The 57,671-nt window shown below is 73.5% G+C and carries 50 protein-coding genes (2 of these 50 only partly in view); 33 read left to right on the top strand and 17 right to left on the bottom strand.

All coding sequences use genetic code 11. From position 1 onward, the window contains the following. The 6 genes from topA to KG111_RS00975 form a co-directional block, all read right to left on the bottom strand. Nucleotides 1-2,489: the 5' portion of a type I DNA topoisomerase gene (gene topA / locus KG111_RS01000; RefSeq protein ID WP_205292477.1), read on the bottom strand. Its footprint begins 232 nt before the window's first position; only the first 2,489 of its 2,721 coding nucleotides appear in the window; its start codon is at nucleotides 2,487-2,489; its stop codon lies off the left edge, out of view. Between the two features lie 163 nt (nucleotides 2,490-2,652). Beyond that, a complete protein-coding gene (locus KG111_RS00995) occupies nucleotides 2,653-3,726 on the bottom strand; it encodes a DUF2510 domain-containing protein (RefSeq protein ID WP_249666241.1) in 1,074 nt (357 codons plus the stop codon). Between the two features lie 58 nt (nucleotides 3,727-3,784). Next, nucleotides 3,785-5,287 (bottom strand): N5-glutamine methyltransferase family protein, encoded by a 1,503-nt coding sequence (locus KG111_RS00990; RefSeq protein ID WP_205292476.1) that lies wholly within the window; start codon nucleotides 5,285-5,287, stop codon nucleotides 3,785-3,787. A 4-nt stretch (nucleotides 5,288-5,291) separates the two neighbouring features. Next, nucleotides 5,292-6,176, bottom strand: coding sequence for a M14 family zinc carboxypeptidase (locus tag KG111_RS00985; protein ID WP_205292475.1), 885 nt, complete (start codon nucleotides 6,174-6,176; stop codon nucleotides 5,292-5,294). A gap of 11 nt (nucleotides 6,177-6,187) precedes the next feature. Then, a complete protein-coding gene (locus tag KG111_RS00980) occupies nucleotides 6,188-8,551 on the bottom strand; it encodes a sodium-translocating pyrophosphatase (RefSeq protein ID WP_205292474.1) in 2,364 nt (787 codons plus the stop codon). Between the two features lie 274 nt (nucleotides 8,552-8,825). Further along, a complete protein-coding gene (locus tag KG111_RS00975; RefSeq protein ID WP_205292473.1) occupies nucleotides 8,826-9,158 on the bottom strand; it encodes an STAS domain-containing protein in 333 nt (110 codons plus the stop codon). A gap of 159 nt (nucleotides 9,159-9,317) precedes the next feature. Between KG111_RS00975 and KG111_RS00970 the strand changes: the two genes are divergently transcribed. Both KG111_RS00970 and KG111_RS00965 read left to right on the top strand, forming a co-directional pair. Then, nucleotides 9,318-11,693, top strand: a complete 2,376-nt coding sequence (locus KG111_RS00970; RefSeq protein WP_240196005.1) for a DEAD/DEAH box helicase — start codon at nucleotides 9,318-9,320, stop codon at nucleotides 11,691-11,693. A 69-nt stretch (nucleotides 11,694-11,762) separates the two neighbouring features. After that, nucleotides 11,763-12,086 carry a hypothetical protein gene (locus KG111_RS00965; protein ID WP_205292472.1) on the top strand — a complete coding sequence of 108 codons (324 nt, stop codon included), beginning with the start codon at nucleotides 11,763-11,765 and terminating at the stop codon, nucleotides 12,084-12,086. A gap of 2 nt (nucleotides 12,087-12,088) precedes the next feature. Here the strand turns inward: KG111_RS00965 and KG111_RS00960 are convergent, their stop codons facing one another. The 7 genes from KG111_RS00960 to ssd form a co-directional block, all read right to left on the bottom strand. Continuing rightward, nucleotides 12,089-12,499 carry an Rv3654c family TadE-like protein gene (locus tag KG111_RS00960; protein ID WP_205292471.1) on the bottom strand — a complete coding sequence of 137 codons (411 nt, stop codon included), beginning with the start codon at nucleotides 12,497-12,499 and terminating at the stop codon, nucleotides 12,089-12,091. Nucleotides 12,500-12,666: 167 nt separating this feature from the next. Continuing rightward, nucleotides 12,667-13,089, bottom strand: coding sequence for a TadE family type IV pilus minor pilin (locus KG111_RS00955; RefSeq protein ID WP_205292470.1), 423 nt, complete (start codon nucleotides 13,087-13,089; stop codon nucleotides 12,667-12,669). Continuing rightward, a complete protein-coding gene (locus KG111_RS00950) occupies nucleotides 13,086-13,340 on the bottom strand; it encodes a DUF4244 domain-containing protein (RefSeq protein ID WP_205292469.1) in 255 nt (84 codons plus the stop codon). The genes KG111_RS00955 and KG111_RS00950 overlap by 4 nt, the downstream gene beginning before the upstream one ends. A gap of 154 nt (nucleotides 13,341-13,494) precedes the next feature. After that, nucleotides 13,495-14,253, bottom strand: coding sequence for a type II secretion system F family protein (locus KG111_RS00945; RefSeq protein WP_205292468.1), 759 nt, complete (start codon nucleotides 14,251-14,253; stop codon nucleotides 13,495-13,497). Next, the gene (locus KG111_RS18405) at nucleotides 14,250-15,080 is read right to left on the bottom strand and encodes a type II secretion system F family protein (protein WP_205292467.1); all 831 of its coding nucleotides are present in this window, start codon (nucleotides 15,078-15,080) and stop codon (nucleotides 14,250-14,252) included. Before KG111_RS18405 ends, KG111_RS00945 begins: the two co-directional genes overlap by 4 nt. Continuing rightward, nucleotides 15,077-16,243: a TadA family conjugal transfer-associated ATPase gene (locus KG111_RS00935; RefSeq protein WP_205292466.1), complete on the bottom strand. Its 1,167-nt coding sequence runs from the start codon at nucleotides 16,241-16,243 to the stop codon at nucleotides 15,077-15,079. Before KG111_RS00935 ends, KG111_RS18405 begins: the two co-directional genes overlap by 4 nt. Then, nucleotides 16,240-17,427 (bottom strand): septum site-determining protein Ssd, encoded by a 1,188-nt coding sequence (gene ssd, locus KG111_RS00930; protein ID WP_205292465.1) that lies wholly within the window; start codon nucleotides 17,425-17,427, stop codon nucleotides 16,240-16,242. Before ssd ends, KG111_RS00935 begins: the two co-directional genes overlap by 4 nt. A 148-nt stretch (nucleotides 17,428-17,575) precedes the next feature. Between ssd and KG111_RS00925 the strand changes: the two genes are divergently transcribed. Next, on the top strand, nucleotides 17,576-18,385 hold the full coding sequence (locus tag KG111_RS00925; RefSeq protein ID WP_205292464.1) for an HAD family hydrolase: 810 nt from the start codon (nucleotides 17,576-17,578) through the stop codon (nucleotides 18,383-18,385). Between the two features lie 320 nt (nucleotides 18,386-18,705). Here the strand turns inward: KG111_RS00925 and KG111_RS00920 are convergent, their stop codons facing one another. Further along, complete coding sequence (locus KG111_RS00920) at nucleotides 18,706-19,434, bottom strand: Fic family protein (protein WP_205292463.1); 729 nt, start codon at nucleotides 19,432-19,434, stop codon at nucleotides 18,706-18,708. A gap of 86 nt (nucleotides 19,435-19,520) precedes the next feature. Between KG111_RS00920 and KG111_RS00915 the strand changes: the two genes are divergently transcribed. The 20 genes from KG111_RS00915 (at nucleotide 19,521) to KG111_RS00820 (ending at nucleotide 43,321) form a co-directional block, all read left to right on the top strand. Continuing rightward, nucleotides 19,521-20,462 carry a class I SAM-dependent methyltransferase gene (locus KG111_RS00915; RefSeq protein ID WP_205292462.1) on the top strand — a complete coding sequence of 314 codons (942 nt, stop codon included), beginning with the start codon at nucleotides 19,521-19,523 and terminating at the stop codon, nucleotides 20,460-20,462. Between the two features lie 83 nt (nucleotides 20,463-20,545). Next, complete coding sequence (locus KG111_RS00910) at nucleotides 20,546-21,667, top strand: sensor histidine kinase (protein ID WP_249666240.1); 1,122 nt, start codon at nucleotides 20,546-20,548, stop codon at nucleotides 21,665-21,667. Further along, nucleotides 21,664-22,470 (top strand): LytR/AlgR family response regulator transcription factor, encoded by an 807-nt coding sequence (locus KG111_RS00905; RefSeq protein WP_249666239.1) that lies wholly within the window; start codon nucleotides 21,664-21,666, stop codon nucleotides 22,468-22,470. The genes KG111_RS00910 and KG111_RS00905 overlap by 4 nt, the downstream gene beginning before the upstream one ends. Before the next feature lie 16 nt (nucleotides 22,471-22,486). Continuing rightward, nucleotides 22,487-22,885, top strand: a complete 399-nt coding sequence (locus tag KG111_RS00900; protein ID WP_205292461.1) for a hypothetical protein — start codon at nucleotides 22,487-22,489, stop codon at nucleotides 22,883-22,885. Between the two features lies 1 nt (nucleotide 22,886). Continuing rightward, nucleotides 22,887-24,404 (top strand): sodium/solute symporter, encoded by a 1,518-nt coding sequence (locus KG111_RS00895; protein ID WP_205292460.1) that lies wholly within the window; start codon nucleotides 22,887-22,889, stop codon nucleotides 24,402-24,404. A 200-nt stretch (nucleotides 24,405-24,604) separates the two neighbouring features. Beyond that, entirely contained in the window at nucleotides 24,605-25,393 is a 789-nt protein-coding gene (locus KG111_RS00890) for an MlaE family ABC transporter permease (RefSeq protein ID WP_249666238.1), read from the top strand. Further along, nucleotides 25,393-26,226, top strand: coding sequence for an MlaE family ABC transporter permease (locus KG111_RS00885; RefSeq protein ID WP_205292459.1), 834 nt, complete (start codon nucleotides 25,393-25,395; stop codon nucleotides 26,224-26,226). Before KG111_RS00890 ends, KG111_RS00885 begins: the two co-directional genes overlap by 1 nt. Nucleotides 26,227-26,230: 4 nt before the next feature. Next, nucleotides 26,231-27,766 carry an MCE family protein gene (locus tag KG111_RS00880; RefSeq protein WP_205292458.1) on the top strand — a complete coding sequence of 512 codons (1,536 nt, stop codon included), beginning with the start codon at nucleotides 26,231-26,233 and terminating at the stop codon, nucleotides 27,764-27,766. Continuing rightward, nucleotides 27,763-28,869 (top strand): MCE family protein, encoded by a 1,107-nt coding sequence (locus KG111_RS00875; protein WP_205292457.1) that lies wholly within the window; start codon nucleotides 27,763-27,765, stop codon nucleotides 28,867-28,869. Before KG111_RS00880 ends, KG111_RS00875 begins: the two co-directional genes overlap by 4 nt. Next, nucleotides 28,866-29,981: an MCE family protein gene (locus KG111_RS00870; RefSeq protein WP_205292456.1), complete on the top strand. Its 1,116-nt coding sequence runs from the start codon at nucleotides 28,866-28,868 to the stop codon at nucleotides 29,979-29,981. Before KG111_RS00875 ends, KG111_RS00870 begins: the two co-directional genes overlap by 4 nt. Continuing rightward, nucleotides 29,978-31,267, top strand: a complete 1,290-nt coding sequence (locus KG111_RS00865; protein ID WP_205292455.1) for an MCE family protein — start codon at nucleotides 29,978-29,980, stop codon at nucleotides 31,265-31,267. Before KG111_RS00870 ends, KG111_RS00865 begins: the two co-directional genes overlap by 4 nt. Then, complete coding sequence (locus tag KG111_RS00860; RefSeq protein WP_205292454.1) at nucleotides 31,264-32,541, top strand: MCE family protein; 1,278 nt, start codon at nucleotides 31,264-31,266, stop codon at nucleotides 32,539-32,541. The genes KG111_RS00865 and KG111_RS00860 overlap by 4 nt, the downstream gene beginning before the upstream one ends. Beyond that, the gene (locus KG111_RS00855; RefSeq protein WP_205292453.1) at nucleotides 32,538-33,995 is read left to right on the top strand and encodes an MCE family protein; all 1,458 of its coding nucleotides are present in this window, start codon (nucleotides 32,538-32,540) and stop codon (nucleotides 33,993-33,995) included. The genes KG111_RS00860 and KG111_RS00855 overlap by 4 nt, the downstream gene beginning before the upstream one ends. A 3-nt stretch (nucleotides 33,996-33,998) precedes the next feature. Then, nucleotides 33,999-34,538 carry an Rv1363c family protein gene (locus tag KG111_RS00850; protein ID WP_205292452.1) on the top strand — a complete coding sequence of 180 codons (540 nt, stop codon included), beginning with the start codon at nucleotides 33,999-34,001 and terminating at the stop codon, nucleotides 34,536-34,538. Continuing rightward, nucleotides 34,535-35,068, top strand: coding sequence for a hypothetical protein (locus KG111_RS00845; RefSeq protein WP_205292451.1), 534 nt, complete (start codon nucleotides 34,535-34,537; stop codon nucleotides 35,066-35,068). Before KG111_RS00850 ends, KG111_RS00845 begins: the two co-directional genes overlap by 4 nt. A gap of 176 nt (nucleotides 35,069-35,244) precedes the next feature. Further along, the gene (locus KG111_RS00840) at nucleotides 35,245-37,056 is read left to right on the top strand and encodes a sulfatase family protein (RefSeq protein WP_205292450.1); all 1,812 of its coding nucleotides are present in this window, start codon (nucleotides 35,245-35,247) and stop codon (nucleotides 37,054-37,056) included. Nucleotides 37,057-37,190: 134 nt separating this feature from the next. Next, on the top strand, nucleotides 37,191-38,405 hold the full coding sequence (locus KG111_RS00835; protein WP_205292449.1) for a CaiB/BaiF CoA transferase family protein: 1,215 nt from the start codon (nucleotides 37,191-37,193) through the stop codon (nucleotides 38,403-38,405). A 12-nt stretch (nucleotides 38,406-38,417) separates the two neighbouring features. Beyond that, on the top strand, nucleotides 38,418-40,520 hold the full coding sequence (locus tag KG111_RS00830; RefSeq protein WP_213450019.1) for a hydantoinase/oxoprolinase family protein: 2,103 nt from the start codon (nucleotides 38,418-38,420) through the stop codon (nucleotides 40,518-40,520). Between the two features lie 3 nt (nucleotides 40,521-40,523). Next, on the top strand, nucleotides 40,524-42,395 hold the full coding sequence (locus tag KG111_RS00825) for a hydantoinase B/oxoprolinase family protein (protein WP_205292447.1): 1,872 nt from the start codon (nucleotides 40,524-40,526) through the stop codon (nucleotides 42,393-42,395). Then, complete coding sequence (locus KG111_RS00820) at nucleotides 42,392-43,321, top strand: hydroxymethylglutaryl-CoA lyase (protein WP_205292446.1); 930 nt, start codon at nucleotides 42,392-42,394, stop codon at nucleotides 43,319-43,321. The genes KG111_RS00825 and KG111_RS00820 overlap by 4 nt, the downstream gene beginning before the upstream one ends. Here the strand turns inward: KG111_RS00820 and KG111_RS00815 are convergent. After that, nucleotides 43,311-43,952 (bottom strand): TetR/AcrR family transcriptional regulator, encoded by a 642-nt coding sequence (locus tag KG111_RS00815; RefSeq protein WP_205292445.1) that lies wholly within the window; start codon nucleotides 43,950-43,952, stop codon nucleotides 43,311-43,313. The two genes, KG111_RS00820 and KG111_RS00815, sit on opposite strands and share 11 nt — an antisense overlap. A 148-nt stretch (nucleotides 43,953-44,100) precedes the next feature. Between KG111_RS00815 and KG111_RS00810 the strand changes: the two genes are divergently transcribed. The 3 genes from KG111_RS00810 to KG111_RS00800 are packed head-to-tail and all read left to right on the top strand — an operon-like array spanning nucleotide 44,101 to nucleotide 48,440. Next, nucleotides 44,101-45,990, top strand: a complete 1,890-nt coding sequence (locus KG111_RS00810; RefSeq protein WP_205292444.1) for a multicopper oxidase family protein — start codon at nucleotides 44,101-44,103, stop codon at nucleotides 45,988-45,990. 31 nt (nucleotides 45,991-46,021) lie between these two features. After that, complete coding sequence (locus tag KG111_RS00805) at nucleotides 46,022-47,314, top strand: oxygenase MpaB family protein (protein WP_205292443.1); 1,293 nt, start codon at nucleotides 46,022-46,024, stop codon at nucleotides 47,312-47,314. A gap of 31 nt (nucleotides 47,315-47,345) precedes the next feature. Further along, a complete protein-coding gene (locus tag KG111_RS00800) occupies nucleotides 47,346-48,440 on the top strand; it encodes a lipocalin-like domain-containing protein (protein WP_205292442.1) in 1,095 nt (364 codons plus the stop codon). A gap of 84 nt (nucleotides 48,441-48,524) precedes the next feature. On the opposite strand, the gene KG111_RS00795 is transcribed toward KG111_RS00800, so the two are convergent. Next, nucleotides 48,525-49,781, bottom strand: a complete 1,257-nt coding sequence (locus tag KG111_RS00795; RefSeq protein WP_205292441.1) for an HNH endonuclease signature motif containing protein — start codon at nucleotides 49,779-49,781, stop codon at nucleotides 48,525-48,527. 323 nt (nucleotides 49,782-50,104) lie between these two features. On the opposite strand from KG111_RS00795, the gene KG111_RS00790 reads away from it, so the two are divergent. After that, nucleotides 50,105-50,842: a hypothetical protein gene (locus tag KG111_RS00790; RefSeq protein WP_205292440.1), complete on the top strand. Its 738-nt coding sequence runs from the start codon at nucleotides 50,105-50,107 to the stop codon at nucleotides 50,840-50,842. Between the two features lie 42 nt (nucleotides 50,843-50,884). Next, a complete protein-coding gene (locus KG111_RS00785) occupies nucleotides 50,885-51,634 on the top strand; it encodes a hypothetical protein (RefSeq protein ID WP_213450018.1) in 750 nt (249 codons plus the stop codon). Between the two features lie 92 nt (nucleotides 51,635-51,726). Here KG111_RS00785 and KG111_RS00780 read toward each other — a convergent pair whose 3' ends face one another. Further along, nucleotides 51,727-52,557: an aldo/keto reductase gene (locus KG111_RS00780; protein WP_205293092.1), complete on the bottom strand. Its 831-nt coding sequence runs from the start codon at nucleotides 52,555-52,557 to the stop codon at nucleotides 51,727-51,729. Between the two features lie 142 nt (nucleotides 52,558-52,699). On the opposite strand from KG111_RS00780, the gene KG111_RS00775 reads away from it, so the two are divergent. From KG111_RS00775 to KG111_RS00755, 5 genes are all read left to right on the top strand, one after another. Then, complete coding sequence (locus KG111_RS00775) at nucleotides 52,700-53,932, top strand: homogentisate 1,2-dioxygenase (protein ID WP_205293091.1); 1,233 nt, start codon at nucleotides 52,700-52,702, stop codon at nucleotides 53,930-53,932. Beyond that, nucleotides 53,929-55,143, top strand: a complete 1,215-nt coding sequence (locus tag KG111_RS00770) for an alpha/beta hydrolase family protein (protein ID WP_205293090.1) — start codon at nucleotides 53,929-53,931, stop codon at nucleotides 55,141-55,143. Before KG111_RS00775 ends, KG111_RS00770 begins: the two co-directional genes overlap by 4 nt. A gap of 28 nt (nucleotides 55,144-55,171) precedes the next feature. Further along, the gene (locus KG111_RS00765; RefSeq protein ID WP_205293089.1) at nucleotides 55,172-55,807 is read left to right on the top strand and encodes a helix-turn-helix domain-containing protein; all 636 of its coding nucleotides are present in this window, start codon (nucleotides 55,172-55,174) and stop codon (nucleotides 55,805-55,807) included. 156 nt (nucleotides 55,808-55,963) lie between these two features. Beyond that, nucleotides 55,964-57,460, top strand: coding sequence for an aldehyde dehydrogenase family protein (locus tag KG111_RS00760; RefSeq protein WP_205293088.1), 1,497 nt, complete (start codon nucleotides 55,964-55,966; stop codon nucleotides 57,458-57,460). A 133-nt stretch (nucleotides 57,461-57,593) separates the two neighbouring features. Beyond that, nucleotides 57,594-57,671: the 5' portion of a hypothetical protein gene (locus tag KG111_RS00755; RefSeq protein ID WP_205293087.1), read on the top strand. 690 nt of this gene lie beyond the right edge of the window; 78 of the gene's 768 nt are visible here — the first part of the coding sequence; its start codon is at nucleotides 57,594-57,596; its stop codon lies off the right edge, out of view.

Genomic DNA, 57,671 nt, shown 5'->3' with positions numbered 1-57,671 from the left:
ACGTACTCGCCGAACCGGCCGGCCTTGACCACCACGGGCTGCCCGGAGACCGGGTCGTTGCCGAGCTCCTTGAGCGGCGGCGCGGCGGCGGCGCGGCCGCGCTGCTTGGGCTGGGCGTAGATCTTCAGCGCCTCGTCCAGGGAGATGGTGAAGATCTGGTCCTCGCTGGTCAGCGAGCGGGAGTCGGTGCCCTTCTTCAGGTACGGGCCGTAGCGGCCGTTCTGGGCGGTGATCTCCTCGCCGTCCTCGCCCGCGCCGACGACGCGGGGCAGGGAGAGCAGCTTGACCGCCTCGTCGAGGGTGACCGTGTCCAGCGACATCGACTTGAAGAGGGAGCCGGTGCGCGGCTTCTCCTTCTTCGGCGCGTCCTCGGGCAGCACCTCGGTGACGTACGGGCCGTAGCGGCCGTTCTTGGCCACCACCCGCAGCCCGGACTCCGGGTGGGTGCCGAGCTCGATCTCCTCGCCGGCGGGGTTGGCCAGCAGCTCCTTCGCCTTCGCCAGCGTCAGCTCGTCGGGCGGCAGGTCGTCGGGCACGTTCGCGCGCACCGGCGCACCGGCACCGTCGGGGCCGTCGGGGCCGGGGCCCTCGAGGTAGGGGCCGTACTTGCCGACGCGGAGCACGATCCCGTCCTCGGGCGACCCGACCGGGAAGGTGGCCAGCTCCTTGGCGTCGATGTCGCCCAGGCCGGTGACCAGCGGCTGCAGGCCGGCGACCTTGTCGGAGCCGTAGTAGAACTCGGTCAGCTCGGTGACCCGGTCCTTCTCGCCGCGGGCGATGTCGTCGAGCACCGACTCCATCGAGGCCGTGAACTCGTAGTCGATGAGCCGCTCGAAGTGCTCGCCCAGCAGCCGGGTCACCGAGAAGGCGATCCAGGCCGGCACCAGGGCGGTGCCCTTCTTGTAGACGTAGCCGCGGTTGAGGATGGTGCCGATGATCGAGGCGTACGTCGAGGGCCGGCCGATCTGGCGGTCCTCGAGCTCCTTGATCAGGGTGGCCTCGGTGTAGCGGGCCGGCGGCTTGGTCTCGTGGCCGTTGGCCGACAGCGAGGCCGCGGAGACGGCGTCGCCCTGGGTCAGGTTCGGCAGCCGGGTCTCGGCGTCGTCCTTGGCGGTGGCGGTGTCGTCGGTGCCCTCGACGTAGGCCTTGAGGAAGCCGTGGAAGGTGATCACCCGACCGGAGGCGGAGAAGACGACGTCCTCGCCGCTCGCGGCGGCACCGCCGACGCGGATGGAGACCGACTGCCCGACCGCGTCCTTCATCTGCGAGGCCACGGTGCGCATCCAGATCAGCTCGTAGAGCCGGAACTGGTCGCCGGTCAGGCCGGTCTGCGCGGGGGTGCGGAACGACTCGCCGGCGGGCCGGATCGCCTCGTGCGCCTCCTGGGCGTTCTTCACCTTGCTGGCGTAGGTGCGCGGCGCGTCCGGCAGGTACTCCGCGCCGTACAGCTCGCTCACCTGGGCGCGGGCGGCGCCGACGGCCGAGCTCGACAGCGTGGTCGAGTCGGTTCGCATGTAGGTGATGAAGCCGTTCTCGTAGAGCCGCTGCGCCACGCTCATGGTCACGCTGGCGCTCATGCCGAGCTTGCGGCTGGCCTCCTGCTGCAGCGTGGTGGTGCGGAACGGCGGGTACGGCGAGCGGCGGTACGGCTTGGCCTCGACCGAGCGGACGTCGTACGTCGTGTCGGCGAGCCCGGCGACCAGTGCCTCGGCGCGCTGGCGGTCCAGGTGGACCACCTCGGAGCGGCCCTTGAGCTGGCCGTCGGGGCCGAAGCTGGCGCCGGTGGCCACGCGGGTGCCGTCGACGGTGTACAGCTTGGCCGGGAAGAGGCGCTGGTCGTGCTTGGCGCCGGCGTCGAAGGTGCCCTCGAGGTCCCAGTAGGAGGCGACCTTGAAGGCCATCCGCTCCTTCTCGCGGTCCACCACGAGCCGGGTGGCCACGGACTGCACGCGGCCGGCCGAGAGCCCGGACATGACCTTGCGCCACAGCACCGGGGAGACCTCGTAGCCGTAGAGCCGGTCGAGGAGGCGGCGGGTCTCCTGCGCCTCGACCAGGTCCATGTCCAGCTCGCGCGGGTTGGCCGCGGCCTCCTGGATGGCGGACTTGGTGATCTCGTGGAAGACCATCCGCTTGACCGGGATGTTCTTCGGCTTCAGCTCGTCCAGCAGGTGCCAGGCGATGGCCTCTCCCTCGCGGTCCTCATCGGTGGCGAGGTAGAGCTCGTCGGCGTCCTTGAGCAGCGACTTGAGCTTGGAGATGTGGGACTTCTTGTCCCGCGGCACGACGTAGTAGGGCTCGAAGCCGTTGTCCACGTCGATCGCCAGGCGGCCCCACGGCTTGTCCTTGATCTTGGCCGGGGTGTCGGCGGCGTTGTTCGGAAGGTCGCGGATGTGGCCGATCGAGGACTCGACGACGTAGCCGTCGCCGAGGTACCCGCCGATGGTGCGGGCCTTCGCCGGCGACTCGACGATCACCAACTTGTGTGCCACGGGGCGCCTTCTTCACTGACAGCTGAGGGGTCGGACTCCTCTGGGAGGGTACGGCCTGCCCCGCCGATCGGGGCTCACGGCTGCTCACCGTAGCGCGCCCGGCGTGAGACAGGACGCCTCGGCCCGGCGGTGGTACGACGACCCGGCTCCCGTGACGGGTGCCTCACTGCACCTTGATCTGCTTGATCATCGCCTCGGCCTGGTCGATCTTGGCGGTGTCGCCGATCGGGGCGGCGCCGATGTAGAGGCCATAGGTCTCCGGGTCACCGGTGTCCACCACGATCACGGTGGTCACGTCACCCTCGACGGGGATCCTCTGGTCGTCCACGCGGATCTCGGCGGTGATCCGGTGCGCGTCCTTGCCGTCGATCGTCATCGCCTCGTTGACCTGGTCGGTGCGCGACTCGAAGCTGCTGTAGATCCGGTCGTTGGCGGTCATGCACTGCATCACGATCTCCGCGGCCTGCGCGGGGCTGGTGAAGTCGTTGGCCTTGGCCAGCGCGCCCACGGCGAACTCCCAGATCCAGGTCTCGCTGATCTTGGCGTACTCGAGGGAGAGGGCATCGGCGAAGGAGAAGGCGTCCGAGAGCCGGTTCTCCACGGTGAACCCGGCAAGGAGCGGGATGGTCAGCCCGCCACCGCTGAGGGTCTTCGCGCCGGCCGGCGGGTCGCTCGGCGGTACGGGGTTGCCGCCGGTGCACTGGATGCCGGTGGGCGCGATCGTGCTGCTCGACGAGTCGGTGGGGTCCTCGGTGCCGTCGCTGCCCTTGCTGCTGTCGTTCGACGTCACGTTCGTCGGTTCGTCGCCCGGCTTGTCGCCGTCGTCACCGGTGATCGCGCGCACGCCGAAGAAGCCGGCGACCGCGATCAGCACGAGCGCCAGCACCGCGGCGACCGCGATGCCGATCACCTTGCCCTTGCCGCCTCCGCTACCGCCCTGGCCGGGCTGCGGCGACCACGGCTGGCCGTAGCCGGGCCCCTGGGGCGCACCGGGTCCCTGAGGGCCACCGGGGCCCTGGGGGCCACCGGGTCCCTGAGGCCCACCGGCGCCGGGGAGGCCGGACGGCGGCGGGGGGACGGCGCCGTACTGCGGGGGCGCGGCGGTCGGGGGTGACAGCGGCGCAGGCGGCCCCTGGGGCGGCTGGGTGGTGGTCATCTGGCTCCACGCCTGACCGTCCCAGTACCGGTAGGTGTCCGGGGCGCCAGCGGGATCGGGGTACCAGCCTGCGTTCGTCACGGGGACAGTGTGCCCCAGCGCACCGGCAAGCCCTCGGAGGTCGCGCCTGTCGAGACTCTCAGGCCGGCGCGGGCACCGGCTCCAGGAAGCCGCGGGCCACCAGGTCACCCAGCTGCGGCAGGTACGACGTGCGCAGCTGCGCCGCGTCGCGCTCCAGCAGCTGCGCCACCGCGTCCAGCAGCACCCCGGCGGACAGGTCGCCGTCGCAGGCGCCCACGACGGCGGCGAGCACGGTGTCGACCTGCTCGGCGCGGCGGAACCCGCGCTGCTGGCGCAGCACGATCGTCGCGGGGTCCTCCGCGCCCGCCGGCCCGGTGGTCTCCTGCACGACGTCCTCGCGCAGCCGCAGGTGGGTCTCGGCGGTGAGGTCGCGGGCGGCCAGGGCGGAGTCCGCCCAGGCGCCGATCGTGGGCGCGATGGGCTGCTCCACGTCGTAGGGCCACTCCAGCATCTCGCGGACCAGGCCCTCAGGCGCGACACCGGCGCGCCGGCGCAGGTTGATCCAGCCGAAGCCGATGCCGGCCACGCCCTCGCTCTCCAGCCAGGACAGCCAGGTGTCGTAGCGCTCGGCGTACGTCGCCGGGTCGCCGCCGGTGGCGGGGTGGTGCCCGGAGTCCTTGAGCCACAGCTCGACGTAGGAGGCGGGTTCGAGCACCTCGCGCTGCACCACGAACGCGTCGCACTCCTCGGGCAGCCAGCCGGCCAGCCGCTCGTCCCAGGGCGTGCCGGTCTCGATCACCCAGTTGGCCAGCACCTGGCACCAGCCGCCGTCGGTGAGGTGGTCCGCGGCGCCGCGGACGATGTGCTCGACGACCTGGTCGCCGGGCAGGCCGGAGTCGCGGTAGACGAGTCGCTCGCCGCTGGCCGGGGAGATCACGAACGGCGGGTTGGTGGCGATCAGGTCGAAGCGCTCGCCGGCGACCGGGCCCCAGAAGGAGCCGTCGCGGACCTCGACCTTGTCGTCGACGTCGTTGAGGGCGGCGTTGAACCGGGCGATGGCCAGGGCGCGGGCGTTGACGTCGGTGGCGACGACGCGGTCGGCGTGGGTGGCCAGGTGCAGCGCCTGCACGCCGCAGCCGGTGCCGAGGTCGAGCGCGGAGCCCACGTCGTGGCGCAGCGTGAGCTGGGCGAGGCTGGAGGAGGCGGGGCTGATCCCCAGCACGTAGTCGCCGGTGACGCGGGTGGCCACCCCGTTGAGGCCGGGGGTGAGGTCGCTGAGCACCCACAGGTCGCCCTGCTCGGAGGCGTAGGGCCGCACGTCGAGGCGGGCGGCGACCTCACCGACGCTCTGGGTCAGCACTCCGGCCGCCGCGAGCCGGTCCACCAGGCCGGGCAGCGCCCGCTCGGCGGCCTCGGTGGGCACGCTGGCCTGCAGCAGGAAGAGCCGGACCAGTGTCGCCAGCGGCTCGTCGCTGCGGGTACGGCGCAGCCCGGGGGTGGTCTCGTTGCGGCCCAGGGCCTCGTGGGCGGTGGGGCCGAGCAGCTCGCTGACGGCGTCGTAGGTGAAGTCGGCGGCGATGAGGGCTTCGCGGAGCGGGGCGGCGAGGGAGACGGGCAGCACGGGCCTACGCTACGGGCCCGCGCCGGGAGGCCTGCGGCAGGACCCGGGCGGCCCGGGCGATGCCGCGCCCGGCGACCTTGGTCCGGTAGCGGCGGGTGGTGCGGGCGCCGTACTCGATGGTGGTGGCGACGCCGAAGCGGTCCATCCGGACTCCGTACCAGCCGGTCATCGTGGGCGAGATGGTGCCGGTGGGGTTGCCGACGCCGAAGTAGCGACGCGGCAGGTTGAGGTTCTTGGCCAGCCGCCGCTCCCACTTCACGTCGCGCCCGCCGCTGCCGATGCCGCGCAGCGGCTGGTGGATGGAGGCGATGTAGTCGGGCTTGACGTTGCGCAGGAACCGGATCAGCGCCCGGGTCTCCGGCTCGCTCGCCGGACGCGGCCCGCCCCAGGTCGTGGTGCCGCGGCGCGCACCGCTCCAGCCCGACGTGGGCCAGTTGCGGTTCAGGTCCACGCCCCGGGCGTTGGTGCGGGTACGACGCGCCGCGCCGTCCGGGTTCATCGTCGGCACCACCCACATGCCGGTGCCGGCCTTCGGGCGGACGTGGTCGCGCATCCACCGGGCGGTCGCGGGGCCGGCGGTCTCGTTGCCGTGCATCTGGCCGAGCACGACGAGCACGTGGTCGGCGCCGCGGGTGCCGCGGTAGAACGCCTTGATCGGGCGGCCCTTCACGGAGCGGCCGATCACCTTCGACCGCTTCACGTACCCCGGCTTCGACGGCGCCGCTGCGGGCGCCGCAGCGGGCTGGACGGCAGCGGAGGGCGCGGCGTGCGCGGTCGGCGTCCCCGGCCCGGTCACCGCCAGCGCGAGCCCCAGCAGCAGGACCAGCGCCGCCGTCAGGGCCGACGGGGAGGTGAGCTGAGGAAGACCTCGAGGCCGTGCACCGCGCATGGGGCGCGAGCCTAGGCCCCGGACCCGTCCTCGGCGGGCACCGGCGCTTCGTCGTCGATGGCGGAGGTGCGCTGCTTGGAGACCACGACCGCGGCGACGATGCCGGTCGTGGCGGCCAGCGCGATCAGGATCCGGGCGACGTCGTTCTCGTTGCTGCCGTAGGACAGGCTGACCACCGCCCCGACGATGAGCAGCGCGACCAGGTTCATCACCTTCAGCAGCGGGTTGATCGCCGGCCCGGCGGTGTCCTTGAACGGGTCGCCGACGGTGTCGCCGATGATGGTGGCCTCGTGGGCCAACGAGCCCTTGCCGCCGTGGTGGCCGTCCTCGACGAGCTTCTTGGCGTTGTCCCAGGCGCCGCCGGCGTTGGCCAGGAAGACCGCCATCAGGGTTCCGGTCGCGATCGCACCGACCAGGAAGCCGGCCAGCGGGCCCACGCCGAGCCCGAAGCCGACCGCGATCGGGCTCAGGATGGCGAGGATGCCGGGGGTGGCCAGCTCGCGCAGCGAGTCGCGGGTGACGATGTCGACCACCCGGCCGTACTCCGGGCGTGCGGTGCCCTCCATGATCCCGGGGATGTCGCGGAACTGGCGTCGTACCTCCATCACGACCGCGCCGGCGGCCCGGGCCACGGCGTTGATCGCCAGGCCGGTGAACAGGAACACCACCGCGGCGCCGAGCAGGGTGCCGACGATCAGCTTGGCGTCGAAGACCAGGAACCCGAGGGCGAACCCGTTCGCCTGGGCGTCCGTGACGCCCTCGGCGTCGACGAGCGCCTCGACCGCGGACTGGGTGTAGGAGGCGAACAGCGCGCTGGCGGCGAGGACCGCGGTGGCGATCGCGATGCCCTTGGTGATCGCCTTGGTGGTGTTGCCGACCGCGTCGAGCTCGGTGAGGATCTGCGCCCCCTTCTCGTCGACGTCGCCGGACATCTCCGCGATGCCCTGGGCGTTGTCGGAGACCGGGCCGAAGGTGTCCATCGCGACGATCACGCCGACGGTGGTGAGCAGGCCGCAGCCGGCCAGGGCGACCGCGAACAGTGCCAGCGCCGTGGAGCCGCCGGCCAGCAGCGCTGCACCGAACACCGCGGCGCCGATGACGATCGCGGTGTAGACGGCCGACTCGAAGCCGACCGAGAGGCCGGAGAGGATCACGGTCGCGGCCCCGGTCAGCGACGTCCGGCCGACGTCCTTGACGGGGCGGAACTCGGTGCCGGTGTAGTGGCCGGTGAGCGCCAGGATGGCGGCGGCCAGCACGATGCCGATCACCACCGCACCGGCGGCGAAGAGGGCCGGGCTGACCCCGGGCAGGTCGTCGGAGGCGAGCGTCCCCAGGCCGACGCCGACGCCGTTGAGGTCGGACCACTCGCCGGGCAGGTAGGCGAAGGCCAGCGCCACACTGCCCACCGCGCCGACGGCGGCGGAGAGGTAGAAGGCGCGGTTGATCGTGCGCAGCCCGGGCTCGCCCGCCCGGGGCCGGGTGAGGTAGACGCCGACGATCGCGGACAGCGCGCCGATCGCCGGCACCAGCAGCGGGAACACCAGGCCCTTGTCGCCGAACGCCTGCGAGCCGAGGATCAGCGCCGCGACCAGGGTGACGGCGTACGACTCGAACAGGTCCGCGGCCATCCCGGCACAGTCGCCCACGTTGTCGCCCACGTTGTCGGCGATGGTGGCGGCGTTGCGCGGGTCGTCCTCGGGGATGTTCTGCTCGACCTTGCCGACGAGGTCGGCGCCGACGTCGGCGGCCTTGGTGAAGATGCCCCCGCCCACCCGCATGAACATCGCCAGCAGAGCGGCACCGAAGCCGAAGCCCTCGAGCACGTTGGGGGCCGCGGACTGGAAGAACAGCACCACCACGCTGGCGCCCAGCAGCCCGAGCCCGACGGTGGCCATGCCGACGACGGCGCCGGTACGGAAGCCGATGTTCATCGCCGGGTCGCGCCCGACCTCGTTGGCGGCCGCGGCCACGCGCAGGTTGGCGCGCACGGCCAGCGACATGCCGAGGAACCCGATGGCGGCGGAGAAGCCCGCACCGAGCAGGAAGAACACGGACCGAGAGATCCGCACCGCCCACTCCGACTGCAGGCCGTCGGCCGCCTCGGCGGTGTGCGCCGGCAGCACCAGCAGGACGACGAACGCGATCGCCGCGAAGACCGCCAGGGTGCGGAACTGCCGGGTCAGGTACGCCGTGGCGCCCTCCTGGATCGCCTGTGCGATCCGCTGCATGTTGGGGGTGCCCTCCCCCGCGCGCAGCACCTCGGCGCGGAAGACGACGGCCATGAGCAGGGCGAGGACCGCGATGGCGGCGACCACGAGCACCAGGGCGAGATCGCCTCCGGTGACTTCGACATCTGCGACGAGGGGACGGGGCATGCCATGCCTCCTGGCGGAGTGTCAGCTTCGGGTCGGGGCAACCCAGGACCGAGATCGTGAGCGGGAGTCTACGCAGAGTGTGTCGCAGAACACACTCAAAACGTGACACGTGTCACACTTGATCAGGCCAGCGACGTTCCGAGATGTGGTAATGCACCACCAAGAACGCCGCGCCGGGAGAGCGTGCCGGTGGGCGCGGGCAGGCGCGCCGGCACCACGGAGCGGCGGTGCGAGAACGGCCGGGTCGGGTCGGCCACGAGGGCCGACCGGACGCTCAGACGGAGGCGGCCTCAGGAGAGTCGTGGATGACGAAGACCTTGGCCAGGCCGGTGATCTTGAAGATCTTCAGCAGGCGGTCGGAGTTGCAGACCAGCTCGAGCGAGCCGTCGTGCGCGCGGACCTTCTTCAGGCCGCCGACCAGCACGCCGAGACCGGTGGAGTCGAGGAACTCGACGTCCTGCATGTCGATCACCAGCTGGTAGGTGCCTGCGGCGACCAGCTCGGTGATCGTGTCCCGCAGCTTGGGCGCGGTGTAGACGTCGATCTCGCCACCCACGACGACGACGGTGCGCCCACCGACCTCGCGCGTCGACAGTGTCAGATTCACGACCCTCACCCCGGGGAGTTCCTCACCTACTTATGGCAGTGGCACACACTAAACCATCCAGGTCAGGACCGCACGACGACCAGCGAACTCTCACCAAGCCGACCCTCCGGCACCCTCGCCGCTTGGGGGTGTGTCGGGCGTGGTTGCGACAATCGTGCGATGAGTGCCCAGCCCGAGATCCACGCCCGTCCCCGGGCGTGTCGCGACGACCCCATGTCGTTGCTCGACCGGCTGTGCGCCGCCCCCGGCCGGGCCGACCGGCTGACCCACTCGCGCCTGGTGCCTGCCCGGGCGGCGCAGAGTGCCGAGTGGCCGGCGTGGGCCGACGAGGCGGTGGTGACGTCGTACGCCGCCCGCGGGGTGACGCGGCCCTGGGCGCACCAGGCGGCCGCCGCCGACGCCGCGCACCGCGGCGAGCACGTCGTGCTGGCGACGGGCACCGCCTCAGGCAAGTCGCTGGCCTACCTGCTGCCAGCGCTCACCACGATCCGCGCCGCCCGGGGACCGCGCGGCCAGCGCGGCGCGTCGGTGCTCTACGTGGCCCCGACCAAGGCGCTCGCGCACGACCAGTGGGCCTCGCTGCGCGAGCTCGGCCTCGACGTACGGGTCTCCACCCACGACGGCGACTCCAGCCCCGAGGAGCGGGAGTGGACCCGCGACCACGCGGAGTACGTGCTGACCAACCCCGACATGCTGCACCGCTCGCTGCTGCCCGGCCACCAGCGCTGGTCGGCGTTCTTCCGGTCGCTGCGCTACGTGGTGATCGACGAGTGCCACCACTACCGCGGCGTGTTCGGGGCGCACGTGGCGCAAGTGGTGCGCCGGCTGCGGCGCATCTGCGCGTCGTACGGCGCCTACCCGACGTTCGTGCTGGCCTCGGCGACGGTGGCCGAGCCCGAGGTGACTGCGCGACGGATGACCGGGCTGGAGGTCACCGCCGTCACCACCGACGCCTCGCCGCGTGGCGAGCTGGCGCTGGGGCTGTGGGAGCCGCCGCTGACCTCGTTCACCGGTGAGCAGGGGGCGCCGGTGCGCCGGCCAGCCACCGCGAAGACCGCGGACCTGCTCACCGACCTGGTGCTGGAGGAGGTCCGCACGCTGGCGTTCGTGCGCTCGCGGCGCGGGGTGGAGACGGTGGCCCAGCGCGCCAACGAGCTGCTCGCCGAGGTGGACCCGTCGCTGGCGGGCCGGGTGGACTCCTACCGCGGCGGCTACCTGCCCGAGGAGCGCCGGGAGCTGGAGGCGGCGCTGCGCTCGGGCCGGCTGCTCGGCATGGCGGCGACCAACGCGCTCGAGCTGGGCATCGACGTCAGCGGCCTGGACGCGGTGCTGGTGACGGGCTACCCCGGCACCCGGGCGGCGTTTTGGCAGCAGGTCGGCCGCGCCGGCCGGGACGGCGGTGCGGCGCTGGGGATGCTGGTGGCCCGCGACGACCCGCTGGACACCTACCTGGTGCACCACCCCGAGGCGCTGCTCGGCGCCCCCGTGGAGGGCACGGTCTTCGACACCGACAACCCCTACGTGCTCGCGCCGCACCTGTGCGCGGCCGCGCAGGAGCTGCCGGTCACCGTCGCCGACGCGGCGCTGTTCGGTCCCCGGATGCGGGAGGTGCTGGGCTCGCTGACCGCGCAGGGCATGCTGCGCCGGCGTCCCGCCGGCTGGTACTGGACCGATGCCTCCCGGGCCTGCGACCTGGCCGACATCCGCTCCGCCGGCGGCGCCCAGGTGCAGCTGGTGGAGTCCACGACGGGGCGGGTGGTGGGCACCGTGGACGGCGGCCGCGCGCACGGCACCGCGCACCCCGGCGCGATCTACCTGCACCGTGGCGAGACCTGGCTGGTCGAGGACCTCGACCTGGAGCAGAACGTCGCTGCGATGCGGCGCGTGCAGGTGGACCACACCACCAGCGCCCGCGACGTCACCGACATCGTCGTGGTCGCCGAGGACGAGCACGTCGCGTGGGGTCGGTGCCGGGTCGCGCTCGGGCAGGTGGAGGTGACGAACCAGGTCACCTCGTTCCTGCGCCGCCGGGCCCGCACGGGTGAGGTGATCGACGAGACCCGGCTGGACCTGCCGCCGCGCACGCTGTCCACCACCGCGGTGTGGTGGACCGTGCCGGACGAGGTGCTCGCCGAGCTGCAGGCGGCCGGGTTGGAGCCCGACGACCTGCCCGGTGCCGCGCACGCCGCCGAGCACTGCTCGATCGGGCTGCTGCCGCTGTTCGCCACCTGCGACCGCTGGGACATCGGCGGCGTGTCCACCGCGCGGCACCCCGACACCGGGCTGCTCACCGTCTTCGTGCACGACGGCCACCCCGGCGGGGCCGGCTTCGCCGAGCGCGGCTACCGCACCGCCGCGGCGTGGCTGCGCGCCACCCGAGCCACGATCGCCGCCTGCGAGTGCGCCGCCGGCTGCCCGTCGTGCGTGCAGTCCCCCAAGTGCGGCAACGGCAACGAGCCGCTCGACAAGGCCGGTGCGGTGTTGCTGCTCGACGCGCTGCTGCGTGAGGCCCCCGAGGCGCCCGCCGCGGGGTAGCGTGGACGAGACGGCCGTCCGGTTGGGACGAGTCCGACGAAGTTCGACGAAGAACGACGAGGTGGTCCCATGGTGGTCGTCGGAGTGATCCTGATCCTGATCGGAGCGCTCGGCATCCTCGCCGGTCTGTTCGGCACGGACACCGAGGCGGTCTCCAGCGGCGGTCGCTCCGAGGTGCACGCGACCTTCCTCGGCATCGAGATGTCGGCGACCGCGGTCTTCCTCCTCGGTGTCGCCTGTGCCGTGCTCGTGCTGTCCGGGCTGTGGTGCACCAAGGTCGGCGCGAAGCAGAACTGGCGGCGGCACCAGGAGCGCAAGCGCCTCGAGGAGCTGTCCGGGAAGCTGGAGAACGTCGAGTACGACAGGCGCCGCCAGGCCGACGACGGCGCCTGATCTCAGACGGGCCCGGCCCGGGCCTCCCCTCGCAGGTCCTCGACCTGGCCCAGCCAGCGCGGGCCGGCGACGCTGACCTCGACCAGCACGTCCTGGCCCTGCACCGTGCACGAGACGAGCGCGGCGCCGTTGGCGGCGGCGACCTCACCGGCCGCCCCGCACGGATCGCCCCTCCCGGGCTCGGCGAGGACCGTGGCGCCCGCCAGCGCCGCCAGGTCCGCGGCGCCCTGGGCCTGCCGGTGCGCCACCACCAGGGCCGCGACCACGCCCGTGCCGGCGCCGACGAGGAGGAGCACCCCGCACATCGCCACCACGAGCACCGTCGCGGCGCCCCGCTGACCGGTCGGGACGGTCGGGGTGTCCCCACGATCAGCGATGACCGCCGCGCCGGGGGCGGATTCACTCGGCAGCATGAATCTGCGCCCCTTCCTCATCCTGTTCGGCTCCGGCCTGCTGGTGGCCACGCACCGCACCGCACCGTCGCTCGCCGGGCCCGGTCCCAGCCCGGCCACGCCGACGGTGCGGGTCGGCCCGTCGTTCCGAGAGGTGGGCAGGGCGGCGCCGCTGCGGCGGGTCGGGCTCACGGGCCCGCCCCCACCGGCGACTCCGCCGACTCCTCGGCGAGCGCCACGGCCTCGGCCTGCAGCACGACGCCGGTGAGCCGGAGCAGGCCGCCGGGTCCGCGCATCCGTCCCCGCGCGGCGACGACGACCCGCTCGCCGTCGCGGCGCACGCTGATCCGTACGCCGTCGGGGGCCACCCGCTGCCCGAGCGCCACCGCCGCTGCGGGGTCGTCGCCGCGGGCCAGAGCACGGGCGCTCTCCCGGGCCGCGTCGACGGTGCGCAGCTGAGCCACGCCCACCGCGAGCAGCCAGACCAGCGCCGCGGTCAGGACCAGCAGCAGCGGCAGCCCGAGGGCGAGCTCGGCGGTGACCGCGCCGCGCTCACCACCCCGACGACGCCAGCGGCGGCGGCGGTGATGGCGGCGGTGGTGGCGGGTCACCGCACCCCGAGCAGGTTCAGCACGTGGTCGAACAGGGTGGTGAGCAGCTCGTTGCCGAAGCCGCCGCTGAGCATCTTGTAGAGCAGGCCGGCGAACCCGGCGCCGGCCGCGGTGGCGACGGCGTACTCCGCGGTCGTGACGCCACGCTCATTCCGCTCGCTCCGAGCGGGGTCGACGGCGGGGTCGACGGCGGGGCGGGCGGCACGGCAGGGCTGGGGCTGGGGCTGGGGCTGGGGCTGGGGCTGGGGCATGAGGATCTCCTTCGACCAGCGGCCGCCGGGTGCGGCCGCTGGTCGAGGATGCGCGGCACCGGCCGGGCCCTGCAGCGGCCCGGGGACCGTTTGTGCAGGTGTCGTCCGCTCCACAGCCCGGCGCTCTCCGGCGGGCACCGCGCGGGACAGGGGCTCACCCGATCGTCGAGGCCAGGGAGACAGCGAGCGGCACGATGCCCAGCAGCAGGAACGACGGCAGCAGGCACAGCCCCAGCGGCACCGCGGCCCGCACCCCGACCGCACGGGCGCGGTCCTCGACCTCGGCCCGGCCGCGGTGCGCCAGCTCGTCGGCGAGCCGATCGATGACCGCGACGACGGGCGCGCCGGTGCGGTGGGCCCGCGCCAGCGCCCTGCCCAGCGGCCCCAGCTCCGGGTCGCCGCCCAAGGACGACCAGATCGCGGCCGCGTCCCCGCCCAGCTCCAGCCGCGCGGCCAGCGGGGCGAGCCGGTCGGCGGCGGGCCCCGGCAGCGCCCGGCCCACCACGCCCAGCGCCTGAGGTGGCGCCAGCCCGGCGCGCAGGGCCGCACCGAGCAGGCTGACCAGGTGCGGCAGGTCGCGTCGTACCTGCTCGCGGCGCCGGCGGGCACCCGGTGGCTCCAGGCGCCCCGCCACGACCCACACCATCCCGCTCGCGGCGAGGCCGATCGGCACCGCCAGCGGACCACCCAGCACGACCCCCGCACCGGCGCCGGCGAGCAGCGCCCACACCGCGCGGCCGCGACGCAGCAGGCCGTCCGGCGGCTCCCCGACCGAGCCGGCCCCGGCCCCAGGTCCTGGGGGCACCGCACCCGACCCAGGTGGTGGCGGCAAGGCAGGCCGTGCCCCGAGCAGCGCCAACGCCCCCGCCACCGCGAGCACCGCGGCCAGCAGGGCGAGGCCCCCGGCGCTCATCCGGCGTCCCGCTCGACGGCGCCGGCGAGGGCGTCGATCCACGCCAGGCCGGCGTAGGCGAGCCCCAGCCCGGCGCCGAGGCAGCCCAGACCGACCGGGTGTCCGAGCAGGAAACCCCAGGGGTCCGCACCGGCGCCCGACCCCATCGCCAGCGCCAGCACCGGCAGCACCGCGAGCAGCCGGGCGGTGGCCCGCGCCGACGCCAGCTCCCCCGCGACGACGCGTCGGGTCTGCTCGGCGGCCCGCAGGTCCTCGGCCACCCGGCCGATCGCGTCGGCCAGGCCGTGCCCGGTGCGGTGCGCCACCTGCCAGGCCGCGGCGACCACGCGCAGCGAGCCGGCTCCGGGCTCCTCGGCCGCCACCGCTCGCAGCGCACGCGCCACGTCACCGCCGCCGAGCGCTGCCCGGGCCGCCGGTGCCACCGCCGGCCACGGCATCGCGGCCCGTTCCAGCGCGGCGGGGACGCTGAGCCCTGCCGCGAGCTCGGCCTGCAGCGCCTCGCAGAGCTCCACCACCCGGGCCCGGCCGCCGGCCGCACGCCGCTCCCGCCGCCGTGCGGTGAGCAGCCGGGCGGCACCGGCGACCAGCGCCGCGGCGAGCACTGCCAGCACCAGCCAGCGTGCCGAGCCGGCGAGGACCGTCCAGGTGGCCACGCCCCCACCCCCGAGCAGTACGACGACCCGACCCCGCCCCGCACCGCCGCCGGGCCACCCGGCCCCGCCGAGCCCACCGCCGCGGGCGGGCACCAGCAGCGCGCCGAGCAGCGCGCTCGCCACCGCGGCCACCGCGAGTGCCACCGCCGACCCGGGCACCACCTCGGCGCTCACCGGCGACCGTCCAACAGGTCGATCAGCCGCCGCGCGCCCGGGCCCGGCTGCAGCACGCCCGCGGCGTCGAAGGTGGCGGCCGGCACGGTCCGCACGGTGCCGGCGGGCTCGCGCTGCAGCACCGCGACCTGGGCCAGCCGGCGCCGCCCGGTGCCGCGCTCGCGCACCACGTGGAGCACGACGTCGAGCGCGGAGACGAGCTGGCTGTGCGCGGCCTCGCGGCCCAGCCCGGCGGTGAGCGCCAACGCCTCCACGCGCGCCGGCACGTCGGCGGCGGAGTTGGCGTGCAGGGTGCCGCAGCCGCCCTCGTGGCCGGTGTTCATCGCGGCGAGCAGGTCGACCACGGCGGCGTCGCGGACCTCGCCGACCACGAGCCGGTCCGGACGCATCCGCAGCGCCTGCCGGACCAGGTCGCGCAGCAGCACGGCGCCAGCTCCCTCGAGGTTCGCCGGTCGTGCCTCCAGCCCCACGACCTGCGGATGGTCCGGTCGCAGCTCGGCGGCGTCCTCGACGACGACGATCCGCTCGCCGGCGGGGACCTCGCCCAGCATCGCGGCGAGCAGGGTGGTCTTCCCGGTGCCGGTGCCGCCGCTGACCAGGAAGGCCAGCCGCGCGTCGACGACCTGGCCCAGCAGCTCGCGGCCCTCACCGCCGAGCGCGCCGGCCGCGGCGAGCTCGTCGAGGGTGAACCCGCCGCGGCGCGGCACCCGCAGCGAGATCGCCGTGCCGGGCTGGGCGAGCGGGGCCAGCACCGCGTGGCAGCGGGTGCCGTCCGGCAGCCGTACGTCGGCCCACGGCGCGGCGTCGTCGACCCGCCGGCCGCCGGTGGCGACCAGTCGCTGCGCGAGCCGGCGGCAGGCGTCCTCGTCGGGCAGCACGACGTCGGTCTCCTCCAGCCCGCTGCCCCGGTCGATCCGGACCGGTCCAGGACCGTTGACCAGCACGTCGCTCACCCCGGGCAGCCGCAGCAACGGCTCGAGGACCCCCGCGCCCGCGACGTCGCGGTGCAGCGCCTCGTAGACGGCGAGCACGGTGGCATCGCCCACCGGGCGACCGGCGGCCCGCAGCGCCTCGGCCACCCGGTGCGGGGTGAGCGTGCCCTCGCCGGCCGCGAGCCGGCGCCGTACCTCCTCGACCAGGCCGGCCGGCACGCCCGCGATCATGCCGCCGCCCCGGGGCCGAGGCTGCCCATGCCGTCCCGCGCACCAGCGGGAGCGCCAACGGCGGTGACGGTCTCGCCCGGGCCGGGCGCGGGATCGGTGCTCAGGATCCGGGCGGCGGCGCGGGCCAGCGGGCCCCGCGCGGAGCGCAGCGGCCCCAGCCCGAGGTCCACGGACTCCGCCAGGCCGCGCTGGTCGCGCATGTGGGCCAGCACGGGCAGCCCGACGGCACGCTGCACCTCGGCGGCGGTGAACGTCTCGCCGCGCAGCACCAGCCCGGCACCGGGGTGCTCGGCGAACCGGCTGCGCATCCGCGCCGCCCCGGCCACCCCGACGACGCTGCCGACGGTCACCACCAGCAGCTCGTCGCAGCGTGCGGCGACCTCGTCGACCAGCGGGTCGCGGGAGCGGGGCAGGTCCACCACGACCACCTCGTGGCCGCGCCGCGCCGCCGACAGCGCCTCCCGCACGGCGAAGGCCTGCAGCGTGGCGACCCGCCCGTCGACGTACCAGGACAGCACGCCGAGGCCGTCACGCCGCGGCAACGCCTCCCGCAGCGCGCGGGCGGAGAGGCGGCCCGTGGTCTGGCACAGCGCGTCCCAGCGGAACCCGTCGTGCCGCTCCACGCCGAGCATCCGGTCCAGGCCCGGGCCCTGGGGGTCGCAGTCGATCACCACGGCCGGGCCGCGGCGCGCGGCGGTCTGGCCGAGCGCGCAGGCCAGGGTGGTCGCCCCGGCGCCGCCGCTGCCGCCGATCACCCCGATCACCCGGCCGCGTCCGGGCAGGTGCTCGGTGAGGTCGGCGAGCAGCTCGACCAGCCAGGCGGCGGAGCCGCTCAGCTCGACCACCTGCTCGGCGCCCAGGTGCAGCGCGGTGCGGAACACCTCGTCGGGTGCGCGGCCGGCGCTGACCAGGTACGTCCGCGGCCGCCGGTCCGGTGCGACCCGGGCCATCGCGTCGGCCAGGTCGGCGCCGACGAGGACGACGGGTGCCCGGCTCCAAGCGCCCAGCGCGCTCACCGGGTCGCGCACCACCACCGGGGTGACGTCGGCGGCCGCCGCCAGCGCGAGCAGCTCAGCGAGCAGCGTCTCGTCGGCGCTGATCACCAGCGGCGGGTGTGCGGTGGCGGGGTCGGCCGCCAGGTCAGGACGGGAGTCGGGACGGGGGTCGGGCCTGCGTGGAGTCATGCCGGCCTCCTCGCCGTACGACGCCCCGGGCACGCCAGGGCTCCGCGCCCCTGTGCACACCTGGGCGCGGGTCCGTGGCTGTGGAGGGCTGCGGGACCCGCCGAGCCGCTAACGCCTCGGCGTCGGGCCTGCGGCCTACGATGGCGCCATGGCCTCCGCCGGCACGCCGCGCACCGCGGCGTTCTTCGACCTCGACAAGACGATCATCGCGAAGTCGAGCGTGCTGGCCTTCAGCAAGCCCTTCCAGGCCGGCGGGTTGATCTCGCGGCGCTCGGTGCTGCGCTCGGCCTACGCCCAGTTCGTGTTCATGGTGGGCGGCGCCGACCACGACCAGGTGGAGAAGATGCGGCAGTTCATGTCGCAGCTGACCGCCGGCTGGGACGTGTCCACGGTCCGCGAGATCGTGGCCGACACCCTGCACAACGTGGTCGACCCGCTGGTCTACGACGAGGCGGTCCGCCTCATCGAGGAGCACCGTGCGGCCGGCCGCGACGTCGTCATCGTCTCCACCTCCGGCAGCGAGGTGGTGGAGCCGATCGGTGCCCTGCTGGGGGCCGACCGGGTCGTCGCCACCCGGCTCGCCGTCGACGACGGCCACTACACCGGCGAGATCGAGTACTACGCCTACGCCGAGGAGAAGGCCCGCGCGATCCGCGACCTGGCCGCCTCCGAGGGCTACGACCTCGAGCAGTGCTGGGCCTACTCCGACTCCATCACCGACGTGCCGATGCTGGAGGCCGTCGGCCACCCGTATGCGGTCAACCCGGACAAGGAGCTGCGCCGCGAGGCTACCGCCCGGGAGTGGCCGGTGCTGACGTTCAGCCGGCCGGTGGCGCTGCAGTCGAGGCTGCACCTGCCGCCGCCCAAGCCCACACTGGCCGCGCTCGCGGTCGGTGGCGCCGTGGCCGTCGGCGCCGCGGTGTGGGTCGGCGCCCGGCGCCGGCTGATCAGCGCCTGAGCGCTGCCGCGCGCGATCTCCTTCGAGGGCCGGTTCGGCCCCGAGAAACAGGTGGCCCCAACCTCCCACCGTGCGCTTCACGGAGGGGAATTTCAACCCCTTGAAGGTGCCTGTTCAGGGGCGTACAAAGGGACCAGACAACAACAAGAGCAGCACGTGATCCGGAGTACCCACGCGGCGGTCTACCCTTCCGAATTGGGCGCTTGCATCCCGGACAAGCTCCGGCGCAGCAAACCGATGCACGCTTGGTAGCCCACGGCTCACGTGCCGGCGGTGGCACTCGAGTCATGCGTGATTCGGGTGCCACCTGCATGCCCGGATCATTCCGCGTCGCGCACCAGCGGGCTCGCCTCCGCGGCCGCCGAGTAGGCCTCGGTGGCGTAGAGCAGCCAGGAGTGCATGCCCGCCGGCCCGCCGTCGGCCCAGCCGCGCAGGTTCGACTCGTACGCCGGCCGCAGCGCCAGGTGCGCCGCCTCCGGCACCACCAGCGACTTCTCGTCCACGCCCTTGGCGGCGAGCAGCAGCCGCTCGGTGGCCCGGGCGACGATGCCGTTGTGCGAGCCGAACGGCGCGGCGGTGACCAGCTCGGCGTGCACCACCGCGGCCACCGCCAGCGCGGGCGCCTGGGTGGGGGCGGTGATCAGGTCGGCGATGCCGCGCAACCGGGAGGCGGAGTCGCCGGGTCGCGGCCGGCCGAGCATCTCGTCGGGCAGCACCCCGCGCGCGGCGAGGGTGTGGATCCGGGCGAGCGCCTGCAACGGCTGGCGGCGCAGCACCGGCAGCAGGGACAACAGCTCGGTGGCGACCCGCACGGCGTCGCGGGCGATCTCGTCGCCCTCACCGGCGCGCACCTGCGCCAGGGAGGAGGCGGAGCCCTCGAGCACGGCGCTGGCGTGGGCCCCGCGCAGCAGGGACTCCGCGGTCAGCTCCGGGCTGGTACGACGCAGCCCGCGGTCGCGCAGCATCACGTCGATGCCGTCGCGGGCGCCGGCGAAGCCCGACGGCACACCCTCCAGCGAGATCAGCCAGGCGAAGGGGTCGGTGCTCACCGCAGAAGGGTAGAAGGCGGCGGGTGCGCGCGTCGTACCGCGTGCCTGCACGACGGCGCCGCGCGGGCGTCGTACGCTGCGAGACGATGGCTACCGACGGCTCCACTCCCGCCTCCCCCGCGCTCGTCTTCGGCGCGGTGGCGCAGGCCTACGACCGCGGCCGCCCCGGCTACCCGCGCGAGGCCGTGGAGTGGCTGACCGGACCCGAGCCGCTGAGCATCCTCGAGCTCGGCGCCGGCACCGGCAAGCTGACCGAGCACCTCCTCGCGTTGGGCCACGACGTGCACGCCACGGACCCCGACCCGCGGATGCTCGACCGGCTCGGCGCGCGGCTGGGCGAGCTGCGGGTCTCGCAGACCACGGCCGAGGAGATCCCGGCCGCCGACGCCACCTACGACCTGGTCGTCGTGGCCGACGCCTTCGAGTACTTCGACCACGACCGGGCGCTGCCCGAGATCGCCCGGGTGCTCAAGCGCGGCGGCTCGCTGGCGCTGGTGCGCAACGTGCGCGACGAGCGGATCCCGTGGGTCAAGCGGCTGGGCAACCTGATCGGCCACCACGCGCTGGGCACCGGCCCGGGCGAGGAGCTGGAGTCCTCGCCGTACTTCGGGCCCACCGACGAGGCGACCTTCAAGCAGTGGCAGGTCATCCACCGCGCCTCCGTGCAGGACCTGGTCCGCTCCCTCGGCGACGTCGCGGGCCTGCCCGCAGACGCGCAGGAGGCACGCATCCGCGAGGTGCTGGCCTTCTACGACGACTTCGGCCGCGGCATGGACGGCATGCAGCTGCCGTACGTCACCGAGTGCTTCCGGGCGGTGGTCGGCATCCAGCCGAAGACCATCCGCAAGGAGCCCGAGCGCGCGGCGGACGACGCCGACCAGCCGGGTGGGACCGGCTCAGGCGCCGAGGCAGGCTCGACCGAGGTCGCCGGACCGGTCGGCAAGGACAGCATCCCCGTCGTGCTGGCACCGGCGGTCGAGCCGCCCGCGGACGACGACACCGGGATGCTGCTCATCCGCTTCCGCTGAACTCGGAGCACCAGGGAGCACAGCCGCACCCTCACCCGCAGTGTCGCCCGGCCACGGCGGCGCCGGTGCGGCACGATGTCGGCGTGCGAACCGGACGGCTGTGGCGCCGCGCCCACCTGGGCAGCGAGGCCGACCGTGCCGCGTTCCGGGCGCTGCACCAGGCCTCGCTCGCCGCACCCGCGCTGCGGGAGGGGTTGACCGCGAGCAGCGCCGAGCGCGCGATCCGGCACCTGCGCAACCTGCTCGGCACCCCCGCCCTGGCGTTGACCGACGGCGAGTCGGTGCTGGCCTGGGACGGCGCCGGCAGCCACCACGCCGAGCAGGCGGTGGCGCACGGGCTCGCGGCGATCCGGCGCGGCAGCACCCGCACGGTGGACCGCGCCCAGCTGCCCTGCGCGGCCACCGGCTGCCCGGTCCGCACCGGCGTGGTCAGCCCGCTGGTCGTCGAGGACCGGGTGCTGGGCACGGTGCAGGCGTTCTCCCCGAGCCCGACCGCCGGCCTGGTCCGCGCCACCGAGGAGGTGGCGCAGTGGGTCTCGGGCCAGCTCGAGCTCGCCGAGCTCGACGCGCACCGCAACCGGATGATCGAGGCGGAGGTGCGTGCCCTGCGCGCCCAGATCAGCCCGCACTTCGTCTACAACTCGCTCAACGCGATCGCCAGCTTCGTGCGCACCGACCCCGACCGGGCGCGCGAGCTGCTGCTGGAGTTCGCCGACTTCACCCGCTACTCCTTCCGCCGGCACGGCGAGTTCACCACGCTGGCCGAGGAGCTGCGCTCCATCGAGCGCTACCTGCTGCTGGAGCAGGCGCGGTTCGGCGACCGGCTCCAGGTCAGCCTCAGCATCGCCCCCGAGGTGCTGCCGGTCGTGGTGCCGTTCCTGTGCATCCAGCCGCTGGTCGAGAACGCCGTACGCCACGGCCTGGAGGGGGCCGAGCAGACCGGCCTGCTGCGCATCCAGGCGCTCGACCGCGGCCACGAGGCCGTGATCGAGGTGGAGGACAACGGCGTCGGCGAGGACCCCGACAAGGTACGACGTGCCCTGGCCGGCGACGCCTCGCTCGACTCCGTGGGGCTGGGCAACGTCGACGCGCGGCTGCGCGCCACCTTCGGCGACGACTACGGTCTCGTCGTGGAGACTGCACCGGGAGCCGGCACCAAGGTCGTGGTGCGGGTGCCGAAGTTCGCGCCGGGGGTGAGCGTGTGAAGGTCTCGACAGGTTCGGTCCCGGCGTCCGCCGGCGGCCCCGGCGGCCCCGTCGGTGCTGGTGGTGGCGGTGGGCTGCGGGTGCTCGCCGTCGACGACGAGCGTCCCGCCCTCGACGAGCTGGTCTACCTGCTGGAGGCGGACCCGCGGGTCACCGAGGTCATCGCCTGCCAGTCGGCCACCGACGGGCTGCGGACCCTGCGCGAGCGGGAGGTCGACTGTGTGCTGCTCGACATCCAGATGCCCGGGCTCAGCGGCCTGGAGCTGGCCGAGGTGCTGCGCCGGTTCCGGCAGCCGCCGACGGTGGTGTTCGTGACCGCGCACGAGCAGCACGCCGTGGAGGCCTTCGACCTGCGCGCGGTCGACTACGTGCTCAAGCCGGTGCGGCCCGAACGGCTCGCCGAGGCGGTGCGCCGCGTGCTGGCCGACACCACCCCACCCGCGCCGGCCGCCCCGGAGTCCCAGGTCGCCGTCGAGCGCGCCGGGGTCACCCGGTTCGTCGACCGCGGCGACATCACGCACGTCGAGGCGCACGGCGACTACGCCCGGCTGCACACCACCGCCGGGGAGTCCTACCTGCTCCGGGTGCCGCTGAGCGGGCTGGAGGAGCAGTGGGGCGAGGCGGGCTTCCACCGCATCCACCGCTCGCTGCTGGTCGCGCTGGCCCACGTCACCGAGGTCCGCACCGAGGCGGGGCGCACCTCGGTCGTGGTCGGCACCCACGGCGGTGCGGTCGAGCTGCCGGTCAGCCGGCGCCACACCCGGGCACTGCGCGACGTGCTGCTGCGCCGCGCCCGGGCCTGAGACGGTCGGGTCGACGATGACCGAACGGGTGCGGGTGACCGGACCGCCGCGGCACTCCACGACCGCGCGGCAGGCGAGCCGGCTGGGCGACGTGCACGAGCTGAACCCGGTCGGCGACGTCTACCTGCGCTCGCTGCTGCGCGAGCAGCTCGGCCTGGCGCTGCGCGTCGTCGTGCTGCTGGTGGTGACCTTCGGCGCGGTGCCGCTGCTGTTCCGCCTCGTTCCCGGGCTGGCCGACGTCGAGGTCGGCGGCATCGGGCTGGCCTGGCTGCTGCTGGGCGGGGCGACGTACCCCTTCCTGCTGCTGCTGGCCTGGCGCTACGTGCGCCGCGCCGAGCGCAACGAGCGGGTCTTCGCCGACCTGGTCCACGGCGGCCGGGACCACGGCGGCCGGGACCACGAGAGCGAGCCCTGAGGTGGGCCCGGACTCCATCCCCGGCCTGGTCGCGGTCGTCGGCGTCACCCTGGTCACGCTGGCGATCGGCACCTGGGGGCTGCGGTTCTCCCGGACCACCAGCGACTTCTTCGTCGCCTCCCGCACGGTGCGCCCGGGCCTCAACGCCACCGCGATCGGCGGTGAGTACCTCTCCGCGGCCTCCTTCCTCGGCATCGCGGGCCTGCTCGTGGTGGGCGGGGCGCAGATGCTGTGGTACCCGGTCGGCTGGACCGCCGGCTACCTGCTGCTGCTCGTGCTGGTCGCGGCGCCGCTCCGCCGCTCGGGCGCCTACACGCTGCCCGACTTCGCCGAGGCGCGACTCGGCTCCCGCACCGTCCGCGCGGCCTGCTCGCTGCTGGTCGTCGCGATCGGCTGGCTCTACCTGATCCCGCAGTTCGAGGGCGCCGGCATCACGCTGCGCACCGCCACCGGTGCCCCGGAGTGGGCGGGCCCGGTCGTCGTGGGCGCCGTGGTGCTGGCCAACGTCACCTCCGGCGGCATGCGGTCGGTGACCTTCGTGCAGGCCTTCCAGTACTGGCTGAAGCTGACCGCCCTGCTGGTGCCCGCGGCCGTGCTGCTCGCGGTGTGGTGGGGCGACGGGCGCCCCGGCGCCGCCACCACCGGCGCCGAGGCGTGGTCGGTGCCGGTGGCCGGCTCCGGCTCGGTCGGGCTCTACACGACGTACTCCCTGATGCTGGGGCTGTTCCTCGGCACGATGGGGCTGCCGCACGTCGTGGTGCGCTACTACACCAACCCCGACGGTCGGGCCGCTCGCCGCACGACCGTGGTGGTGCTGGCGCTGCTCGGCCTGTTCTACCTGTGGCCCCCGGTGTACGCCGCCCTCGGCCGGGTCTACGGCGCGAGCATCCTCGCCGAGGGACGCTCCGACGTGCTGGTGCTGGAGCTGCCGCGGCTGATGGTCGGCGGCGTCGGTGGCGACGTGCTCACCGGGCTGGTCACCGCCGGCGCGTTCGCCGCGTTCCTCTCCACCGCCTCCGGGCTGGCGATCGCGGTCGCCGGGGTGATCACCCAGGACGCCACCTCCCGGCTGGTCGGCGAGCGCCGGGGCGGCGGGGTGACGGCGTTCCGGCTGGCGGCCGTGGTGGCGGTGACCGTGCCCGTGCTGACCGCGCTGGCGGTGCGCGACGTCGGGGTCGCCCAGGCGGTCTCGCAGGCGTTCTCCGTGGCCGCGTCCACCTTCGCGCCGCTGCTGGTGCTCGGCATCTGGTGGCGCCGATTGACCGACGTCGGAGCGCTGGCCGGGCTGGCCGCGGGTGGGCTCGGCGCGGGCTCGGCCGCGGTGCTCACCCTGGCCGGGGTCGCGCCGGCGGGCTGGGCCGGGGCGCTGCTGGCGCAGCCGGCGGCGTGGAGCGTGCCGCTGGCCGCGGCGGTCATGGTGGTCGCCTCGCTGGCCACCCGGGACCGGGAGCCCGGACACGCGGGCCGGTTCCTCGTCCGACTGCACACGCCCGAGTCGCTCGACCCCGCCGCCCGCTGAGGAGCGTTCTCCCAACCGGCCCCCACACCGGCCCTGGTTCTGCGATCGTGACCCGCTCGGGCGCTCCCTCGTTGCGTCCTGTATCCCGCATCACGGGAGGAGCGAGACAGAAACCGTACATATGTGTACGGTTCCAGGCGTCGGTGTGTCCGCACCGGTGGGGAGAGAGCGAAGGAGAGCGTCGTGCCGGGAGGCCCGAGGTGAGCGCCACGGCCCGCGGCGGCGTGCTCGCTCGCCCGCTGGTGCCCGTGGGCGAGCTGCTCGTCTTCGCCATGGAGGTCTTCCGCGGCATGTTCCGCCGCCCCTTCGCGTGGCGCGAGCTGTCCGACCAGGCGTGGTTCGCCACCCGGGTCTCGCTGCTGCCGGCCTGCGCGATCACGGTCCCGTTCGGGGCGGTGCTGGCCCTGCAGATCGGCTCGCTCTTCGACCAGCTCGGCGCCCGCTCGTTCACCGGCGCGGTCGCGGTGGTCGGCATCGTGCAGCAGGCCGCCCCGATCGCCACCGTGGTGATCGTGGCCGGCGCCGCCGGCACGGCGGTCGCCGCCGATCTCGGCTCCCGCAAGATCCGCGAGGAGCTGGACGCCCTCGAGGTGCTCGGGCTCAACGTCATCGACCGGCTCGTCGTACCGCGGGTGCTGGCGATGGGCATCGTCGCGGCGCTGCTCAACGCGATCGCCACCAGCGTCGGCATCATCGGCGCCTACGGGTTCAACGTGATGGTCCAGGGCGGCTCACCGGGCGCCTACCTGGCCAGCTTCGGCGCCCTGGCCCAGCTGCCTGACCTCTACGTGGGCGAGCTGAAGGCCTTCCTCTTCGGCATCCTCGCCGGCATCGTGGCCACCTACCAGGGCGTGCGCGCCAAGGGCGGCGCCCGCGGCGTCGGCGACGGCGTCAACCAGTCCGTGGTGATCGCCTTCGTCCTGCTCTTCCTGGCCAACGCGCTGCTCACCGCCGTGTACTACGAGCTCGTGCCGCCGAAGGGGTTGTGATGAGCGCCCCCGCGCCCGAGACCCGTCCCTTCCCCGGGTACGACGTGCTGGCCGACCTCGGCCGCCAGGTCGCGTTCTACGGCCGGGTGCTGCGCGGGGTGCCGCACGCGGTGCGCCACCACCGCGGCGAGATCTGGCGGCTGTTGACCGAGGTCTCCTTCGGCCGCGGCGCGCTGGTGCTGGTCGCCGGCACCGTCGGGATCCTCGTCTTCGAGGTGGTCGCCGTCGGCTCGGTGGTCGGCCTGGTCGGCTACGAGGGCCTGCAGCAGGTGGGGATCCAGCCCTACGTGGGGTTCCTGTCGGCGTACTTCAACACCCGCGAGGTGGCGCCGCTGATCGCCGGCAACGCCCTGGTCGCCACCGTCGGCGCCGGCTTCACCGCACAGATCGGGGCGATGCGGATCAGCGAGGAGATCGACGCGCTCGAGGTGATGTCGGTGCGCTCGGTGCCCTACCTGGTGACCACCCGGATGATCGCGGCGTTCATCGCGGTGGTGCCGCTCTACCTGATCGCGCTGGTCGGCACCTACGCCTCCACCCAGGCGGTCTCGGTGCACTACTACGGGCTGACGGGCGGCACCTACGAGCACTACTTCAGCCTGTTCCTGCCGCCGATCGACGTGGCCTACTCCTTCGGCAAGGTGCTCGTCTTCGCGGTGATCCTGACGATGGTGTGCTGCTACTACGGCTTCACCGCCAGCGGCGGACCGGCCGGCGTGGGCGTCGCGGTGGGCCGCGCGGTGCGGCTCTCGATCGTGATGATCATCGTCGCCGACTTCTTCCTGAGCCTGGCGCTGTGGGGCTCCACGACGACCGTGCGGCTGGCCGGCTAGCGACATGCACACGACCGGATCCCGCCTGTGGCAGCGACACCGCCTCCCCGTCCTCGGGGTGGGCTACCTGGTGGTGCTCGCGCTGCTGGTCTGGGTGTGCGTGGCGGCCTTCACCAAGGACCTGCCGTGGCAGCGGGTGGTCTCCGTCGAGGTCGTCACCACCCATGCCGGGCTGGAGCTCAACAACCACGCCGACGTGAAGATCGCCGGCCGGGTGGTCGGAGAGGTCCGCGGCGTGCGGAGCTCGGCGGGGCGCACCGTGATCGAGCTCGGCCTGGACCCCGACGAGGTGCGCCACGTGCCCGCGGACGTGGACGCCGCGATCGTGCCCAAGACCCTGTTCGGCGAGAAGTTCGTCGACCTGCTGCCCCGGGCGGCGGCTCCGGGAGCGGGCGGGGCCGGGGACACGGGTGGGGCCGGGGACGCGGGTGGCTCGATCGAGGCTGCCGCGGTCGGGGCGACCGGCCCGCGCATCACCGACGGTGCGGTGATCGAGCAGACGGCGACCGCGACCGAGATCGGCGACGTCTACGCCAAGCTGGTGCCGGTGCTGCGCGCGGTCGACCCCGCCAAGCTGTCCACCGTGCTCACCACCCTGGCCAGCACGGTGCAGGGCCGCGGCGCCCAGCTGAACCAGACCGTGCGCAACCTCGGCGAGCTGCTGGAGCGGGTGGACCCGCACCTGGACACCCTCGACGCCGACCTGCGCCAGCTCGCCCGCGTCCTCGAGGGGTACGACGCCGCGGCTCCCGACGTGCTGCGCACGCTGGCCAACGCCACCGCGCTGAGCACCGACCTGCTGGTGCCGGCCGAGGAGCGGCTGGGCCGGTTCCTGGACACGCTGACCGACCTGTCGGACACCACCCGGGAGGTGCTGGCCGCCAACGGGGAGAACCTGGTCCACATCGTCACCCGCGGCGAGCCGCTGCTGGCGCTGCTGGACGAGTACTCCCCGATGCTGGCCTGCTCGATCGACGGCCTGCGGTTGGTGGACCTGCACGGCAACCTGACCACGGGCTCGCGCGGGCCCTACGTGCTGCTGTCGATCGACATGTTCCTGCTCCGCGAGCCCTACTCCGCGCCGCGGGACCTGCCCACCGAGCGGACCTCGGGGGCGCACCTGGACAGCCTGCCCGCCCCGATCCGTTCGTGGGCGCCGCACTGCCCGCGGTTCGGTGAGCAGATCCACCGGGCCGTCGACGCGCAGCCGCGCTCGCTGCCGCCGATGCCGCACCAGGTGATCAGCAACGAGCGCGAGCAGGCGGGCGCCCAGTCCGGCACCAAGGCCGGCACCGGGTCCGGGAAGAAGGGTGCCGGCACGAAGGCGGGCACCGCGGCGGGCCCGCTCGACCTGGAGGCCCAGCGCCTGGCGCTGGCCACCGCACTGGCCCGCGACCTGCTCGCCCGCACCGGCGGCACGAAGCCCGGCACCGGCGAGGCCGGCACGGCCTCCGGCTCCGGTACGACGCCGGGCAGTGCCGAGCTCGGCGGGCTGCTGCTCGCGCCGCTGCTGGGCGACGACCCGGTGGAGGTGCCATGAGCCGCCCCGAACCTGCGGTCCGGGCCCAGTCGCGGATCCCGTCGTCGGCGTACAAGATGGCGATCTTCGCCGCCGTCACGATCCTGCTCTTCGGGCTGCTGGCCACGGTCATCGGCAACGTCTCCTTCGCCCCGAGCCGCACCTTCCATGCCGAGTTCACCGACGCCACCGGCGTCACCGTGGGCGACAAGGTGCGCCTGTCGGGTGTGGAGGTCGGGCGGGTCACCGAGGTGCGTCTCGCCGGCGCGGGCGAGGCGGAGCCGGACTGGGGCGCGCGGAACGCCCGGGTCTCGTTCACCGTCGACGAGGACGTGCCGCTCTTCGACTCCGCGACGCTGGCGCTGCGGTTCGAGAACATCGTCGGGCGCCGCTACCTGGCGATCACCGAGGAGCCGGGCGGCACCCCGCAGCAGCCGGGCAGCACGATCGAGGTCGCCCGCACCTCCCCGGCGCTGAACCTGACGGTGCTGTTCAACGGGTTCCAGCCGCTCTTCCGGGCCCTGGACCCCGAGCAGACCAACCGGCTGGCGGACCTGATGGTGCGCACCCTGCAGGGCGAGGGCACCACGTACGCCTCGCTGATGCGGGCCACCGCTGGGCTGACCGCCGAGCTCGCCGACGCCGACGAGGTGATCGGCACCGTCGTGGACAACCTGGGGGCCGTGCTGAGCACGATCGCCGAGCGCGACGTGCGGCTGACCCGGCTGATCGTCACGTTCCGTGACCTGATGCAGGGCCTGTCCGAGGACCGCGAGGAGATCTCCGCCGCGCTGCCCGGCCTGGCCGACCTGCTCTCGGTCTCCGGCGACGCCATCGCCGACGTGCGCGGCCCGCTGCGCGGCGACGTGGAGCAGCTCGCGGAGGTCGTGGAGACCCTGGATGCCGACCGGGACGTGATCGCGGAGTCCCTGCAGCGGCTGCCGCGCCGCTCCCGCGCCCAGACCCGGACCGGCTCCTACGGCTCCTACTTCAACTTCTACGTGTGCGGCCTGGAGCTCAACGTGCGGCTGCTCGGCAACGAGTACCTGCTCTCCTCGCCGGGCCTCTCAGCCAACGAGCGCGCCACGGTCTGCGCCGGCACCGAACGGGGGAACCTGCAGTGAGCCGGGACCGCCGCTTCTCGCTGATCGCGCTCGGGCGCCGCCACCCCGCCCTGCTCGCCGCGCATGCCATCGTCGCGTTCGTCGCGCTGACGCTGCTGGTGTTCAACCTGGAGCGGATCCCGATGTTCGCCGGCACCCACTACTCCGCGGTCTTCACCGAGGCCGCCGGGCTCCAGGGCGGTGAGGAGGTGCGGATCTCCGGCATCAAGGTCGGCAAGGTCACCGGCATCCGGCTGGTGCGCGACACCGTGGTCGTCGACTTCGAGCTCGACGACGACACCGAGATCGGCGAGGACACCCGGGCCGGCATCGAGATCCGCACCCTGCTCGGCCAGCACTACCTGAGCCTCTCCCCCGCCGGTGCGGAGCGGCTCGAGGCCGGCGCCACGATCCCGCAGGAGCGTACGACGACCCCGATGAACGTCGTACCGACGCTGCAGCAGGCCACCGGCACCCTCGCCGAGCTCGACACCGCGAAGCTGGCCGAGGCCTTCGACTCCCTCACCGAGGTGGTGCAGCAGGTCGCCCCCGAGGCCCGCGGCGCGCTCGATGGGCTGGGTCGGCTCTCGCAGACCATCGCCTCCCGCGACGCCGAGCTGGCCCGGCTCTTCGCCGACGCCGAGGAGGTCACCGGGGTGCTGGCCGAGCGCGACACGGAGCTGACCCAGCTGCTCGGCGACACCTCCGACGTGCTCGAGATGCTGCGCAGCCGGGAGCGGGTGATCGCCGCGATCATCCGCGACACCAGCACCTTCGCCGGACAGCTGCGCGGGCTCATCACCGACAACGAGGCCGCGCTGACGCCGATGCTCGCCCAGCTGGACCGGGTGCTGGAGGTGCTCTCCGAGCATCGCGACGACCTGGGCGCCACCATCAAGGCCACCGCCCGCTACGGCAAGACGTTCACCAACGTCGGTGGCACCGGGCCCTGGTTCGACGGCACCATCAAGTTCCCCGGCGGCTTCGCCCTGTGCACCTCCGAGGAGGACACCGTGGTCAACGACGTGCTCAGCCCCGTGCTGGCCAAGCTGAACCAGGCGCTCAACGGCGGCACCGCCCCCTGCCTGCCGCTGGGCCCGGCCACCCCCGGACCGCTGGGAGGTGCCGGATGAGCCTGCTGCCCCGTCGTGGCTCCGGCCGCTCCCCTGCCGGCCGGGCCGTGCTCGGCCTCGCCGTCGCGCTCGCGGTCGTCGCCGGCGTGCTGGCCTGGGACCGCTCGCACACCCCGCCCGAGCGCACCCTGGTCGCCACCTTCGAGCGCACCACCAGCCTGTACGCCGGCGCGCCGGTGAAGGTGCTCGGGGTGCGGGTCGGGAAGGTGACCTCCATCGAGGTGAAGGGCACCGCGGTCGAGGTGCGGATGACCTACGACGGCGACGTCAAGCTGCCCCCCGGCGTCACCGCCTCGATCGTGCCGCCCTCCATCGTGGGCGACCGGTTCGTGCAGCTGGCACCGGCCTGGTCGGGCGGGCCCGCGCTCGCCGACGGCGCGCGGCTGGAGCTGGCCCGCACGGCCGTCCCGTTGGAGCTGGACGAGACCTTCACCCAGCTCGACGACCTGGCCACCGCGCTGGGGCCGAAGGGCGCGGACGCCGACGGGGCGCTGTCCCGGCTGACCGCGGCCGGCGCGGAGGCGCTCGAGGGCAACGGGCGCCGGCTCAACCGGACGCTGCGCAGCCTGTCGCAGGCGCTGGGCACGCTGGCGAAGATCGACACCGACGCCTCCGGGGTCCTCGCCAACGCGGCCCGGCTGACCCGCACCCTGGCCGCCAGCGACGCCCAGGTACGACGCCTGGTGCTCGGCCTGGCCGAGGTCAGCGCCCAGCTCGCCGCCCAGCGCACCGAGCTGACCCGCGCGGTGAAGGGACTGTCCCGGGCGCTGGCCGACGTCGAGCGGTTCACCCGCAAGAACCGCAAGCACCTGACCGGCAGCATCCAGGGGCTCACCGTCACCGCCGGCACCATCGAGGCGCACCTCGACGACCTGACCGACCTGCTCGACCTCGTCCCGGTCGGCTTCGCCAACGCGATGGCGATCTACGCGCCGAACAACTGGGACCCCGCGCACCCCGAGCGCAGCGTGGTCGGCGGCCGCACCGGGTCACTGGCGCTGCGCGGCAACTTCACCGAGGACCTCGGCGTGCAGCTGTCCTCCACGCTGAGCTCGGTGTGCGGCCAGGTCGGCGCCTACTCCGGCGGAGCGGACAGCCCTGCGGCGCGGCAGCTGGTGCCGTTCTGCGCCGCGCTGCAGGCCGCCGGCAACGACGTCGGCGTGCTGCTCACCGCGATCGCCAAGGGCAAGGTCGACGGCGACCTGTCCGGCCCGCTCGGTGGCATCGTCGCCGCGGTCCGCGACGCCCTCGCCGCGCTCACCCCGGCCGCGGGAGGTGGCCGATGAGGTGGCGTAGAAAGAGGTCCGCCACGGCCCCGGTCGTCGTCCTCGCCGCGGCGCTCGGCCTGAGCGCGTGCGGCTACGAGGGTCCGCAGGACCTGCCGCTGCCCGGCGGCGTGGGCCGCGACGGCTACGAGGTGGTGGTCGTGCTCGAGGACGCCACCAACCTGGTCGCCCACGCCACCTGCCGCTCCGGGGACACCGTGGTCGGCTCCATCGCCTCCGTCGAGCTGGACGAGGATCTGCACGCCCGCGTGGTCTGCCGGATCTCCGACGACGTCGAGCTGCCCGGCAACGTGGTCGCCACGCTGCGCGAGACCAGCCTGCTCGGCGAGCGGTACGTCGCCCTCGACCCGCCGCGCGGGCAGGCACCCACCGGCCGGCTGGCCGCCGGCACCACCATCCCGGCTGAACGCACCACCGCGCACCCGGACACCGAGACGGTGCTCGGCGCGCTGTCGCTGGTGCTCAACGGCGGCTCGCTGGGCAGCATCCAGGTGATCGCGGAGGAGCTGAGCGCCGCGCTCGAGCAGCCCGGCGACGTCCGCACCACCGCCCGGCGGCTGACCTCGCTGGTCGAGACCCTGGACACCCGCCGCGACAGCCTGGTCACCGCCCTCGACGCGCTGGCCCGGCTCTCCACCACGCTGGCCGACCAGCGCGGCGTGATCGGCGAGGCGCTGGCCGCCGTGCCCGACGGCCTGGAGGCGCTCGAGCGGCAGCGGCCCGCCCTGACCCGCACCCTGCGTCGGCTCTCCCGGCTCTCCCGCACCGCGGTGCCGCTGATCAAGCGCAGCAAGGACGCCACCGTGGCGGACCTCAAGCACCTGCAACCCGTGCTCACGCAGCTGAGCACCGCGAAGAACGAGCTCTCGCGCACCGTGGAGCGGGTGGCGTCGTTCCCGTTCTCGCGCAACGCGCTGTCGACGATCAAGGGCGACTACGCGGGCATGTACGGCCAGGCGCTGATCGACGTCGACACCATCAACGCGCTGCTGGTCTCCCTCGCCGAGCTGACGCCGGGTCCGCCCGTCGGCGCACCGGCGAGCACCGGAGGCGGCGACGGCGCCGCCAAGCCCGGGAAGAAGCCGAGCACCATCGCCGAGGTGCTCGCCGACCTCGACCTGACCACGCTGCTCGACGACGCCGCCAGCGGCCTCGGCGAGGCACTGGACCTGTCCGCGCTGCTCGACCCGGGCAGGAAGAGCGGGGCGGGCGAGAAGGGCGGCGGGACCGTGCCCCGCGACCTCGGCGAGCTGCTCACCGGAGGTGGCCGATGAGCTCCAGCACCCGGCTGACCCGCAGCGTCCGGCTCAAGCTGGTCGCCTTCGGCGCGGTGATCGCCGCGACCACGACGTACGGCGCCAGCCAGTTCTTCGACCTGTCCGGGGTCCTGCACGACCCCGACCGGGTCCGGATCCAGTTCAGCGACCCCGGCGGCATCTACCCCCGCGCCGACGTCGAGCTGCTGGGCACCCGGGTCGGCTCCGTGGTCGAGGTGCTGCCCGGTCCGGGCACCGGCTCCACGGTGGTCGTCGACCTGCGCCACGACGCCGACGTGCCCGCCGACCTCACCGCCACGGTGAGCAGCAAGTCGGCTATCGGCGAGCAGTACGTCGCCCTCACCCCACGCTCGGCCGACGGCCCGCGGCTCGGCGACGGCGACCTCGTCACCCTCGCCGCCACCACGCCGCCCCCGGACCTGGCGCAGCTGATCGGCAACCTGGACGCCCTCGCCGGCTCGGTGGACCCCGCCGCGCTGGCCACGATCCTCGACGAGGCGACGCTCGGGCTCGAGGGCGTCGGTCCCGCGCTGGGCTCGGTGCTCGACGACGCCGACTCGGTGACCCGCACCGCCCTGGACTCCGCCGACGACCTCACCGCCCTCATCGACTCCGCGCAACGCGTGCTCGACACCCAGGTGGACCTGCTGGACGAGACCCGGGCCGGGCAGGCCGACCTGGCCGCCCTCACCACCCGGCTGCGCCGCCTCGACGACACCCTGGACGACGTGCTGCGCCGGGGCATCGGCGCCGGCTCCGCGCTCCAGGGGCTGCTGGAGGACAACCAGGCCGCGCTGCCCCGGCTGCTGGACGACCTGGTCGCGATCACCGACGTCGCCGCGGACCGGCTGCCGCACCTGCGCAAGGGCCTGGTCGTCTTCCCGCACGTGCTGGAGCAGAACATCCAGACCCTGCGGCACTGCGACACCCTCGACCCGGTCACCGGCAAGGCCGTCGAGTCGACCTGCCACTACGACGACGAGGGCAACCCGATCTACAGCGCGCACATCGCGATCGTGCTGCCCACCGTGCCGCTCGCCCCGCCCTGCACGAAGGGGTACGAGACGAAGAAGAAGTACAACCCCGACGGCACGCCGGCCGACGGCAAGGGCCCGCGCCAGCCCGACGACGCCCCGGTCTCCGACGACATCCGGTGCTCCTCCTCGCCGTACGACGCCACGGGACCGAACGTGCGCGGCTTCCAGAACGCACCCAAGGGCGGCACCCGCGGCTCGGGCGGGGGCGCGGGTGGTCCCGGGGCGCTGGGTCGCAGCGGACCGGTCTGGGGCCAGGCGCTGTTCAACCCCGCCAGCGGGATCGTGGTGACCCCGGACGGCCGGGCGACCAAGGTGCTCGCCCCGACCCCGCCCGACCCGACCGGCACATCCACCGACGCGGCCGGCGACGGCTCCGGCCTGGGGTGGCTGCTGACCCGGAACCTCGAGGAGTGACGCGTGGACGTCGACGAGTTGCCTGAGACCACCCCGGACGAAGCTGAAGCACCCGAACCGCCGCCCGCGGACCGCCGCGAGCGACACCTCAGCCTCGCGCTGGCCGTGCTGCTGGTGGCGCTCGTGGCCACCGCCGGCGTGCTGTGGTGGCGCCAGCGCGACGACGACCGGACGGCGGCGGTGCTGACCAGCGCGCGGAGTGCCGCGGAGACGTTCTTCGCCTTGGACCACGCCAGCATCGAGGCGGACCTGGACGCGATGGCCGAGCTCGCCACCGGCGACTTCGCGAAGGCCTACGCCACCGAGCGTGAGCGGCTCGCCGAGCAGGTGCGCACCAAGAAGCTGACGATCACGCCCTCGATCCCGGAGTCGGGTGCGGCCGTGGAGTACCTGCACGACGACGACGCGCAGGTCCTCGTCGCCGTCGACGCCACCACCACCGCCGAGAACGGGGCGGCGCAGACGGCGCACTACCGGATGCGGGTGGTGCTGGCGGAGACCGACGGCCGTTGGCTCGTCTCAGCGCTGGAGCAGGTCGGATGAGCCGCCGGGTGCTGGCGCTGCTCGTCGCCGTGGTCCTCGCCGCTACCGCGGTGGGGTGGCTGGCGACCCGTACCGATGCCGACCCGGTGCGCCCCGAGGTCGGCGAGGACGCCCGCTACCGCGCGGGCACCGTGCCCACCGCACCCGACGGCGCGGTGCAGGCGGTCGCCGAGGCGCTGCCCGAGGCGCTCGGCTACGACCACACCCGCCTCGACGACGACCTCGCCGAGGCGAAGGCGGTGATGACGCCCGCCTTCTCCGAGGAGTACGCCACCACCTTCGACGCCACCGTCCGCCCGCTGGCCACCAGCAAGCAGGCCGTCTCCGAGGCGCACGTGCGTGCCGCCGGCGTGGTCTCCTCCTCCGGCGACGACGCCGCCGTGGTGCTGGCGTACGTCGACCAGGTGCTGCTGTCCAGCGCCGCGCTGAAGAAGAAGGCCGAGCCGGTCGAGGTCAGCCAGACCCGGGTGCTCGTCGGGGTGCGCCGCGTCGAGGACCGCTGGCTGCTGGACTCCGTCGACCCGCTCTGACCGGCGCTCTGGGCTGACCCGGGCCGACCCGGAACTGACCCTGCAGGCAGGGCCGGCCGCGCTGCCAGGACATTCCCAGAACAGCGCGCACTGTCGTGCTTGCTGGTGCAGGATGAGCCGACTTCGTTCCCCCTCGGTCTGTTCCCGGAGTCCACCGAGATCCCGCTGGAGACGCCGTGCCCGCCGAGAACCCTGCCGACAAGCCTGCCGAGAAGGCCGCCCCGAACCCCGGCCGGCCCCAGAGCCCGGCCGGCGCCCGCTCCCTGCTCGTGCTGCTGCCACTGGTGCTCGTGGCGAGCGTGCTGACGCTGCTGACCGCCGCGCACCCGGCCCAGCCCCGCACCGACGCCGCGGCCACGGCCGCGGCCACGACCTCCGGCGATGCGTACCGGGACGCCCGCCAGGACGGGCGCCCCGCCGAGCAGCCGATCCGGCGCCCGAACGTGGTGCTGGTGATGGCGGACGACATGCGGGTCGACGACCTGCGCTACGCCCCGACGGTGCGCAAGGTGCTGGGCGAGAACGGGGTCACCTTCGACAACGCCTTCTCGCCGTTCCCGCTGTGCTGCCCGGCCCGGGCGTCGTTCCTGACCGGCCGCTACGCGCACAACCACCACGTCTACTGGCACGAGCGGCCCTACGGCTTCGGCGCGTTCGACGACTCCCACACCATCGCCGGCTCGCTGCGCGCCGCCGGCTACCGCACCGGCTTCGTCGGCAAGTACCTCAACGGCTACGGCGTGATGCGCGCCAAGGTCACCGGCCGCGCCTCGCTGCGCTACGCGCCCGCCGGCTGGAGCGACTGGTACGGCGCCCTGGAGAACCCGGGCGACGCGGGCATCCACGGCAGCACCTACAACTACTTCGACACGCCGTACAACATCAACGGCAAGATCAAGAACAGCTACCGCGGGCAGTACCAGACCGACGTGGTGGGCCGGTTCGGCCGCCAGCTGGTGCGCAGGTACCACCGCAGCACGAACCCGTTCTTCCTCTACCTCTCCTTCGTCGCGCCGCACCACGGCGGCCCGAGGGAGGGCGACGACCCGGGCAGCGTGCGGCGCAACGACGGCAAGCTGGTGAAGTTCCAGACCCCGGCCCGTCCGAGCTGGGTCAAGGGCCGCTTCGACCGGGCGATCAAGCGCGGCGCCGGCATGCCGAAGGACGGCGGCCCCGCCGAGGCGAGCGTCTCCGACAAGCCCGGACGCTTCAAGCGCCCCGACCTCAACGCCGCCGAGCGGCGGGCGCTGCGCGAGGTCACCCGGCAGCGGGCCGAGGCCGTCTTCGTGCTGGACCGGCAGGTCAAGAAGCTCGTCGCGACGCTGAAGAAGAGCGGCGAGTGGAACAACACGGTGCTGATGTTCACCTCCGACAACGGCTACTACCTCGGCGAGCACCGGATCCGCACCGGCAAGGTGATGGCGCACGAGCCGTCGCTGCGGGTGCCGTTCCTGGCCACCGGCCCGGGCATGCGCGACGGGTCGCACCGCAGCGACCCGATGAGCACCGTCGACCTGACCGCGACCATCCTCGACGCCGCCGGGGCGCGCCCGCCGCAGACCCCCGACGGCATCTCCCGGTGGCGCACGATGCGCTACGGCGACGCCGGCTGGGACGTGCCGGTGGTGACCGAGGCGATCCACAGCGGCCCGCGCAAGCGCCGGGGCAGCGCCTTCGCGGCCTCCGATGCCCGGACCACGATCGGCCTGCGCACCGCGCAGTACTCCTACACCCGCTACCGCAGCCGCGCCGGCGAGCTCTACGACCTCGCCCGCGACCCCAACCAACTGACCAACCGCTACCGCGACCCCGCCTACCGCAAGGTGCGCCGCGACCTGGACCGGATCTGGCGCCGCTACAAGGACTGCCGCGGCGCCGCCTGCCGGGTGCCGATGCCGGCGCCGTACGCCGTCACGCCCACCCGGGCCGCGTCGCTGACCGCGACCTACTGGCGCGGGGTGCGCAAGGAGTACGGCGGCGGCTGGTAGTCGCACCACCCGCCGGCGACCCCGCCGGCTGACCGTCGCCCTTGCCTGCGTGCGCGGGCTTTCGTACATTCGACGGCACCGGATGTGACCTCCGTCACTTCTCGGTCCATCCTGTATACGAAACGGGTGCCGGTGTGAGCTCCGAGGAGACCCACGAGACCCTCCCGCTCGACGACGTCCGCGTGGTCGAGCTGGGGCAGCTGCTGGCGGGCCCGTTCTGCGGGCAGCTGCTCGGCGACTTCGGGGCCGAGGTGATCAAGGTCGAGGACCCCGCGTCCGGCGACCCGATGCGCCAGTGGGGCCGGGAGAAGCCGCACGGCCGCTCGCTGTGGTGGCCGGTGGTGGCGCGGAACAAGAAGTCCGTCACCGCCGACCTGCGCACCGCCGAGGGCCAGGACCTGGTCCGCCGGATGCTCGAGAAGGCCGACGTGCTGATCGAGAACTTCCGGCCCGGCACCCTCGAGCGGTGGGGCCTGGCTCCCGAGCGGTTGTGGGAGACCAACCCCCGGCTGGTCGTCACCCGGGTCACCGGCTTCGGCCAGACCGGTCCCTACGCCTCGCGGGCCGGGTACGGCTCGATCGGCGAGGCGATGGGCGGCATCCGCTACGTGACGGGCGACCCCGACCGCCCGCCCGCACGCGCCGGCATCTCGCTGGGCGACTCGCTGGCCGCGACGTTCGCCTGCCTCGGCACCCTGGTCGCGCTGCACCAGCGGGAGCGCACCGGCCGCGGGCAGGTCGTCGACTCCGCGATCTACGAGGCGGTGCTGGCGATGATGGAGTCGCTGATCCCGGAGTACCAGGTCGCGGGCTACCAACGCGAGCGCACCGGCACCACGCTGCCCAACGTCGCACCCAGCAACGTCTACCCCACCGCCGACGGCGAGATGGTGCTCGTCGCGGCCAACCAGGACACGGTCTTCCGCCGCCTGGCCGCCGCCATGGACCGCCCCGAGCTGGCCACCGACGAGCGCTACGCCACCCACGGCGCCCGCGGGCACCACATGGCCGAGCTCGACGAGCTGATCGCCCGGTGGACCGCCACCCAGCCCGCCGACGCGCTGCTGGAGCTGCTCCACGAGCACGGGGTCCCCGCCGGCCGCATCTACAAGGCCGCGGACATGCTCACCGACCCGCACTTCGCCGCGCGCGAGGCGATCGTCCGGCTCACCCACCCCGACCTGGGCGAGCTCGCCATGCACAACGTCGTCCCGAAGCTGTCCGAGAGCCCCGGCCGGGTGCGCCACGTGGGACCGCGGCTGGGCGAGCACAACGACGACATCTACCGCGACCTGCTGGGGATCGACGACGACGAGCTCTCGTCGCTGCGCTCGGCCGGCATCATCTGAGAGGACGACGACATGACCTACCGGCTCGGCGTGGACGTGGGAGGCACGTTCACCGACATCCTGCTCATCGACGAGGACACCGGCGAGACCCATCGGGCCAAGACCGCCTCGACGCCGGCCGACCAGTCCGTCGGCGTGCTGCGTGGCATCGAGAAGGTGTGCTCCTCTGCCGGCATCACCATGGAGGAGATCGCCGAGGTCTTCCACGGCACCACCGTGGCGACCAACGCGATCTTGGAGAACAAGGGCGCCCGGGTCGGCCTGGTGACCACCGACGGGTTCCGGCAGGTGCTGCAGATAGCCCGCTCCTTCGTGCCCGGCGGGCTGGCCGGCTGGATCATCTGGCCCAAGCCCGAGCCGTTGGCCGCGCTGGAGGACACCGTCGAGGTGCGCGGGCGGATCGGTGCCGACGGCTCGGTCGTGACCGAGCTCGACGAGGACGACGTACGACGCGGCCTGGCCCACCTGCGCGAGGCGGGCGTCGAGGCGCTGAGCGTCAGCCTGATCAACTCCTACGCCAACCCCACCCACGAGCGACGCATCGGCGAGATCGCCGCCGAGGAGCTGCCCGACGTGCCGGTGTCGCTGTCCTCCACCGTGCTGCCGGAGCTGCGCGAGTACGAGCGCACCATCACCACGGTGGCGAACGCCGCGGTGCAGCCGCAGGTGCGTCGCTACGTGTCGAACCTCGAGGCGCAGCTGCGCGACGGCGGCGTCGAGGGCTCGTTGTCGATCCTGCGCAGCGACGGCGGTCTGGTCTCCGGCCCGGTGGCGGCGGAGAACCCCGTCAACCTGCTGCTCTCAGGCCCCGCGGGCGGCGTCACCGGGGCTGCGTGGGTGGCCGAGCAGGCCGGGTTCCGCGACTTCCTGACGTTCGACATGGGCGGCACGTCCACCGACGTCGCGTTGGTGCAGGACTCCGTGCCGCGGATCGGCCGGGAGACCATGGTCGGTGACCTGAAGGTCCGCGCCACCTCGGTGGACGTGCGCACCGTCGGTGCCGGCGGCGGCTCGATCGCGCACGTGCCGCCGCTGACGCAGGCGCTGCGGGTGGGCCCGCAGTCGGCGGGCGCCGCACCCGGCCCCGCGGCGTACCCGGGCGGCGGCACCGAGCCGACCGTGACCGACGCCAACGTGGTGCTCGGCTACCTGCCGACCCAGCTCGCCGGCGGCGAGATCACCCTGGACCGCGAGGCCGCCCGCGCCGCGGTCGCCTCGATCGCCGAGGCGACCGGCCTGGAGTCGGTCGAGGCGGCCGCCGCTGGCATCGTCGACATCGTCAACGAGAACATGTTCGGGGCGCTGCGCCTGGTCTCGGTGCAGCAGGGCTTCGACCCGCGCGACTTCGCGCTGGTCGCCTTCGGTGGCGCGGGTCCGTTGCACGCCAACGCGCTGGGCAGGCTGACCGGCTCCTGGCCGGTCATCATCCCGCCCTCGCCCGGCGTGCTGTGTGCGTACGGCGACGCGACCACCAACGCGCGCGACGAGTCCGTGCGCACCCTGGTGCGCCGCTTCGGTGACCTCACCGACGACCTGCTGCGCACGCTGCTCGAGGAGCTGGCCGACGCGGCCCGCGGCACGCTGGTCAAGGACGGCATCGCCGAGCCCGACCAGGACGTCGTCTACGCCGCGGACCTGCGCTACCACGGCCAGGGTTTCGAGATCCCGGTGACGATCGACATCGAGGCCTTCGACGGCGCCGGCGCCGGCCTGGCCTCGCTGCGCGCCTCCTTCGACATCGAGCACGAGCGGCTGTTCTCGTTCGTGCTCGACAACGAGCACGAGCTGGTGACCGTCCGCGCGACCGCCCACGGGCCGCGGCCCTCGGTCACCGCGGCCACCCTCGCCGACGGCGGCGAGGACCCGGTCGACGCGCTGCTGGAGCGTCAACCGATCTGGGTGCAGGGCGCCGAGGTGGAGGCCGCCATCTACGACCGCACCAAGCTGCGCACCGGCAACGTCGTACGCGGTCCCGCGATCGTGGTGGAGATGGACTCCACCACCCTCGTCCTGCCCGACCACGCCGCCACCGTCCACCCCAGCGGCAGCATGCTGATCCGCCCGCTCGACTCCACCCCCGCCCCCCCCACCACCGCCCCCACCCCGGAAGGCTGAGCCATGGCCCGCCTCATCGAGACCGCCACCGGGTCGCCGACCCGGGTCGACGTCGACGTCGTCACCTTGGACCTGATCGAGAACGGGCTGCGCAACGCCCGCTACGAGATGGACGAGGTGCTGTTCCGCACCGCGCTGTCCCCGGGCATCCGCGAGCAGCACGACGAGTTCCCGCTCATCGGCGACCCCGAGGGCAAGATGGTCGTAGGCCAGTTCGGCCTCTCGATCCCCGACTTCCTGGCCAACTTCGACGGCGACATCGAGGAGGGCGACGTCCTGCTGACGTCGGACCCGTACTCGTGCGGCGCCGCGATCAGCCACGCCAACGACTGGCTGGTGGTGATGCCGATCTACTTCGAGGGCCGCATCGTCGGCTGGGCCTCGATGTTCGGCCACATGTCCGACGTGGGCGGCAAGACGCCGGCCTCGATGCCCACCGACGCCCGCACGATCTTCGAGGAGGGCGTCATCATCCCGCCCTTCAAGCTCTACAAGAAGGGCGTGCTGGACGCGGACGCGCTGCGCATCATCCTCAACCAGGTCCGCAAGCCGGACTGGAACCGCGCCGACCTGAACGGCATCGTCGCCGCCTGCCGCACGGCGTCGCGCCGGGTGCAGGAGATGTGCGCCCGCTTCGGCGTGGACACCTACACCTCGGCGCTCGACGCGCTGCTGCAGCGCAACTACGACGCCATGAAGATCCTGCTCCAGGAGGTGTTCGAGGACGGCCGGACGATCTCGTTCACCGACTACATCTGCGACGACGGCGTCGGCTACGGGCCGTACGAGCTCAAGCTCAGCCTGACCCGCACCGGGGAGAAGGTGCTGCTCGACTTCTCCGGCAGCAGCCCGCAGGCCAAGGGGCCGATCAACTACTACATCAACGAGAACCTGGCGCGGATGTTCTTCGGGATCTACATGATCACCGTCGCCGACCCGCAGATCCTCTGGAACGACGGCTTCTACCCGCTGGTCGACGTCGAGATCCCCGAGGAGTCGTTCTGGAAGCCGAAGTACCCCGCCGCGCTGAACGCCCGCAACCACGGGATCGGCCGCATCTTCGACCTCTTCGGCGGCCTGCTCGGGCAGATGAACCCCGCCCTGCTCAACGCCGCCGGGTTCTCCTCCTCACCGCACTTCATGTACTCGGGCACCTACGGCGAGGGCGAGCGCAAGGGCGAGTGGTTCCAGCTCTACTCGATCGGCTTCGGCGGCATCCCGGGCCGCCCGATCGGCGACGGCCCGGACGGCCACTCGCTGTGGCCCTCGTTCGTCAACATCCCGTGCGAGTACCTGGAGTCCTACTACCCGCTGCGCATCGAGCGCTGGGAGACCGTCGCCGACACCGGCGGCGCCGGACTGCACCGCGGCGGCAACGGGGTGGACGTGGCCTACCGGTTCCTCGAGGACGGCACCATCGCGATCCACGACGACCGCTGGCTGACCTACCCGTGGGGCGTCAACGGCGGAGCGCCGGGCGCCCGCGGCCGCAAGTGGGTCGAGCGGCCCGACGGCAGCACCGAGATCCTGCCCAGCAAGCTGCACGACTTCACCGTCCGGGCCGGCGAGGTGCTGCACTTCGTGACCTGGGGCGGCGGCGGCTGGGGCGACCCGCTGGCCCGCGACCCCGACCTGGTCGCGCTGGAGGTACGCCGCGGCCTGGTCACCGCCGAGGGCGCGCGCCGCTTCGGCGTGGTCTGCGACGAGCGCGGCGCCGTGGACACCGAGGCCACCGACGCGCTGCGCGCCGAGATGGGCGAGGGCCGGCCCGACCCGCTGCCGACCTTCGACATGGGCCCGGACCTGGCCACGATCCTGGACCGCTGCGAGGAGGAGACCGGGCTGCCCCGTCCCCGTCCGCCGGTGCCGCTGTGAGCCCGGAATCGCGCGTCGACGTCATCGAGATGGCGCCGCGCGACGGGCTCCAGAACGAGGCGACGCTGCTGTCCACCGAGGACAAGGTCGAGCTGGTCGAGCGGGCGGTGCGTGCCGGCGCGCGGCGGATCGAGGTCACCAGCTTCGCGAACCCGAAGCGGGTGCCGCAGATGGCCGACGCCGACGAGCTGATGGCCGCGGTGCCGCGGCACGAGGGCGTCTCGTACGCCGGGCTGGTGATGAACCGGCGCGGCCTGGACCGGGCGCTGGCCGCCGGGGTGGACGAGGTGGACGTGGTCGTCGTCGCCACCGACACCTTCTGCCGGCGCAACCAGGGCGTGGACACCGCGGAGATGGTGGCGGCGGCGACCGGGATCGTCGCCGAGGCCCGGGCCGCGGGGATGTTCACCACGATCACCGTCGGCGCGGCCTTCGGCTGCCCGTTCGAGGGCGAGGTGTCGCCGGCCCGGCTGCGCGACGTGCTCGACCGGGTCGCCGACGCCGGTGCCGACGAGCTGTCCCTCGCCGACACCATCGGGGTCGCGGTGCCCACCGACGTCGCGGCCCGGTTCGCCCTGGCCCGGGACGTGGTCGGGGACGACGTGGCGCTGCGGGTGCACCTGCACGACACCCGGCACACCGGCGTCGCGAACGCGGTCGCCGCGGTGCAGGCCGGCGTCACCCGCCTCGATGCCAGCATCGGCGGCGCCGGCGGCTGCCCCTTCGCGCCGAACGCCACGGGCAACGTCGCCACCGAGGACCTCGTGTACCTGTTCGACCGGATGGGCGTGGCCACCGGCCTCGACCTCGACGAGGTCACCGACGCCGCCGGCTGGCTGGAGGGGCGCCTCGACAAGCACCTGCCCGGTGCGCTGCTGCGCGCCGGCGGGTTCCCGGCCGGCGCCCGAGGACCCCTCAGCCGGTGACGAGCCGGAGCAGCTCCTCGATCTCCTCGGCGGTCGGCTTGGGCAGGCCGGCCTGGCCGTGCGCGAAGCCGATGCCGGCATAGACCAGCAGCCCGGCCAGCACCCGCGCCTCGGACGCCTCGCCGCGCAGCTCCAGCAGCGCCCCCTCGACGAGCGAGAACACGAACCGGTCGCCCTCGGCGATCACCTCGGCGACGCTCGGCTCCGAGCGCGCCCACTCCCGCAGCGCCCGCTCCACGCCCCAGTTGGAGTCGTCGACCAGGTGCAGCGTCATCGCCTGCAGCCGCTCGCGCGGAGGCAGCCGGTCCAGCTCGGCGAGGTTGCGCATCGCCTCCCGGGTCTCGGCGCACCACCGCTCGGCCATCGCGGCGTGCAGCGCACCGAGGTCGGAGAAGTGCCAGTAGAAGCTGCCCCGGGTCACCCCGGCGTGCTTGCAGACCGCGTTGATGTCGACTCCCGCGATGCCGTCGGCGACGAGGACCTCCAGCGCCGCGGCCGCCCAGTCGTCCCGGGACAGCCGGCTGCCCCGGGAACGCCGTACCGGCGCCGGGGTCCGCGCGGGGGTCTGCGCCGGGGCGGCGGCCGGGCTGGGGTCCAGGGTGGCGGCCGGCACCTCGTCCTTCGTGCTCACGGGCACCAGCCTCTCAGCGACACCCCCGCGCCGTCACGACCAGGTGGGCGGAGGACCACCGATGAACCAACCGTACACATATGTACGGTTTTCGGTTAGGCTCCCGACGGCGGCCAGCGCTGGTCGCCGCATGGACCAAGGGGGAACGATGCCCGCACCGATGTCGCCGCTCAGCCGGCGCGGCCTGCTCACGGCGACCGGCCTGCTCGGGGCGGGCGCCCTGCTGCGCTCGGCCGGCCCGGCGGCGGGCGCGGACACGACGGGCGGCGGCCTGACCCGATGGCTGAAGTCGCCGCTGCTGTTCCACTCCCCCGACGTCGCGCCGTTCCGCGACACCATGCCGGTGCCGCAGGTGATCGACAGCAGCGACGTCACCGTCACCGCGCGCAACACCATGCACCGCTTCCACCGCGACTGGGACCGGGTGCCGTCGTTCGCGTACGGCGACGAGACCCACCTCGGCCCCACGCTCATCAGCCACCGCGACCAGCCGTGGCGGCTGCGCACCCGCAACGAGCTCGGCGCCCACCCCCTCGCCAAGGACGTCGACCACTCGCTGCACAACGTGCCGCACGACTTCGGCACCCGGCCGCGCACCAGCACCCACCTGCACGGCGGCGTCACCCCGCCCGAGGCGGACGGCCACCCGCTGGACTTCGTGGCGCCGGGCGAGCAGCTGACCTACGAGTTCCCGGTGCGCCAGGAGGCCACCCACCTGTGGTACCACGACCACTCCATGGCCACGACGCGGCTCAACGTCGCCGCCGGCCTGGCCGGGATGAACCTGGTCCGCGACGAGTTCGACACCGGGCGCCCGGACAACCCGCTGGGCCTGCCGGCCGGTGACTTCGAGGTCCCGCTGGTGTTGCAGGAGAAGATCTTCGGCCCCGGCGGGACCCTGAACATCCGCTCCACCTGGATCGTGCCGGAGGGCAAGTGGGAGGGCGGCGCGGTCGGCGACGTCGGCCTGGTCAACGGGGTGGTGTGGCCCGAGCTGCCGGTGGCCCGCGGGCTCTACCGGTTCCGGGTGATCAACGCCGGCTCGTTCAGCGTGTGGCGGCTGTTCTTCTCCAACCGGATGCGGTTCTGGGTGATCGGCAACGACGGCGGGCTGCTCGACGCCCCGGTCGCCACCACCGCGCTGCGGCTGTCCCCGGCCGAGCGGGTCGACATCCTGGTGGACTTCTCCGGGCTGCGCCCCGGCGAGAGCGTCGAGCTGCGCAACGACGAGAAGCCTCCCGGCCAGGCCGCGATCCTCGGCGAGGTCACGATGCCGCTGTTCTGCCGCTTCACCGCCACCTCCGCGCGCGGCTTCACCGGCGCCGTACCGGCGCGGCTGCGCGGCGGGCGGAACCGCCCGCCGGCGCTGGCCCCCCTCACCCGGCCGGTACGACGCCGGGTGCTCACCGTGCTCCAGGACACCGACGTGCGGCTGCCGCCGGCGCTGATGAGCCTGAACAACCTGGGCTTCACCACCACCGACATCGAGAAGCCGGTGCAGGGCACCACCGAGATCTGGGAGCTGGTCAACATCACCCCGGACCCGCACGCGATCCACGTGCACCTGGTGCACGCGCGGATCCTGGAGCGCCAGGCGCTGCGCAGCACCGCCTACCAGCTGGCCAACCCTCGTCCGCTGCACGGCAAGCGGTGGACCCCCGACCCCGACCGGTTCGTCACCGGCACCCCCACGCCGCCGGCGGCCTGGGAGGCAGGCCTCAAGGACACGGTCCTGTCCGACGGCAACTCCGTCACCCGGGTGCTGGTGCACTGGCCGACGGCCGAGGAGCTCGGCTTCGACCCCGACCTCGCCTTCACCCCGCAGGGCGCCACCGCCCGCGCCGAGCTGGCCGGCGACGGCCACGCCGGCCACGGCACCAGCTCGGGCAGCGGCTCGGGCGCCGGCACCGGCGAGACCGGCCCCGGCGGCGGTGCGACCACCGCGGACGGCAAGGTCCGCGGCTACCTGTGGCACTGCCACATGCTCGACCACGAGGACCACGACATGATGCTGCCGTTGCGGGTGGTGGCGCCATGAGGACCCACGTCACCGATCGAAGGAGCTCGCGATGAGCACTGCCACCGACGTCACCACCGCCCCCGCCCCGACCGGCGCACCCGGCGAGGTCTGCCCGACCCGGTTCAAGTACTGGGAGCGCAAGGACCTGCCGCAGTGGCAGCGTCGCCGCGCGTTGTTCCGCAAGCTCACCGGCCACGACCTGTTCCCCACCGACGAGCAGGCCCGGATGCTGTGCGAGGACCAGTTCGCCGGCGACCCGGTGGCCGAGCGCTTCGTCGCCGAGGTGTTCTTCGGCAAGGAGTTCGGGCACCGCAAGGGCCGGGCGATGCTGGACCAGGCCCTCGACCACGGCATCGAGACGGTCCCGGAGGCCCCGGAGTCGATGCGGGAGCTGTTCGCCGAGCTGGAGACCGTGCCGGAGTGGGTGGACCGCGACCTGGTCGAGCAGGGCGCGGCGGTGTGGCGGCGCTGGGGCACGATGCTGTTCAGCGTCGCCGGCGCGATCACGCTGGAGATCTACACCGAGGGCGCAGTGGCGATGCCGCTGTCGCTCTCGGGCGGCTACGCCGGCGACAACGCGCTGCGCCGCTTCCTGGAGACGTCGAAGTTCTGGATCGACGTCTCCCAGCCCGGCCAGCTGTTCGAGAAGAACTCCCAGGCCCGCAAGACCGCGATGCAGGTCCGCGTCATGCACGTGGCCGTGCGCAAGCGGGTCGGCGAGCACCCGGAGTGGGACTTCGACGGCTGGGGCCTGCCGATCAGCCAGACGTACGAGCAGATGACGCAGATCGGCGGCGCCGTCGCGCCGTCGCTGATGCTGTGGCTGGCCGGGGTGCAGACCACGCCCAAGGAGATGCGGGCGCTGATCCACTTCAACCGCTACATGGGCCACCTGCTGGGCGTGCAGCCCCGGTGGGCTCCGGAGACGATCCTGGAGCAGGTCCAGACGCTGATGATGACCACCGCGGCGCGCAGCTACGACGCCGGCGCGGCGGGCAAGGAGCTCATCGAGTCCTTCCCCCGGGCGTTCGCGCCGCGCGAGGGCCAGAAGGGGCTCAAGCGGCTGCGGGCGGCGTACAACTACCGGATCTACTCCGCCTACTGCCGGCTCTGGATGGCCCCGGAGACGTACAAGATGTACGACATGCCGCCAGCGTTCCCGTGGCTGCTGATCATCGCCGCCCGGTGGCCGCTGATGACCACGGTGGAGCTGCTGCGCCGGCTGCCCGTGCTCAAGGAGCTGCACGGCAACCTCATGGACGCCCACCGCCGGCAGTGGTGGGAGGCCCAGATGGAGGGCCGCCAGGCCGAGTTCGACGCCAGCAGCTCGCTGCGCCGCTGACCAGACCCATCCACAGACAGGACGACCGCACGTGGCGATCACCATCACCGAGGGCTGGAACGGCCCCGGCAGCAAGGACGGCAAGCTGACCGTCGTCGAGCCCAAGAACAACGCGCTGCACCCCAGCGACTCGAAGTGGGCCTTCGAACACTGGTACTTCGACGCGCGCCTGGACACCGGCCACACCGTCGTCGTGTTCCTGCAGAAGCGCCGCCCGGAGGAGCCGCCGAACTCCAAGCCGGTGGTCGAGATCGTCGTCTACTTCCCCGACGGCACGCGCCGCCAGATCATCAAGCACTACCCGCGGATGGCGTTCGAGGCGTCCGCGGAGCAGTGCCGGGCCCGGGTCGCGCACAACACCTGCGAGCTGGTCTCGACCGACCCGCTGCCGGTGCACCGGGTGCAGGTCGCCGAGGACGGCATCGAGTTCGACTTCACCTTCACCAACGAGCTGCCCTCGTGGATGCCCGGCGAGGGCTACACCAAGTACGGCGACACCGACTTCTTCGCCTGGGTGGTGCCCGCCCCGCGGGCGAAGGTCAGCGGGACGCTGTCGATCGACGGGGAGGACATCCCGGTCGACGGCCTCGGGTACGCCGACCACAACTGGGGCGTGGGCAACATGACCCGCGTCATCGAGCGTTGGCACTGGGGCCGGCTCTACACCGACCGGTTCTCGCTGATCTACGCGATGGTCGGCACCCAGAAGCGGTTCGACCACCACCAGTCGCAGCCGCTGATGCTGGCGATGGACGGCGAGATCATCCTGTCCACCGGCGAGCTCACGCTGACCGAGGGCCCCACGGCGTACAACGCGGATGCCCGCCGCAGCTACCCGACCTGGATCCGGATGGAGACCGAGGCCTCCGGGGACGGCGTCACCGACGCCCAGGTGACCCTGCAGCTGAACGTCAAGGACGTCATCCACGGCCACGACCTGCTCGACGACATCCCCGTCGTCGGCACGAAGGTCGGCGGTGCGTTGCTGAAGCCGATCATCCACAAGGTCGTCGGCCAGCCCGGCTACTTCCGCTTCCTCTCCGACTTCGAGCTGAGGGTCACCGTCGACGGCGCGACCACCGTCGAGACCGGTACGACGCTGCACGAGCTGGTCGCGCTCACCTGATCCGCCGTCGGGCGTGGGTCCGCTCGTGGGGGGCGGCCCGCGTCCGGCGGTGCTCCACGTACGGGCCTGCGCGAACGAGCCGGCCTACGTCTTCCGGTGGAATCGGACCTGCCCGTCGGGCAACAGCTCGCGGTCGTAGGCCGGGTCATGCATCCGGTGGTGGTCGAAGCCGCAGAACAGCTTCGCGTCCTTCAACCTGGTGTGGCCGCCCTGGCTCCACGGGACGAGGTGGTGCGCTTCGCACCACCGCGCGGGCACCGTGCAGCCCTCGGCGGCACAGGTCTTCTGCTTCAATCCGAGCGCTCGGCGGATCGCGGGGCTGAACAACCGCTGCTTGCGTCCCAGGTCGAGCACCTCACCCTGGCCGCCCAGCACCGCGGGGATGATGCCGGCCGTGCACGCCAGGCGACGGGCCTCGGTCGCGGAGACCTCCCCTGCACCGTCCGCCGTCAGCGGGGTGGTCAGGGTCGCGGCACCGAGACCGGAGCGCAGCTGCTCCAACCCGACCGTCACGATGACCGTGGTCGCATCCCCGCCGTGCTCGGGCAGCCTGCGCGGGTCGAGGTGCTCCAGCACCGTGCCGAACGCCAGCGCCAGGCGCCGGTGCCGCGGCAACCGCTCCGCCTCCGGACACGTCCCCTCGAGGCCTCGCGGGCTGGTGAACGAGTCCAGGTAGGTCCCCAACCGCCCCGCCATCGCATCGGCCAGCCGCATCGAGACCCGGGTCGTGCCGTCCCCCAGCGGCCGGAACCGCACCGACGACTTCTCCGCGGCGTGCTTCTCCTGCTCCTGCAACCGCCGCGCGTCCTCAGCGTCCGCGATCTCCGGTGCACAGACGTGCAGGATCGCGCGTCCGAGCCGCCGCAGGTCCGCGGGCCCGAACTCGCGGGCGAACCCCAGCAGGTCGGTCTCGGCCTGCGCCTTCGCCTCGACCCCGATCCGGTCGGGCAGGTCGTCCAGACACTCGGCGATGACCCGCGCCTGGTCGAGGTTCACACCACCCGACGCCATCACCGCCGCCGTCGCGGGGAACCGCCCGTCGAGCGCGTGCGCGAGCTTCTCGTCCCCACGCATCCGCACCGGGTCCGCGTGCACGGTCGCGGCGAGCCACTGCGTCACGTCGCGCGTGCCGTGCTCCTCCGCCACATCAGAAGAGACCGCCAGGGTGCGCAGCCGGAGCTCGTCGACCTGCGCCTGCAGCCCGGCGAGCTGGACGAGCAGCACTTCCTTCTCGTCCCGGTCCAGGTAGAGCGGCTGCATGTCGCGGACCTCGGCCAGCGCGTGCCGCGCAGTCCCGACGGCAGCCGTGAGCGGCTGCGGTGGGGTCTGCGTCAGCGTCATGGCCAGGCCTCCCGAGTGGCTTGCGACGTACGCCCATCCTCGCGAAGGGGTCCGACGGAACTCGGGGTCGAGGGTGGTGGTCGAGGGTGGTGGTTTCGAGGCTCGTCGCTAGCGCTCCTCACCCCTCAACCACCGGGTCGGCACGGAGGTTGAGGTGCGAGCGCCCGACGATCGGCCCGATCCGCTGCCTCGAGCCGCGGTCGGTGGCGGGCAGGGTCGCGGTCACCGGGTCAACCTAGCTGTGCCTCAGACGTCCAGAAACGCCTCCGACCGCGGCGCGCCGGTGCGATCCTGAGCGGACCCACGTCGACGAGGAGGTCAGCATGCGCGCTCACCGGTCCGCCCGCGGAGTCGTCCGCACCACGCCCGTCCGGGCTGTGCTGCTGGCCCTCGCCGCCGTGCTCCTCACCGTCCCGGTCCTCACCGCGCCGGCCCTCACCACCCCGGCGGGGGCGGACTCGTACGTGAAGATCTTCCCGAGCCGTGCGGTCGTGAAGTCGGCGCTCGGCGGCACGGGCCGGTGGGTCCCCTACCGCGCCGGTGACGTCCGGGCCCTCGGCGCGACGCCCGCCGCCTGCCGCTCCGACCTCCAGCTGCTGGACTTCCGGTTCGCCAAGGTCCGCAACTACTACGGCCACGAGAAGGGCATGCCGCACTCGGTCAGCACCCGCGCGGAGATCGCGGTCGTCGGCTACGCCTCGCGCGCGAAGGCGAGGGCCGCCGTCGCCCGTCTGCGCACCTACGCAGAGCGCTGCCCGCGGGTGCGCGAGTGGACCTGCGAGGACTGCGACGGCGTCGCGACGACGGTGCGCACGAGCGTGCGGACCCGCCGGGTCGGCACCGAGAGCACCGCATGGCGGTTCCGCGAGGTCGGCAACTTCAAGTCCAAGGGCTACGCCGTCGTGGCGCGCCGCGGCACGACGCTGGTGCGCGTCACGGTCTCCCGGATCCGCGACCCCTTCGCCGCGAAGACCGGTTGGACGTACCCGAAGCTGATCGACGAGCGCGAGGTCGTCCGGCTCGCCCGGAAGGCATTGGCACAGGCGGCTCCGCTGCGGTGACCCGGACCACATGATCGGGCGAGGCCGGGGTACCGCTCGATCATGTCCAAAGAAGAGATCATCTGGCTCGTCGTGGCGATCGTCGTCGTGCTGGCGATCATCGCCGCGGCGCTCGTGCTGTTGCGGAACCGCAAGCGCAAGCAGGCCGAGGTACGACGGGAGCGGGCCGCCCGCGCCGCCGAGCTGCGGCAGGACGCCGACCGCCAGGCCCGGGTCCTTCCCGACGCCCACCTGCGCGCCGAGGAGGAGCGAGTGAAGGCCGAGAAGCTGCAGCGCGAGGCCGATCGGGCCCAGGACCGGGCGCAGGTCGCGGAGACCGACTACCTCCAGCAGGCCGCCAAGCACGAGGACAAGCTGCGCGAGGCGGACCGGCTCGACCCCACGACCGACTCCACGGCCGGCACCGGCCGCCGACCCGAGCGCCGGCCCGAGGCGCCGCCGACTGAGGCGCCCCGATCCGAACCCTCCCAGGCCGAGACCCACCAGGCCGAGACCCACCAGGCCGAGACCCACCAGGCCGAGACCCACCAGGCCGAGACCCACCAGGCCGAGCCCCACCAGAGCGAGACCCCCCAGGCCGACATCGAGCGCGGCAGGGCCCACCATGCCGACGCCCAGCACGCCGAGGGTTCCGACGCCGGCCGTCGGCCCACCCACCGGGGCGGCGCCCACGCGAGCACCCCGCCGCCGCCCCCGCCGCCCCCGCCCGGCGCCGGCGCGCACCGCGCGGACCCGCGCACGGACGAGGAGCGGGCGTTCGACGACTACCCGCCGGGCGAGCACCGCCCCTGACACCACCGCACCCGCCACACCGGCGCGGGTGCGGTCACCCGACGCCGGCCGGCCGGCCGAACAGAAGCCCGACCGGCCGGCGTGCCGGCGCCTCAGGCGCCGTTGAAGGTGGCCGGGTCCGGCCCGGTCCGGGTGCCGTCCTCGAGCGCGTCGAGGGCGGCGAGGTCGTCGGCGGTGAGGTCGAAGTCGAAGACGTCGAGGTTCTCGGCCATCCGGGCGGGCGTGACGGTCTTCGGGATCACGATCCGGTCCTGCTGCAGGTGCCAGCGGATGACAACCTGCGCCGGGGTGCGGCCGAGCCGCTCGGCGATCGCGGTGACGGCCTCCTCGGCGAGCAGCGCGCCGCCCTTGGCCAGCGGGCTCCAGGCCTCGGTGGCCACGCCGAGGCGGGTGTCGGCGGCTTGGATGTCGCGCTGCTGCAGCAGCGGGTGCACCTCGATCTGGTTGACCGCGGGCACGATGCCGCGCTGGCTGACCACGCGGTCGAGGTGCTCGGGCAGGAAGTTGGACACGCCGATGGCGCGCACCCGCTTGTCGGCGTACAGCCGCTCGAGGCCCTCCCACGCCCGCAGGTACAGGTCGCGGCCCGGGGTGGGCCAGTGGATCAGGTAGAGGTCGGCCTCCATGCCGAGCCGCTCGACGCTGGCGTCGTAGGCCTCCACGGCGCGCTCGTGGTCGGAGTTCCACAGCTTGGTGGTGAGGAAGAGCTCCTCGCGCGGCACCCCGGAGGCCGCGATCGCGCGGCCGACGCTGCGCTCGTTGCCGTAGATGGTGGCGGTGTCGATGCTGCGGTAGCCGGCCTCGAGCGCGGCGCTGACGGCGGCCTCGGTCTCCTCGTCGGGCACCTGGAAGACGCCGAAACCGAGCTGGGGCATGGTCACGCCGTTGTTGAGGGTCACGGTCGGGATCGTCGGGTTCGTCATGCCCCCGATCCTCCACCCGAGGCGGTAAGCCCCCGGGCCCGCGGGACACGGGACCCCTGGACACGCCTCGACGCGGTGACTAGCGTTCGCATACCGGACTCTGCGTAACGAATGTCGAACACCGAACACCCAGGAGCTGTGCATGCCGTACTACCGGGCCGTCGGGCAGTACCCCGCCAAGCGGCACGTCGCGTTCTCGTTGGACGACGGCACCCCGTGCTTCGAGGAGTTCATCGGCGAGGAGGGCTTCTCCAGCACCGGCTCGCTGCTCTACCACCGGCACGTGCCCTCCGCGCTCGTCGGCTCCCGCGACTGGGACCTCGGCGACCAGACGCTGGTGCCCAACACCCCGCTGCTGCCCCGGCACTTCCGGGTGCCCGACGCCTTCGACGACGTACGACGTGCCGACGCCGTGCGCGGACGCCGGCTCGTGCTCGGCAACGCCGACGTGCGGATCTCCTACGTCGCGGCCGAGGTCGACTCCCCGCTCTACTCCAACGGGGTCGGCGACGAGATCGTCTTCGTGGAGTCCGGCGCGGCGGTGCTGGAGAGCATCTTCGGCCGGATCGAGGTCCGCCAGGGCGACAACGTGGTGATCCCGCGCGTCACCATCCACCGCTGGCTGCCCGTCGACGTCGACACGCTCGGCCCGCTGCGGCTGCTGTGCGTGGAGGCCAGCGGCCACGTCACACCGCCGGACAAGCACCGCTCGCGCTACGGCCAGTTCCTCGAGGGCTCGCCGATGACCGAGCGGGACTTCCGGGTGCCCCAGGGGCCGCTGCTGGCCGACGAGGCGATCGCCGGCGAGGACACCGACGTCTACGTCAAGCACCGCGCGCCCGGCACCCCGAGCGGCCTGCACGGCTCGGTGGTCACCTACGACCACCACCCGTTCGACGTGGTCGGCTGGGACGGCCAGCTCTACCCGTACGCGTTCAACTACCGCGACTTCGCGCCGGTCGTGGGCGCCTACCTGCAGCCGCCGCCGACCTACCAGGTGTTCTCCGGCAGCGGGTTCGTGGTGTGCAACTTCGTGCCGCGCCCGCTGGAGTTCGGCCCGGATGCGATCAAGGTGCCGTACTACCACTCCAACGTGGACTCCGACGAGGTGATGTTCTACTTCGCCGGGGAGACCGCGGCCCGCAAGGGCTCCGGCATCCGCACCGGGTCGATCAGCCTGCACCCCGCGGCCTACACGCACGGCCCGCGCCGCCAGGCCTACCTGGACTCCCCCGGCCTGAGCGAGCCGAACGAGATGGCGTTCATGGTCGACACGTTCGCCCCGCTGGCGGTCGGCGAGGCCGGCCGCGCCACCGACGACCCGTCGTACCCGTGGAGCTGGAGCGACAAGCCGCACGCCGGGGGCCGGCAGTGAGCACCGGGTACGTCCGCGAGGAGCCGTTCGTGCGGCTGCCGGTGGTGCTGCACACCGAGAGCCAGCCGAGCGTGCGCGAGACCTACGGCTTCACCGGCGGGCACGGCACCGTCCTGGAGGGCCAGCTGCTCCGCCCACCAGGCAGCACGCCGAGCACGACCAGCACGCCGGGTGCGCGGACGGTGTTCGTCTTCATGCACCCCACCTCGACGCTCAACCTGCTGCCGATGCCCACGGCGCTGGCCGCGCGCGGGCACCACGTGCTGTGCGCGTCGAGCCGCTATCCCAAGAACGACTCCGCGCTGATCCTGGAGAAGGTCGTGCTCGACCTGGGCTCCTGGGTGCGCTGGGCGAAGCAGGACGCCGGCTACGAGCGGGTGGTGCTGGTCGGCTGGTCCGGCGGCGGCTCGCTGTCGTTGCTCTACCAGGCCGAGGCGCTGGACCCGACGATCACGCACACCCCCGCCGGCGACCCCGTCGACGTGGCCGGCGCCGGCCTGGTCCCGGCGGACGCGATCGTGTTCATCGCCGCGCACCTGTCCCGGGCGGAGACGCTGACGGAGTGGATGGACCCCTCGGTGCTGGACGAGGCGGACCCCTCCCGCCGCGACCCCGAGCTCGACATCTACGCCGACGACGCGGTGCACACCCCGCCGTACTCGCCCGACTTCGTGGCGGCCTTCCGCGCCGCCCAGCGGGCCCGCAACCGGCGGATCACCGACTGGGCGCTGGAGCGGCTGGACGCGCTGCGCAACGACCCGGGCCCGGAGCAGGAGCGCCCGTTCCTGGTGCACCGCACGATGTGTGACGTGCGCTGGCTGGACCCGGCGGTCGACCCGAACGACCGCCGGCCGGGCTGGTGCTACCTGGGCGACCCGCGGACCGCGAACGTCGGCCCGGTCGGCCTGGCCCGCTACACCACGCTGCGCTCGTGGCTGAGCCAGTGGAGCCTGGAGGAGTCCCGGGCCTCGGGGGCCCGTAACGCCGCCCGGATCACCGGCACCCCGGTGCTGCAGATCGAGAACTCCGCCGACGACGCCGTACCGGCCACGCACAACCCGACCGTGGCGGCGGCGCTGGCGACCGAGGATGCGACGTACGAGGTGATCGCGGGGGCGACGCACTACTACGTCGACCAGCCCGAGCACCTGGCGCGATGCCTGGAGCTGATCGAGAACTGGGCCGAGGCCCGGGGACTCATCGGTCCGTGAGGCGCGGCGCCCTCACTAGGATCCGGACATGGCCGCGGCAGAGACCTCCCAGACGTTCAGCCGCGGGCTCGACGTGCTGCAGCTGCTGGCCAGCTCGCCGCACGGGCGGACGCCCTCGCAGCTGGCCGCCGAGCTCGGCCTGTCCCGGACGATCATCTACCGGCTCGTGGCGACCCTGGTCGAGCACCGGCTGGTACGACGCGCCCCGGACGGCACGGTCAGCATGGCCGCCGGCGCGCTGGCGCTGACCCAGCACGTGCTGGGTTCGGTGCGCGAGTCGACGCGGGTCGCGCTGGCCGACCTGGCCCGCGAGGCCGGCGCCACCGCGCACTTCTCGATCCTCGACGGCGAGGACATCCTCGCGGTGGCGGTGGAGGAGCCCCCCTTCACCACCTTCCACGTCTCCTACCGGGTCGGGGCGCGCACCCCGCGCGACCGGGGCGCACTGGGGGTGGCGATCGCCGCCGCGGCCCGCGGCGAGGAGGGGATGTTCGAGAGCGAGGGCCAGCTCGTGCCGGGTGCGCACGGCATCGTCGTCTCGCTGCCCCGGGTCCCGGGCCCGCCCGCCGCGCTGGGCCTGGTCACCCTCGCCGGCCAGGAGAGCGCCGCGATGCGCCAGGCGCTGCGCACGGCCGCCGCGCGGCTGGCCGCCGAGCTGGGCTGAGGCTCCGCCTCACCCGCCTCGGCACCCGCCTCGGCGCACCCGGGGCCCTGCCTGGCGACATCGGTCACGAGTTGTCCGATAATCGGCGAGCGGTACCCAACATGCGAACTTGTCGCTACGCTGCGGGTCACGTGACCTAGACCACAGGAGCTGCTCGTGTCCGACTACACCTCCACCGCCCTGGCCGACGGCGCCCAGGCGCCCACCCAGCTTCCGCCGCGACAGCTGTGGATCGGAGGCCGGTGGCGCGACGCCGCCGGCGGGGCGACGTACGTCTCGGAGAACCCGGTCGACGGCTCGGCGATCTGCGAGGTCGCCGCGGCCACCGCCGCCGACGTCGACGACGCGGTGCGCGCCGCGCAGCACGCCTTCGAGCACAGCGGCTGGAAGGAGCTCGGCGGCGCCGAGCGGGGACGGATCCTGTTCCGTGCGGCCGACCTGATCGAGAAGGAGACGCAGTACCTCTCCGCGGTCGAGACCCTCGAGGTCGGCAAGCTCTACAAGGACGGCGTCTTCGGCGACATCCCCGCCGTGCTCGCCACCTTCCGGTACTACGCCGGGTTCGCCGACAAGCTGCACGGCTCCACCGTCCAGCTGCCCGACTACGCGGGCCGGCACCGGCTGAACTACACGCTGCGCGAGCCGCTGGGCGTGATCGGCGCGATCACGCCGTGGAACAACCCGATCGTGGTCGCCGGCTGGAAGATCGCCCCGGCCCTGGCCGCCGGCAACACCGTGGTGATCAAGCCGCCGGAGGACGCGGCGCTCTCCATCCTGCGCCTAGCGGAGATCCTGGCCGAGGCGGGCGTGCCGGACGGCGTGTTCAACGTGGTGCCCGGCCTCGGCGAGGTCGCCGGCGCCGCGCTCGCGCAGCACCCGGGCCTGGCGAAGCTGACCTTCACCGGCAGCCCCGAGGTGGGCGCGTTGATGCCGACCCACGCCGGCGGCCAGTTCCGCAAGGTCACCCTCGAGCTGGGTGGCAAGAACCCGCAGATCGTCTACCCCGACGCCAACCTCGACGGCGCGATGCCGTTCATCGCGGTCGGCAACTTCCTGCACCAGGGCCAGGTCTGCGCGGCCGGCACCCGGGTCTACGTGCACGAGCGCCTCGTCGACGAGGTCGCCGACCGCCTGGTGGACCACGCCAAGCAGATCACCCTGGGCGACCCGTACGACGCGAGCGTCGGCATGGGCCCGGTGATCAACGCCAAGCAGCACCAGCGCATCGGCGGCTACCTCGGCCTCGGCGTCGAGCAGGGTGCGGAGCTGCTCACCGGCGGCTCGCTCGTGGACCGCCCGGGCTACTACGTCGAGCCCACGGTGTTCATCGGCAGCCAGGACCAGCGGATCGCCCGCGAGGAGATCTTCGGCCCGGTCGCCACGATCATCCCGTTCTCCGACGCCGACGACGTGCTGGCGCTGGCCAACGACAGCACCTTCGGCCTCAACGCGATCATCTACACCGAGGACCTGCACCGCGCCCAGGTCGCCGCCCGCGACCTGCGGGTCGGCAACGTGTGGATCAACGCCTTCGGCATCCCGGACATGACCACGCCGTGGGGCGGGCGGGCCGGCAGCGGCGTCGGGCGCGAGCTCGGCCCGGCCGGCATCGAGTGCTACACCGAGGAGAAGACCGTCCAGATGATGTTCTGACGCCTGCCGCGCAGGCGTCTGCGGACATCTCGAGGGTCATCTCGGGGGACATCTGGAGGCTGTCGGGCGTCCCGGCCGTCGGCTACCCGCTTCGGGCGATGCCGACGGCCGGGACGCCGACGACGATGCTGACATGGCTCCCACCCGGCGCCGGCGTGCCGCCGTCGGTGTCCTCCTGCTTCCCCTCCTGCTGCTGACGTTCGCCCAGTGC

The organism is Nocardioides faecalis, from assembly GCF_018388425.1.
Taxonomy (GTDB): domain Bacteria; phylum Actinomycetota; class Actinomycetes; order Propionibacteriales; family Nocardioidaceae; genus Nocardioides; species Nocardioides faecalis.
Note: the sequence above shows the minus strand (reverse complement) of the source record. Positions and strands in the feature narration are given on the sequence as shown.

Coding starts and splice junctions, on each gene's coding strand:
- KG111_RS00985 (WP_205292475.1), bottom strand. CDS start 6,176: ATGCGCGGTGCACGGCCTCGAGGTCTTCCTCAGCTCACCTCCCCGTCG.
- KG111_RS00980 (WP_205292474.1), bottom strand. CDS start 8,551: ATGCCCCGTCCCCTCGTCGCAGATGTCGAAGTCACCGGAGGCGATCTC.
- KG111_RS00970 (WP_240196005.1), top strand. CDS start 9,318: ATGAGTGCCCAGCCCGAGATCCACGCCCGTCCCCGGGCGTGTCGCGAC.
- KG111_RS00965 (WP_205292472.1), top strand. CDS start 11,763: ATGGTGGTCGTCGGAGTGATCCTGATCCTGATCGGAGCGCTCGGCATC.
- KG111_RS00960 (WP_205292471.1), bottom strand. CDS start 12,499: ATGCTGCCGAGTGAATCCGCCCCCGGCGCGGCGGTCATCGCTGATCGT.
- KG111_RS00950 (WP_205292469.1), bottom strand. CDS start 13,340: ATGCCCCAGCCCCAGCCCCAGCCCCAGCCCCAGCCCCAGCCCTGCCGT.
- KG111_RS00945 (WP_205292468.1), bottom strand. CDS start 14,253: ATGAGCGCCGGGGGCCTCGCCCTGCTGGCCGCGGTGCTCGCGGTGGCG.
- KG111_RS00935 (WP_205292466.1), bottom strand. CDS start 16,243: ATGATCGCGGGCGTGCCGGCCGGCCTGGTCGAGGAGGTACGGCGCCGG.
- ssd (WP_205292465.1), bottom strand. CDS start 17,427: ATGACTCCACGCAGGCCCGACCCCCGTCCCGACTCCCGTCCTGACCTG.
- KG111_RS00925 (WP_205292464.1), top strand. CDS start 17,576: ATGGCCTCCGCCGGCACGCCGCGCACCGCGGCGTTCTTCGACCTCGAC.
- KG111_RS00915 (WP_205292462.1), top strand. CDS start 19,521: ATGGCTACCGACGGCTCCACTCCCGCCTCCCCCGCGCTCGTCTTCGGC.
- KG111_RS00900 (WP_205292461.1), top strand. CDS start 22,487: ATGACCGAACGGGTGCGGGTGACCGGACCGCCGCGGCACTCCACGACC.
- KG111_RS00885 (WP_205292459.1), top strand. CDS start 25,393: ATGAGCGCCCCCGCGCCCGAGACCCGTCCCTTCCCCGGGTACGACGTG.
- KG111_RS00880 (WP_205292458.1), top strand. CDS start 26,231: ATGCACACGACCGGATCCCGCCTGTGGCAGCGACACCGCCTCCCCGTC.
- KG111_RS00875 (WP_205292457.1), top strand. CDS start 27,763: ATGAGCCGCCCCGAACCTGCGGTCCGGGCCCAGTCGCGGATCCCGTCG.
- KG111_RS00865 (WP_205292455.1), top strand. CDS start 29,978: ATGAGCCTGCTGCCCCGTCGTGGCTCCGGCCGCTCCCCTGCCGGCCGG.
- KG111_RS00860 (WP_205292454.1), top strand. CDS start 31,264: ATGAGGTGGCGTAGAAAGAGGTCCGCCACGGCCCCGGTCGTCGTCCTC.
- KG111_RS00855 (WP_205292453.1), top strand. CDS start 32,538: ATGAGCTCCAGCACCCGGCTGACCCGCAGCGTCCGGCTCAAGCTGGTC.
- KG111_RS00845 (WP_205292451.1), top strand. CDS start 34,535: ATGAGCCGCCGGGTGCTGGCGCTGCTCGTCGCCGTGGTCCTCGCCGCT.
- KG111_RS00830 (WP_213450019.1), top strand. CDS start 38,418: ATGACCTACCGGCTCGGCGTGGACGTGGGAGGCACGTTCACCGACATC.
- KG111_RS00825 (WP_205292447.1), top strand. CDS start 40,524: ATGGCCCGCCTCATCGAGACCGCCACCGGGTCGCCGACCCGGGTCGAC.
- KG111_RS00810 (WP_205292444.1), top strand. CDS start 44,101: ATGCCCGCACCGATGTCGCCGCTCAGCCGGCGCGGCCTGCTCACGGCG.
- KG111_RS00805 (WP_205292443.1), top strand. CDS start 46,022: ATGAGCACTGCCACCGACGTCACCACCGCCCCCGCCCCGACCGGCGCA.
- KG111_RS00795 (WP_205292441.1), bottom strand. CDS start 49,781: ATGACGCTGACGCAGACCCCACCGCAGCCGCTCACGGCTGCCGTCGGG.
- KG111_RS00790 (WP_205292440.1), top strand. CDS start 50,105: ATGCGCGCTCACCGGTCCGCCCGCGGAGTCGTCCGCACCACGCCCGTC.
- KG111_RS00785 (WP_213450018.1), top strand. CDS start 50,885: ATGTCCAAAGAAGAGATCATCTGGCTCGTCGTGGCGATCGTCGTCGTG.
- KG111_RS00780 (WP_205293092.1), bottom strand. CDS start 52,557: ATGACGAACCCGACGATCCCGACCGTGACCCTCAACAACGGCGTGACC.
- KG111_RS00775 (WP_205293091.1), top strand. CDS start 52,700: ATGCCGTACTACCGGGCCGTCGGGCAGTACCCCGCCAAGCGGCACGTC.
- KG111_RS00765 (WP_205293089.1), top strand. CDS start 55,172: ATGGCCGCGGCAGAGACCTCCCAGACGTTCAGCCGCGGGCTCGACGTG.